49 protein-coding genes and 1 riboswitch (2 of these 50 only partly in view) are annotated in these 57,671 nt (G+C 35.5%); of the genes, 24 read left to right on the plus strand and 25 right to left on the minus strand.

Annotation, left to right across the window (positions count from 1 at the left end; translation table 11 throughout):
- Positions 1-670: the 3' portion of a sulfite exporter TauE/SafE family protein gene (locus BHE19_RS02985; RefSeq protein WP_070905882.1), read on the plus strand. The gene continues 113 nt to the left of window position 1, outside the view; 670 of the gene's 783 nt are visible here — the last part of the coding sequence; its start codon lies beyond the left edge, outside the window; its stop codon occupies positions 668-670.
- A gap of 107 nt (positions 671-777) precedes the next feature.
- On the opposite strand, the gene BHE19_RS02990 is transcribed toward BHE19_RS02985, so the two are convergent.
- The 10 genes from BHE19_RS02990 to BHE19_RS03035 form a co-directional block, all read right to left on the minus strand.
- Positions 778-1,188 (minus strand): RrF2 family transcriptional regulator, encoded by a 411-nt coding sequence (locus tag BHE19_RS02990; RefSeq protein WP_008466594.1) that lies wholly within the window; start codon positions 1,186-1,188, stop codon positions 778-780.
- Positions 1,189-1,447: 259 nt separating this feature from the next.
- Entirely contained in the window at positions 1,448-2,620 is a 1,173-nt protein-coding gene (locus BHE19_RS02995; protein WP_070906559.1) for a trans-sulfuration enzyme family protein, read from the minus strand.
- A gap of 281 nt (positions 2,621-2,901) precedes the next feature.
- Positions 2,902-3,330 (minus strand): OsmC family protein, encoded by a 429-nt coding sequence (locus BHE19_RS03000; RefSeq protein WP_017497290.1) that lies wholly within the window; start codon positions 3,328-3,330, stop codon positions 2,902-2,904.
- A 224-nt stretch (positions 3,331-3,554) separates the two neighbouring features.
- Entirely contained in the window at positions 3,555-5,969 is a 2,415-nt protein-coding gene (gene thrA, locus BHE19_RS03005) for a bifunctional aspartate kinase/homoserine dehydrogenase I (RefSeq protein WP_070905883.1), read from the minus strand.
- A gap of 1 nt (position 5,970) precedes the next feature.
- Positions 5,971-6,960, minus strand: coding sequence for an alpha/beta fold hydrolase (locus BHE19_RS03010; RefSeq protein ID WP_070905884.1), 990 nt, complete (start codon positions 6,958-6,960; stop codon positions 5,971-5,973).
- Positions 6,961-7,031: 71 nt separating this feature from the next.
- Positions 7,032-7,140, minus strand: a riboswitch (SAM riboswitch).
- A gap of 188 nt (positions 7,141-7,328) precedes the next feature.
- A complete protein-coding gene (locus BHE19_RS03015) occupies positions 7,329-7,529 on the minus strand; it encodes a hypothetical protein (protein ID WP_026110069.1) in 201 nt (66 codons plus the stop codon).
- A 603-nt stretch (positions 7,530-8,132) separates the two neighbouring features.
- Positions 8,133-9,221 carry a homoserine dehydrogenase family protein gene (locus BHE19_RS03020; RefSeq protein WP_017497295.1) on the minus strand — a complete coding sequence of 363 codons (1,089 nt, stop codon included), beginning with the start codon at positions 9,219-9,221 and terminating at the stop codon, positions 8,133-8,135.
- Between the two features lie 179 nt (positions 9,222-9,400).
- Positions 9,401-10,705: an O-acetylhomoserine aminocarboxypropyltransferase/cysteine synthase family protein gene (locus BHE19_RS03025; RefSeq protein ID WP_070905885.1), complete on the minus strand. Its 1,305-nt coding sequence runs from the start codon at positions 10,703-10,705 to the stop codon at positions 9,401-9,403.
- Between the two features lie 70 nt (positions 10,706-10,775).
- Positions 10,776-10,964, minus strand: a complete 189-nt coding sequence (locus BHE19_RS03030) for a hypothetical protein (protein WP_070905886.1) — start codon at positions 10,962-10,964, stop codon at positions 10,776-10,778.
- Between the two features lie 416 nt (positions 10,965-11,380).
- Entirely contained in the window at positions 11,381-14,227 is a 2,847-nt protein-coding gene (locus BHE19_RS03035; RefSeq protein ID WP_070905887.1) for a TonB-dependent receptor plug domain-containing protein, read from the minus strand.
- A gap of 536 nt (positions 14,228-14,763) precedes the next feature.
- On the opposite strand from BHE19_RS03035, the gene metK reads away from it, so the two are divergent.
- Positions 14,764-16,014, plus strand: a complete 1,251-nt coding sequence (gene metK, locus BHE19_RS03045; RefSeq protein WP_070905889.1) for a methionine adenosyltransferase — start codon at positions 14,764-14,766, stop codon at positions 16,012-16,014.
- Positions 16,015-16,366: 352 nt separating this feature from the next.
- On the opposite strand, the gene BHE19_RS03050 is transcribed toward metK, so the two are convergent.
- Positions 16,367-17,833 (minus strand): M28 family metallopeptidase, encoded by a 1,467-nt coding sequence (locus BHE19_RS03050; RefSeq protein WP_070905890.1) that lies wholly within the window; start codon positions 17,831-17,833, stop codon positions 16,367-16,369.
- A 179-nt stretch (positions 17,834-18,012) separates the two neighbouring features.
- On the opposite strand from BHE19_RS03050, the gene BHE19_RS03055 reads away from it, so the two are divergent.
- Positions 18,013-19,779 carry a DUF4153 domain-containing protein gene (locus BHE19_RS03055; protein WP_070905891.1) on the plus strand — a complete coding sequence of 589 codons (1,767 nt, stop codon included), beginning with the start codon at positions 18,013-18,015 and terminating at the stop codon, positions 19,777-19,779.
- Positions 19,780-19,841: 62 nt separating this feature from the next.
- Here BHE19_RS03055 and BHE19_RS03060 read toward each other — a convergent pair whose 3' ends face one another.
- From BHE19_RS03060 to BHE19_RS03070, 3 genes are all read right to left on the minus strand, one after another.
- Positions 19,842-22,082, minus strand: a complete 2,241-nt coding sequence (locus tag BHE19_RS03060) for a hypothetical protein (RefSeq protein WP_070905892.1) — start codon at positions 22,080-22,082, stop codon at positions 19,842-19,844.
- 91 nt (positions 22,083-22,173) lie between these two features.
- Complete coding sequence (locus BHE19_RS03065; RefSeq protein WP_070905893.1) at positions 22,174-24,861, minus strand: carboxypeptidase-like regulatory domain-containing protein; 2,688 nt, start codon at positions 24,859-24,861, stop codon at positions 22,174-22,176.
- A gap of 31 nt (positions 24,862-24,892) precedes the next feature.
- Complete coding sequence (locus BHE19_RS03070) at positions 24,893-25,792, minus strand: GLPGLI family protein (RefSeq protein ID WP_070905894.1); 900 nt, start codon at positions 25,790-25,792, stop codon at positions 24,893-24,895.
- A 223-nt stretch (positions 25,793-26,015) separates the two neighbouring features.
- Between BHE19_RS03070 and BHE19_RS03075 the strand changes: the two genes are divergently transcribed.
- The 4 genes from BHE19_RS03075 to BHE19_RS03090 all read left to right on the plus strand — a co-directional run bounded on the left by BHE19_RS03075 (position 26,016) and on the right by BHE19_RS03090 (position 28,294).
- Positions 26,016-26,834, plus strand: a complete 819-nt coding sequence (locus BHE19_RS03075) for a hypothetical protein (RefSeq protein ID WP_070905895.1) — start codon at positions 26,016-26,018, stop codon at positions 26,832-26,834.
- On the plus strand, positions 26,834-27,448 hold the full coding sequence (locus BHE19_RS03080; RefSeq protein ID WP_017498354.1) for a deoxynucleoside kinase: 615 nt from the start codon (positions 26,834-26,836) through the stop codon (positions 27,446-27,448). The genes BHE19_RS03075 and BHE19_RS03080 overlap by 1 nt, the downstream gene beginning before the upstream one ends.
- A 175-nt stretch (positions 27,449-27,623) precedes the next feature.
- Positions 27,624-27,920, plus strand: coding sequence for a type II toxin-antitoxin system HigB family toxin (locus BHE19_RS03085; protein ID WP_070905896.1), 297 nt, complete (start codon positions 27,624-27,626; stop codon positions 27,918-27,920).
- A 5-nt stretch (positions 27,921-27,925) separates the two neighbouring features.
- Positions 27,926-28,294, plus strand: coding sequence for a helix-turn-helix domain-containing protein (locus BHE19_RS03090; RefSeq protein ID WP_070905897.1), 369 nt, complete (start codon positions 27,926-27,928; stop codon positions 28,292-28,294).
- A gap of 78 nt (positions 28,295-28,372) precedes the next feature.
- Here the strand turns inward: BHE19_RS03090 and BHE19_RS03095 are convergent, their stop codons facing one another.
- The 6 genes from BHE19_RS03095 to BHE19_RS03120 form a co-directional block, all read right to left on the minus strand.
- Positions 28,373-30,925 carry a sodium-translocating pyrophosphatase gene (locus BHE19_RS03095; protein WP_070905898.1) on the minus strand — a complete coding sequence of 851 codons (2,553 nt, stop codon included), beginning with the start codon at positions 30,923-30,925 and terminating at the stop codon, positions 28,373-28,375.
- A 122-nt stretch (positions 30,926-31,047) separates the two neighbouring features.
- Positions 31,048-31,578, minus strand: a complete 531-nt coding sequence (locus BHE19_RS03100) for an inorganic diphosphatase (protein ID WP_017498356.1) — start codon at positions 31,576-31,578, stop codon at positions 31,048-31,050.
- A gap of 110 nt (positions 31,579-31,688) precedes the next feature.
- Positions 31,689-32,288, minus strand: a complete 600-nt coding sequence (locus BHE19_RS03105) for a DNA-3-methyladenine glycosylase family protein (protein ID WP_070905899.1) — start codon at positions 32,286-32,288, stop codon at positions 31,689-31,691.
- Between the two features lie 47 nt (positions 32,289-32,335).
- Positions 32,336-33,388, minus strand: coding sequence for an acyltransferase (locus tag BHE19_RS03110; protein ID WP_070905900.1), 1,053 nt, complete (start codon positions 33,386-33,388; stop codon positions 32,336-32,338).
- Positions 33,389-33,422: 34 nt separating this feature from the next.
- Entirely contained in the window at positions 33,423-35,924 is a 2,502-nt protein-coding gene (locus tag BHE19_RS03115) for a DUF5686 and carboxypeptidase-like regulatory domain-containing protein (protein WP_070905901.1), read from the minus strand.
- A 67-nt stretch (positions 35,925-35,991) separates the two neighbouring features.
- On the minus strand, positions 35,992-36,969 hold the full coding sequence (locus BHE19_RS03120) for a pyruvate dehydrogenase complex E1 component subunit beta (protein WP_017498360.1): 978 nt from the start codon (positions 36,967-36,969) through the stop codon (positions 35,992-35,994).
- A gap of 493 nt (positions 36,970-37,462) precedes the next feature.
- Here BHE19_RS03120 and BHE19_RS03125 point away from each other — a divergent pair, with 493 nt between their 5' ends.
- From BHE19_RS03125 to BHE19_RS03140, 4 genes are all read left to right on the plus strand, one after another.
- Positions 37,463-38,209, plus strand: a complete 747-nt coding sequence (locus tag BHE19_RS03125) for an electron transfer flavoprotein subunit beta/FixA family protein (RefSeq protein WP_017498361.1) — start codon at positions 37,463-37,465, stop codon at positions 38,207-38,209.
- A 75-nt stretch (positions 38,210-38,284) separates the two neighbouring features.
- Positions 38,285-39,253, plus strand: a complete 969-nt coding sequence (locus tag BHE19_RS03130; protein ID WP_070905902.1) for an electron transfer flavoprotein subunit alpha/FixB family protein — start codon at positions 38,285-38,287, stop codon at positions 39,251-39,253.
- 165 nt (positions 39,254-39,418) lie between these two features.
- On the plus strand, positions 39,419-40,042 hold the full coding sequence (locus BHE19_RS03135; protein ID WP_070905903.1) for a bifunctional nuclease family protein: 624 nt from the start codon (positions 39,419-39,421) through the stop codon (positions 40,040-40,042).
- A gap of 113 nt (positions 40,043-40,155) precedes the next feature.
- Positions 40,156-41,007: a thymidylate synthase gene (locus tag BHE19_RS03140; RefSeq protein ID WP_017498364.1), complete on the plus strand. Its 852-nt coding sequence runs from the start codon at positions 40,156-40,158 to the stop codon at positions 41,005-41,007.
- Positions 41,008-41,046: 39 nt separating this feature from the next.
- On the opposite strand, the gene BHE19_RS03145 is transcribed toward BHE19_RS03140, so the two are convergent.
- On the minus strand, positions 41,047-41,343 hold the full coding sequence (locus BHE19_RS03145) for an isoamylase early set domain-containing protein (RefSeq protein ID WP_017498365.1): 297 nt from the start codon (positions 41,341-41,343) through the stop codon (positions 41,047-41,049).
- 236 nt (positions 41,344-41,579) lie between these two features.
- Between BHE19_RS03145 and BHE19_RS03150 the strand changes: the two genes are divergently transcribed.
- From BHE19_RS03150 to porT, 4 genes are all read left to right on the plus strand, one after another.
- Positions 41,580-41,924, plus strand: a complete 345-nt coding sequence (locus tag BHE19_RS03150; RefSeq protein ID WP_017498366.1) for a 2TM domain-containing protein — start codon at positions 41,580-41,582, stop codon at positions 41,922-41,924.
- 11 nt (positions 41,925-41,935) lie between these two features.
- Positions 41,936-42,418, plus strand: coding sequence for a dihydrofolate reductase (locus BHE19_RS03155; protein ID WP_026110180.1), 483 nt, complete (start codon positions 41,936-41,938; stop codon positions 42,416-42,418).
- Positions 42,419-42,987: 569 nt separating this feature from the next.
- A complete protein-coding gene (gene ubiE / locus BHE19_RS03160; RefSeq protein WP_017498368.1) occupies positions 42,988-43,719 on the plus strand; it encodes a bifunctional demethylmenaquinone methyltransferase/2-methoxy-6-polyprenyl-1,4-benzoquinol methylase UbiE in 732 nt (243 codons plus the stop codon).
- 1 nt (position 43,720) lies between these two features.
- Positions 43,721-44,431 (plus strand): type IX secretion/gliding motility protein PorT/SprT, encoded by a 711-nt coding sequence (porT, locus tag BHE19_RS03165; protein ID WP_026110181.1) that lies wholly within the window; start codon positions 43,721-43,723, stop codon positions 44,429-44,431.
- A gap of 9 nt (positions 44,432-44,440) precedes the next feature.
- Here porT and BHE19_RS03170 read toward each other — a convergent pair whose 3' ends face one another.
- The gene (locus BHE19_RS03170; RefSeq protein ID WP_070905904.1) at positions 44,441-45,169 is read right to left on the minus strand and encodes a TrmH family RNA methyltransferase; all 729 of its coding nucleotides are present in this window, start codon (positions 45,167-45,169) and stop codon (positions 44,441-44,443) included.
- Positions 45,170-45,206: 37 nt separating this feature from the next.
- On the opposite strand from BHE19_RS03170, the gene tamL reads away from it, so the two are divergent.
- The 3 genes from tamL (at position 45,207) to accD (ending at position 49,831) form a co-directional block, all read left to right on the plus strand.
- Entirely contained in the window at positions 45,207-47,768 is a 2,562-nt protein-coding gene (tamL, locus tag BHE19_RS03175) for a translocation and assembly module lipoprotein TamL (RefSeq protein WP_083342457.1), read from the plus strand.
- Between the two features lie 58 nt (positions 47,769-47,826).
- The gene (fbaA, locus tag BHE19_RS03180; protein WP_017498372.1) at positions 47,827-48,894 is read left to right on the plus strand and encodes a class II fructose-bisphosphate aldolase; all 1,068 of its coding nucleotides are present in this window, start codon (positions 47,827-47,829) and stop codon (positions 48,892-48,894) included.
- A gap of 82 nt (positions 48,895-48,976) precedes the next feature.
- Positions 48,977-49,831 carry an acetyl-CoA carboxylase, carboxyltransferase subunit beta gene (gene accD, locus BHE19_RS03185; RefSeq protein WP_070905905.1) on the plus strand — a complete coding sequence of 285 codons (855 nt, stop codon included), beginning with the start codon at positions 48,977-48,979 and terminating at the stop codon, positions 49,829-49,831.
- Between the two features lie 11 nt (positions 49,832-49,842).
- On the opposite strand, the gene BHE19_RS22715 is transcribed toward accD, so the two are convergent.
- Positions 49,843-49,986, minus strand: a complete 144-nt coding sequence (locus tag BHE19_RS22715; RefSeq protein ID WP_165607900.1) for a hypothetical protein — start codon at positions 49,984-49,986, stop codon at positions 49,843-49,845.
- A gap of 269 nt (positions 49,987-50,255) precedes the next feature.
- On the opposite strand from BHE19_RS22715, the gene BHE19_RS03190 reads away from it, so the two are divergent.
- Entirely contained in the window at positions 50,256-50,654 is a 399-nt protein-coding gene (locus BHE19_RS03190) for a helix-turn-helix domain-containing protein (RefSeq protein ID WP_070905906.1), read from the plus strand.
- 54 nt (positions 50,655-50,708) lie between these two features.
- Positions 50,709-51,077, plus strand: coding sequence for a lipocalin-like domain-containing protein (locus BHE19_RS03195; protein ID WP_070905907.1), 369 nt, complete (start codon positions 50,709-50,711; stop codon positions 51,075-51,077).
- Positions 51,078-51,329: 252 nt separating this feature from the next.
- Here BHE19_RS03195 and BHE19_RS03200 read toward each other — a convergent pair whose 3' ends face one another.
- Positions 51,330-52,376 carry an NAD(P)-dependent alcohol dehydrogenase gene (locus BHE19_RS03200; protein ID WP_070905908.1) on the minus strand — a complete coding sequence of 349 codons (1,047 nt, stop codon included), beginning with the start codon at positions 52,374-52,376 and terminating at the stop codon, positions 51,330-51,332.
- A gap of 96 nt (positions 52,377-52,472) precedes the next feature.
- Positions 52,473-53,720, minus strand: a complete 1,248-nt coding sequence (locus tag BHE19_RS03205; protein WP_070905909.1) for an ABC transporter permease — start codon at positions 53,718-53,720, stop codon at positions 52,473-52,475.
- A 166-nt stretch (positions 53,721-53,886) separates the two neighbouring features.
- On the opposite strand from BHE19_RS03205, the gene purH reads away from it, so the two are divergent.
- The 4 genes from purH to BHE19_RS03225 form a co-directional block, all read left to right on the plus strand.
- Positions 53,887-55,413, plus strand: a complete 1,527-nt coding sequence (gene purH, locus BHE19_RS03210; protein WP_070905910.1) for a bifunctional phosphoribosylaminoimidazolecarboxamide formyltransferase/IMP cyclohydrolase — start codon at positions 53,887-53,889, stop codon at positions 55,411-55,413.
- A 54-nt stretch (positions 55,414-55,467) separates the two neighbouring features.
- Positions 55,468-56,496 (plus strand): rod shape-determining protein, encoded by a 1,029-nt coding sequence (locus BHE19_RS03215; protein WP_017498379.1) that lies wholly within the window; start codon positions 55,468-55,470, stop codon positions 56,494-56,496.
- A gap of 108 nt (positions 56,497-56,604) precedes the next feature.
- A complete protein-coding gene (mreC, locus tag BHE19_RS03220) occupies positions 56,605-57,429 on the plus strand; it encodes a rod shape-determining protein MreC (RefSeq protein WP_017498380.1) in 825 nt (274 codons plus the stop codon).
- Positions 57,422-57,671 carry the 5' end (the start) of a hypothetical protein gene (locus tag BHE19_RS03225; protein ID WP_026110182.1) on the plus strand. 257 nt of this gene lie beyond the right edge of the window, so the window shows 250 of its 507 coding nt (coding positions 1-250); its start codon is at positions 57,422-57,424; its stop codon lies off the right edge, out of view. The genes mreC and BHE19_RS03225 overlap by 8 nt, the downstream gene beginning before the upstream one ends.

Consider the following 57,671-nt stretch of genomic DNA (forward strand, 5'->3'; position numbering starts at 1 on the left):
ACCACCAACAACAGCGGTTGGAACAGATTTACTTTATGCTGCTTTTACTAAAGCCGGAGGGGTGTTCGTTCACAACAAAAAAGGCAATATCAATTGGAAAATTACGGGCTGGCTGACTCTCGGAAGTGTTCCTGCCGCTTTGATTACTTTATGGATTCTGAGCAGTATCAAAACCGACATTGAAACTATAAATCATGTTATCAAATACAGTTTAGGCTGGGCATTGTTATTTACTTCGGTTGCTATTATCTTTAAAAAGAAACTTTTAGAATTCTCTCAAAAACATGCCGGAGATAAATTTCACCGCGAAAGTACCACTCAAAACACACTAACTATTGCTATAGGTGTTCTATTAGGCGCTACTGTAACTCTAACTTCAATTGGTGCAGGAGCTTTAGGAACTGTCACTTTATTTTTTCTTTATCCGTTATTGCCAACCCCTCGTTTAGTTGGGACCGAAATTGCACATGCCGTTCCCTTGACATTAGTTGCCGGAATAGGACACGCTTCAATGGGAAATTTAGATCTTGCTTTATTAGCACAATTATTGATGGGCTCGCTTCCGGGAATTTATATGGGAAGTATGCTGAGCGGAAAAGTTCCGGATCAATTCCTTAGAAATGCGATTGCTGTAATGCTTTTTATGGCAGGATATAAATTGATTTTCTAAACGCATTCCTATTCTTTAAAATATAATCTGAATCTAAAAAGAAAAGACCATTTCATTAAAATATTGAAATGGTCTTTTTTATAGGAAATCCCGGAATGGAGATCTGATTAAAATGCAATATCTGCTAACGAGTTACTCTCCAGTATTTTAAGTGTATTATCTCTCACTTCGGTCATTAATCGGCGTGCAGCACAGGTAGATTCATCATCACAATCATCACATCTTTCGTAAAAATTATGACTGGCACAAGGAAGTAGTGCGATTGGCCCTTCCAAAATTCGATAGACTTTAGCCATACTGATATCTTTAGGATCCTTTATCAGATAATAACCTCCGCCCTTTCCTTTTTTAGCTCCCAGAAATCCTGAGTTCCTAAGCAGCAGCAAAATACTTTCTAAAAATTTAATCGAAATATGTTCACTTTTCGCAATTTCAGCAATTTGTACCGGCTCATTGTTTTCACGTCTGGCCAGATAAGTTAAAGCTTTGATTCCGTATTTAGTTTTCTTTGAAAGCACGTTGTATATATTTTAATTGCTGATTGCTCATTTTAGACTTTTGACCCAAAACAACAATCGCCTTGTTTTTCTGCCACAAAAATAAACTTTTTAAACGAGAATAGTAATAGAACAAAATTTTAAATTCTACCAAATTGATATAGTTTAAATAAAACCTAATAAAAAACGATTTTCAACTGCATTCACTATGAGTCAAAAATCGTTATTTATTTTAAATCAACTTCTGAGTTAAATCTAAAATCAGAAATCTAAAATTATTTTAAGAAAGCGCCTGTTTCAAATCAGCAATTACATCTTCTACGGTTTCTAAACCAACAGAAACACGTACAAGACCTTGTGTAATTCCGACTGCCAATTGATCTTCTTCAGACAACTTACTGTGTGTTGTTGAAGCAGGATGCGTCACAATCGATCTCGTATCGCCAATATTTGCAGATAACGAGCAAAGTTTTATTTTATCTAAAAATTTCCTTCCTGCTTCAATTCCGCCTTTAATTTCAAAAGCGATAATATTTCCACCCAATTTCATTTGCTTTTTGGCAATTTCATATTGTGGATGTGACTTCAAAAACGGATATTTTACACTATTCACATTTGGATGTGCCTCTAAAAACTCTGCTACTTTTAAAGCATTTTCGCAGTGTTTTTCAACGCGAACTGCTAATGTCTCTAAACTTTTTGACAAAACCCACGCATTAAACGGAGACAAAGCTGGTCCTGTATTTCTCGAGAACAAGTAAATCTGTCTGATTAAATCTTCGCTTCCGACAGTAACTCCGCCCAAAACTCTTCCCTGACCGTCAATCAATTTAGTTGCTGAATGTACTACCAAATGCGCTCCAAACTTTATAGGCTGCTGAAGGTAAGGCGTGGCAAAACAGTTATCGATAATCAAAATCAGGTTGTGTTTTTTAGCAAGATCACCTAACAATTGTAAATCGATCACATCAACACCCGGATTTGTAGGCGACTCTGCGTATAAAATTTTTGTATTCGGTTTAATGAATCCTTCAATGGTTTCCGGCTTGCTAATATCAAAATAAGAAGTTTCGATATTCCATTTTGGAAAATACGTCATAAACAAAGCATGTGTCGAGCCAAAAACACTGCTCGCAGACACGATATGATCTCCTGAATTTAATAAGGCCGCAAAAGTAGAATATACCGCTGCCATTCCGGTGGCAAAAGCATAGCCTGCCTCCGCCCCTTCCATTTTACAAATTTTGTCCACAAACTCTGTGGTATTCGGATTGCTGAAACGGCTGTAAATGTTTCTTTCTTTTTCTTCTGTAAAAGAAGCTCTCATGTCTTCGGCATCTTCAAATACAAAACTTGATGATAAGTATAATGGCACCGAATGCTCTAGATACTGACTTCTTTCTAATTGTGTCCTAATGGCTTGTGTTTCAAAACCAAATTCTTCTGTGTTCATTTTTTTTGTTTTTCTTGTTTCAAGTTTCAAGTTTTCAGCATTGTTTAAAACAAAAACTTAAAATTTAAACGGTATAACGTTATTAATTAATCTTCATTTTGAAAATTATCTAATTCTCAAATTGGCTAAAACACGAATTGCACTAGTTAACACTAATTCGCTTTTTTTATAAAATTTCACAAAGATTCACAAAGCCAAACACAGCGTTTCGGCAGAAGTTTAATGTGAATTTTTATTGTATAAAAATGGTCCAAAAATTATCTAATTATCTAATTGACTAATTATTTTAATTCTTCGTTGTTCAGAACTACTTTATATTTTATGGTAGCTGTAGGCTCAATTGTTTTGGAAACGGAGCAATATTTCTCAAAAGAAAGCTGGGCTGCACGTTGTGCTTTTTCAGGGTTAATATCTCCTTCTAAATAAAAAACCACATTGATTTCCTTAAAAGGTTTTGCTTCACCTACCTGCACACGCTCTCCTTCTACCTCAGCGTTAAAGGAAGTGATTTCCTGACGTTGTTTTTTTAAGATCGAAATCATATCAATGGCACTGCATCCCGCAACCCCCATCAATACTAATTCCATTGGACTTGGACCTAAATCACTTCCGCCAAATTCGGCTCTGCTGTCAACATCCACTACATGACCACGTTCGTTTTTAAGTTTAAAATGAAACGCGTCATTTACTCTATTCAAAGTTACTTTCATTGTGTTGTTATTTTTTTTTTTACTTTTTATTCTTTGTAATCTTATCCATTCGACGTAAGGAAAAATCACATTAGATTGTTGACAAAGATTAGAATTCTTCGTTGCGGAATTCCTTGTGTGATTTACTTCGTCTGTTCGCTATCGCTCGAGTCTCCTTACGTCGAAATGACAAATCAGAAATCTAAATCTAAATCTAAAATCTGCAATCTAAAATTTAAAACCCCTTACCCTTTATCTGACAATCTCAAAATATCACCAAATACTCCTCTCGCTGTTACAGCAGAGCCTGCACCTGCTCCCTGGATTACGATTGGACGGTCTCCGTAAGACTCTGTATAAATTTCAAAGAAAGAATCAGATCCTTTTAATCCGCCCAAAGCGGTGTCAGAAGGTACCGAAACTAACTTTACTTCCAAAATTCCTTTGTCGTTTTGCAAATCTCCCGACAATTCACCAATGTATCTCAATACGTGATTTGGCTTTTGATCGGCTTTTATTTTTTCATAAATCGGATCGAATTCTTTTAATTTCGTTAAGAAATCACCAACGTTTCCTTCACGCAAATGTTCCGGAATTAAATTCTGAATCGAAATTTCTTCAAATTCATTCTGCAAGTCTAATTCTCTTGCCAGAATCAATAATTTTCTTCCCACATCATTTCCGCATAAATCCTCACGAGGATCCGGTTCTGTGTATCCGTTATCAATCGCTTCCTGCAAAATCTTGCTAAACGGAACATCTTTTGCCGAAAAATTATTGAATAAATAACTTAGTGTTCCGGAGAATACTCCTTTTATTTTGGTGATGTTTTCTCCTGAAAGGTGTAATAATTTAATCGTATCAATTAATGGCAATCCGGCACCAACATTGGTTTCGTACAAATAATTCTTCTGATTTTCGGCTAAAGATTTTCTCAATTCTTTATAAAAACCATAACTTAGTGTATTGGCTACTTTGTTAGAAGAGATCAAATCGAAACTGCTCTCCACCAGCGGAATATAATTCTCCACAAATTTTGCACTGGCGGTATTATCAATCGCAATCAGGTTTTCTAAATGATGTTGATTCGCATAAGCAATAATATCCTGAATGGTATAGGCAAGTCCTTCCTTTTCAATGTCTGTTTTCCAGTTCGAACTTACTCCGTTTTTATCTAAAAGTACTTTTTTGGAATTGGCAATTGCAAAAACATTCAGTCTCACATCTTTTCTTTTCTCGATAGCGTCAGTCGATTCTAAAATCTGATTGATTAAAGTTCCTCCCACTAATCCATGACCAATAATGGCAATATTGATTTTTTTGGAAACTCCGAAAATCTCTCCGTGAATTACGTTTAAGGCTTTATGTAGTTCAGATTTTTTAACAACCAAACTCACGTTTTTACCCGTAACGGTGTTATTGAACAAAATCGGAACAATTTTATTTTTAATTAATGCCGTGTAGGGTTTATGAAAAGTACTCAAATCCTGACCGATAATCGAAATTACCGAAACATTATCGGTTACCGTAATTTGATTTACATCTTTAGAATAGAAGTCATTTTCGAACTCTTTTTCTAATTCGACCATGGCCAATGTAGCCTTGTCGGTCGCCACCACAAGACCAATGCCTCGCTCTGAAGAACCTTGCGAAATAATACTCACACTGATGTTGTGATCGCCCATTACTTTAAAAATTCGGGCATCTACACCTGCTTTCCCAAGTAATCCGCGACCCTCCAGATTCACCAGAGAAACATTTTCTAAAACAGAAAGTGTTTTAATTCCTTCTTTCGCAGAATCAGAGGTAATTAAAGTCCCGCGATTTTCATGATTAAAGGTATTTAAAATACGAAGCGGGATATTTTTTTCCAGTAACGGAATGATTGTTTTCGCATGTAAAATGGTAGCGCCAAAATTGGCTAATTCATTCGCCTCATTAAACGACAGGAATTCTATCTTTTTAGCATCGGCAACCAAATCAGGATTTGCGGTGTAAATTCCGTCAACATGTGTAAAATTCTGCAATTCTTCGGCATTCAGATAGTTTGCAATTAGCGACGCGGTATAGTTACTTCCGTTTCTTCCTAAAGTGGTTGTATCGTTATTATTGTTAGATCCAATAAAACCGGTCACGATGTTAACCGTTGAACCGTTGTGTTCTTTAAAATAATTGATCACATTTTTCTTAGAAAGCTGTTCCAAAGGCTGTGCGTCACCAAATTTAGAATCGGTTTTCAACAATTCTCTTGAATCGACAAAATTTGCCGGAACTCCTTTTCCGATTAGAATAGCTGTCAGCAATTTAGCCGAAAGTAATTCTCCTTTTGATAAAATCTGATCTTTAATTTTATTGCTGTAATCACCAATCAGGCTTACTCCTTCAAAAAGTTTCTCGAGCACATTAAATTCTTCAGATAAATCGACCTGAGGATAATCTGAAATCTGATACGCTTTAAAATTCTCAAATAACGGTTTATAATTACCGTTTTTAGCAGCAATTTTTAAAATGTATTCTAACTCGTCTGTTGCATTTCCGCGGGCTGAAACCACAACAGCTATTTTTTCATTCTGCTGTACTTTATCCGTAATAATTGAAACTACTTTATTAAGTCCTTCTCCGTTTGATAACGATTTACCGCCAAATTTTAATATTTTCATTTTATTTTTCTATTGTTTCTGCCTTAAAAATATCGGCAAGTAAATGATCTAATTGTTTGTACTCGATTAAAAAAGCGTCATGTCCGTGAACCGAATCTATTTCGCTGTAAGAAACATTGTCTTTGAACTTTTTTAATTCCTGAAAAGTCTCCCGATTTTCTTTGGGTATAAAAAACAAATCCGAATTGATTCCGATAATGTGAATCGCGGCGTCTGTTTTAGATAACAAAGTCTCGAAATCTTCTCTGTTTCTGGTGATGTCTATGGTTTTAAGCAATTGGTTCATCAATTTATATGAAGCCAATTGGTATCTTTTCTGTAGTTTTTCACCATGATGTGCCAACCAGCTTTCGATATTAAAAACAGGACGGTTGGTATTGATGGTACGTTGAAATTTCTCTTTGAATGATTCCGGAGACCTGTAACACAACATTGCATGAATTCTGGCATCTTCTATAGGTTTTGAAGAATTGTTCAAAATTTGCTCTTGTAAATAGCAATTGGCGATCATCCAGTCGGTCGACTTCCAATCCGTTGCGATGGGAATCAGATTTTGAGTAATGTTAGGTTCTAATGCAAGAATTTCCCAGGCGATGCCACCACCAACAGAACCTCCGATAATGGTATGTAGTTGGTGAATATTTAAAAGCTCCAGACCTTTAATAAAAATACGGGCAATATCTCTGGTAGTGAAATCCTGATAGTTTTCGATGATAAAGGAATCATTTCCGTTTCCGGGCACATTAAAAGCCAGTACGGTGAATTTATGGGTATCGATTGTTTTCTCTTCCCCAATAAGGTCATTCCACCAGCCGTTTGCTCCGGTGACCTCTGCATTCCCTGTCAAAGCATGATTAACGAGAACAATAGGCGCACTATACAATGGTAAACCGGAAAGTGTAAAACTTAAGGGTAATGATGAGTAGGACACACCACTTTCGGTGATGAATTCCTGAATTATAATGGGATTTGGTATATTTTCCAATTTCAAATCTTTTTAATTTTGATTTGTATGTGGAAATATTAGAAAGAAAGTCTAGAGTGAAACCAGAAAATTTCTTGTTGTTATCTTTCCACGTTTAGGCGTGGTAGAATGCAGCACCTTCTTCGAATTAACGAAGGGTTGCTAAGGATTCATCGGGTCTAATCCCTCGTCCTTTCTTTATAACATTTCAATACGTCTTTGAACTTAAAGGTGCAAATTAACTACTAATTTCTCAAACAAACAAATTTTATCGAAACTGATTCCTCAATTTCTTAAACATAATTCAAACAAAAACTAGTGTACGCAAAAAATTACCGAACAATTTGCCCAGTAAAATTAAGCAGGTTTCCCTCTATTTTATGATGCTTTTAGATTTAAATAAAAAGCGTTTCATTTTCTTTTGAATACATCAAAAACAATAATGAATCCGGATTTTTTTTCTCCGCTTTTTTATTTGTTTCAGTCACCCCGAATCTTGAATCGGTCAATTCATTTGTTGGCGGTGCATTGTTTCTTTTAGCTCTAATGTTTTTCAATGTTGAAAAAGTCTTTGTTAGGTAGTTTATTGTGCTCATGACATTTAAGTTTATGTTAGTTTGCGTGTTATTATCTTTATTTTATGTTTATTTCTTTGTTATCGTAACCAAATGGAATAAAAAAACCCTTTTGGATTTTTAATACCAAAAGGGTTCAAGTTTTTTACAACTTATATATACTTTTAGTATCAACAGACGCATACACAAATACGTGCGACGTTAAACATCTTGTTCATCTGTAGGGACTTATTCATCTGGGACTTAATTGCTATTTTAAAAAATTCTTGCATTTTTTCTATTTTAATAAACTTCTTTAAACTTTAGAAATATTTCTAATTTACTCTTTTTTAAATCAACAGAGTACAAAACTTTTGCCTCAATCGATGTAACTTTCATTCAGAATACTAAATTATTTCTTCTTTAGCTTTGAAGTCTTACAAATTTGCGAATATTTTATCAATTATGCAAGTGAGACTCAATAAATTAATCCCAAAAAACGTTAAAAAGCGACCTTTTTAGGTTAAAAAACATCTTACAAAATTAACATATCAATATTTAAAAGATAAATCTTACGAAAAATAACTTAAAAAACTTTCCTGTTTCATTATATCAAAGAACAACTTACTAGCATTTCGAAACCACTTACAACCAGACTGCTTCTTTATTTTTGATCTTTTCGGCTACTTTTAAAATATCTGTAATTACCCCCCTTGAAATGGCTTGCTTACAGGCCGAAGCACTTTGAATCACAATTGGAACAGCTGCATATGATTGTGTATAAATTTCGAAAATGGTATCTGATCCTTTCAACTGACCTATTGCTGAAGTAATAGGTTCTGAAACCAGTTTGACTTCTAATGTATTTTTTACAACATCAAATTCTCCCACATATCGCAGTACATGATCATCTGCCTGACTAATTTTAGCAATCTTAAACGATCGATCGATTGCTTCTTTATTCAGAATGCCGTTTTGCTCCAGATGCTCTTCATTAATAAGAGAATTAATTTTTATATCTGACAGCTCAAAATCTTTTCCAATTTCTCTCGTGAGAATCAGTAATTTTCGGGCTGTATCATTTCCGGATAAATCCTCTTTAAAGGTAGAACGCATTAAACCGAGTAAACTTGCATCTTTTAATAAAGAAGAGAAGGTTGTTTCTTCGGCAGCAAAGCGATTAAAAACATAACTCAGATTATCTGAAAAAACACCACGAATCTTTGTGATTTTTTCGCCTGAATAATACAGGTCTCTCAAAGTTTGCAAAACCGGAAATCCGGTATCTACTGAGGTTTCATACAAAAACTCTTTGTCGTACTTTTTAAGGTTTGACCTGATCTCTTTGTACAAATCAATCGGCAATGTATTGGCTTTTTTATTTACCGCTACAATATTAAACCCGTTTTCGATCAATGTGTTGTAGTGATGTATTAATTCATCGCTCGCAGTGGCATCTACAGCGATTAAATTTTCAAATTCATTTTCTTTGGCAAATTCAATAATATCCTGAACCTTAAAAGGAACGGCCAATTCCAGAAAATTGGTTTCCCAAGCATATCCTACGCCTTCTTTCTCGAAAAAAGCTACAGTTGAATTGGTGATAATTGGAAAGTGAAAATCGATATTCTTACTTTTGAGAAAAAACTCCTGACTTTCAATAATTTGATTGATCAAAGTACTCCCTATATTTCCAATTCCAAAAAGGATGATATTTATTTTAAGCTTTGACATAATTTTACTTTTTAATTTTTTAAACCTTATAACTATTTTAAGTACACTGTAGCACTCTACATTAAACCTCAACACCTATAAGGTTTAAAACTTTTATACTGATTTGCTTTTTATAAAAAATCACCTCTAGCAGAACTCACGCTGCTAAAGGCAATTTTTCAAACAAAAAACAAAAAAACCTAGTTTTTATTAATGCTGTATTGTGACTCGGTCACGCTTGCAAAAACAGTTTGCAAGTCAGCAATTAAATCTTCTATATCTTCCAGTCCAACGGAAAGTCGAACCAGATCTTTTGAAACTCCCGTTTCTAATTGTTCGGCATCAGACAATTGCTGATGCGTTGTACTTGCAGGATGAATGATTAATGACTTGGTATCGCCAATGTTGGCCAGAAGCGAGAAAAGTTTGGTTTCATCTACCACTTTTTTGGCTGCTTCAAAACCTCCTTTTAATCCAAAGGTAACGACACCACTTTGCCCTTTTGGCAAGTACTGCTGTGACAGGTCATAATATTTATTGTTTTTTAAGCCCGGATAATTCACCCAGGCTACTTCTTCCTGTTTTTCTAGCCAGGAAGCCAAAGCCAAAGCATTTTCGCTGTGTTTTTGAATTCGGATTGGTAAAGTCTCTAATCCCTGAATGATCTGGAAAGCATTAAACGGACTCAAAGCTGCTCCAAAATCACGTAATCCTTCGATTCTGGCTTTAGCAATGAAAGCGGCATTTCCTAAAGCTTCGTGATACACTAAGCCATGATATCCCGGTGAAGGTTCTGTGAACTCAGGAAATTTACCATTGGCCCAGTCAAAAGTTCCGGCGTCGATAATGGCTCCTCCTAATGAGGTTCCGTTTCCTGAAATATATTTGGTAAGGGAGTGAATGACAATGTCTGCTCCGTAAGCAATCGGATTTAATAAATACGGAGTAGCTACTGTATTGTCTACAATAAAAGGAACCTTAAATTTTTTAGCTTCTGCTGAAATCGCTTTCAGATCGAGCACATCTAATTTTGGGTTTCCTAAAGATTCAACAAAAAATGCCCGTGTGTTTTCTTTGGCAGCTTTAGTGAAATTTTCGGGTTTTGAAGGATCTACAAAGGTAGTTGTGATCCCTAACCGCGGTAAAGTTACACTCAATAAATTATACGTTCCTCCGTACAAACTATTTGAAGCCACAATATGATCTCCTGCTTTTAGCAAAGTCAATAAAGATGTGGAAATTGCAGAGGCTCCTGAGGCTGTAACTACTGCCCCAATTCCACCTTCAAGCGCCGCAAGACGTTGTTCCAAAACATCATTTGTAGGGTTATTTAATCGGGTGTAAATGAATCCGGCTTCAGCAAGACCAAATAAATTGGCTGCATGATCTGAATTGTTAAAAACATACGATGATGTCTGGTAAATTGGAACTGCTCTGGTTCCTGCATTTTTAGTAACATCGTGTCCTGCGTGTAGTGCGTTTGTGGCAAATTTTTGTGTGCTCATGATTTCTTAGTTTTAGGTATTGTTTATAGCTTTTGGTTTATTCTTTAATTATTACAGTCGTTTTTATATCTCAAATAAAAAGATCTTCTTCTTCATGCAGGTACATTTGGAAAAGCAGAGAATTTGATTCACTCGAATAAAGCTCTCCTTTTATTTTAGCTGTATTCACTTTTCTACTTTTAACTGCAGCTGCAAATCGTTTATAATCGGTTTTCAATCTGTATAAAATCTCTCTTACTATAATATGTAGTGTTTTCATGATACTTGTTTTAGTTTCGGAATTAAAAAAGCCCTTTCGGATGGCGACCAAAAGGGCTTATAGTTCTAACTATAACAAAGATTTACTCTTTCACTTTTGGTAACAGCAATTTGGGATGCACATTTGCATCATCTCACAACACATCATCATACTATTTGCTATTGTTTTCATTTTTATTTTATTTAAAATTAATGTCTTTTTTAATTCGACTAATTCTATAGAGTAAATGTAATAAGTATTTTCCTAACTACCAAATTAAATATCAATATTTAATGTAAAATTTTTATTACTCCCTGTAAATGCAGGTATTATAGTTATGAAAAAATAAAAAACAGCCACAGATTAAGGGATTAATATGATTATCAGATCAACGTAAATCCGTTTAATCCTTATAATCTGCGGCCAATATTATGGTCTTAGAACTTAAAACTCAATCTAGCGAAACCAAATCTTCCGTTTAATCCAAATTGTGATACTGCTCTGGAATAAGCAAACTGATTGGCGTTGCTTAAATCTGTACTTGGCGCAGGCGACAAGGTTGGCGTTGTATTGGTAAAAGCAGGTGTTGCTGGATTATTTCGGTCCGGATAAACATCACCTATATTATTAAACCCAACGGTTAATCTGAATTTCTCGTTAATCTGATATCCAAAAGACAAATCGGTAACCAATTTAGCGCTGTATTCAGGATGTTCGTAAACAGAAGATGATCCGTCTAAATTTACATCTGTTGCTCCCGGATCTGTCACTGCTCCGAAATAACTGTTTCTTAAATAAATATCCAGTTTTTTGATACTAAACGTAGTCGTCAAATTGGCTTTCAATTTTGGAATGGCTTCTTCTAAATAAATTCGGCTTGACTCCGGAAAGAATGAATATTTAAAAGGCTCTCCACCTGCATTGATGATCGATTGAGGAACATTTAATTCTCCTACTCTTTTGGTGGTATTGTAGCTCAACGCAAAATCATTTCTGATCGTGAAATCCGGAATAACATTGTATTTATGTGAAATTACAACATCAACACCTTTCGTTTCAGAGTTGATTCCATTGGTCCAGAACGAAGCTCTTTCCACACCTTTTAAATCAAAGGCCTGTTGAAATAAAGTTAAGGCATCTTTTTGTTCCGGCGATGTTGCTGCATTAATCTGTGCATCTGTTGGTCTTGCATACTGTCCGGTTAACACCACTCTATCATCGATTCTGGTAAAATAAGCATCTGTTGCAATGGTAATGTTTGCTTCAGGAATCTTGAATGTAAATCCGGTACTGATACTTTTTGATTTCTCCGCTTTTAAGTTTTCAACCCCAATACTTTTGGCTGCTTGTGAATCGTTTGTAAAGTACCCCACCTGATAAGGAGAACCGTTTATGAACTGAGTTGAGCTGCTTTCAAAATATTTTTGCTGTAGTGAAGGAGCTCTAAAACCTGTTTGTCCTGAAATCCTCCAGTTGATATTGTCTGTTAATTTCAAAAGAGACGCCAGTTTAAAGGTAACGGTACTTCCAAAATCAGAATAGTTCTCGTAACGCGCTGCTCCGTTTAGAAGCCAGTTTTCTGTTGCATTTAATTCTAAATCTACATAAGCCGCACCACTTTTTCTGTCCTTAACTTTAGCATCTGAAGGCTGAAACCCCGAGAATCCTTGTGCTCCGGCTCCACGCTTATTCCCGAAAAAGTCGGTTACGATTAAAGGCGAATTGCTTGGTAAAATTCCGGGAACTAAATTTCCGTTGGTATCATACAATCCGTAAGAAGCTTCTTCTCCCTGTTGAATCTGATAATTTTCATATCTGAATTCTCCACCAAAGGCAACATTCAGGCCGTTTAAAACATCGTACTTTTTACTTAAATCCAAGTTGGTTGTACTTTGCAAAAACGAAACTTTACCGGCATAAAAACTCGAAGCCGAATTGGTTCCCAAAGTAGCATTAATAGTATTGTTCACATCATATTTAAAAGAGTTTGTCCCGAGGTTTGTACTGATATCGGTGTCAAAACCGAATAATTCTGTTGTAGCCCCAACTGCCGCAGAAGCATCTAAGATTGAAGATTCTATTTCCGGTAAAAATCCATTTTGATATACCTGTGTAAAAGTTCCTGAACCGTTTGGAAGCCTGTTAAAAGCATACGATCTACCATTTCTATAAGACAAACCTCCAAATGAATATAAAGATGTTGTTTCGGTTAACGGATACTTTGTATTGTAATATAATTGTCCAGATGCTAATTCCGACTGACCTACACTCATATTATAGTCGCTTCTTTCCTGACCTCTGTACGCCAATTCATTATTGGTTACATCAAAATTCAAAGCAGTCTGCATTTGTGCAATAGTACCTGCCGAAGCAATAGCATTTTGCTGTGCCGGTGTAAAATAACCCACCTGTGGTGCATACTGTTTAAGCGAATTCAAAATTTGCGCTGAATTTGGGGTATTATTAATATTACTGAAAAATGAATTAATGTTCACACCGTTCTGAGCTGCTCTGTTCTCGACAGCATTGTAGGCATTAAAAATTGCGTTGCTTCTAATTCCCGCACGGCTTGTTGCCTGTCTGGTCACAGCGCTACCGGTAACATTAAGGAAACTCCCTGCTTTACCCAAAGAAGTTCCGTAATTTAAATCAACTTGTAGATTTTGACCATCGGCTCCTCCTTTAAAATTATTCGATCCCGAAGATAAGTTGGTACCATACTGTATGCCTCCTGAAAGATAGTTGGCATTTTTTTTCAATACGATATTAATAACTCCCGCAATCGCATCCGAACCGTACTGAGCCGCTGCACCGTCACGTAAAACCTCGATTCTTTCAATAGCAAATGAAGGTATGGCATTTAAATCTGTTCCTACAGATCCTCTTCCCGGCGATCCATTAATGTTGACTAATGAACTTGTATGTCTTCTTTTTCCGTTTACCAAAATCAAAACCTGATCCGGCCCTAAACCTCTTAACTGTGCCGGATCAACGTGGTCTGTCGCATCTGCTGTAGAAGTTGCGTTACTCGTAAAAGAAGGTGCCACATAATTTAAAATTTGGGTTACGCTGGTTTGCGGCGCTCCTTTTGTTATTTCTGAAATATTAAAAACGTCAACCGGAACCGGTACATCTGTTTTTACTCTGTTTTTGCTGCGCGACCCTACAATGGTCACTTCGGTCAATTCATTATTTTTTAAACTGTCCTGCTCTTTTTTATTCTCCTGTGCATAAATGCCCGAAAAGGTCAAAAGACTTAAAGCTACTACTACATTCTTTTTCATTACTTTTTTCTGGTTTTATATTGTTTTCTGACTTAAAAAGTGATTTACAATCCGGTTTCTTTTTGGAACAAAAAAAACCCCTGCGAGCGGCAGAGGTTCTATATGTATATTTCTTTAAAAAAAACTACAACAGTGTCTCTGCGGAAGGCTCCGGCATCATACATGACATATTGCAAATCGTTAATTTCATTTTTTGTTTTATTTTGATGGGGCAAATTTGCGAACTATTTTTTAATCAGCCAAACAAAAACCAAAATAATTTCTATTACCCTATCAAAATAGTATGATATGTTAAATTTCTGCTTCTAAAATCAAAAAAATGAAAAGTTTAATTTGCAAATCAAAATGGTTTTATACCTTTGCACGCGAATACAAGAGGAAAAATTTGAACTGATTGCAACCTCTTCATAATGAAACGGTTCGTTATGGGTACTGAAACATAGATTTCGGTAGTAAAAAATGCTAAAGCAGAAATTCTCCTTTAGCCCTTTTTAGCAATTATTTTTTCTCGCTTAATTTTAATTTAATACATTATTATGGCTTATTTATTTACGTCAGAATCTGTTAGTGAAGGGCATCCAGACAAAGTTGCAGATCAAATTTCGGATGCTTTAATTGATAACTTTTTGGCATTTGATGCTGACTCAAAAGTAGCTTGTGAAACGCTGGTTACTACTGGTCAGGTAATTTTAGCTGGTGAAGTAAAATCGAATACTTATCTTGATGTGCAGCAAATTGCTCGCGAAGTAATCCGTAAAATTGGATATACTAAAAGCGAATATATGTTTGAGGCTAATTCTTGTGGAATTCTTTCGGCAATTCATGAGCAATCAGCAGATATTAATCAAGGAGTTGACAGAGCTAAGCCGGAAGAGCAAGGTGCTGGAGACCAGGGAATGATGTTTGGTTATGCAACTAACGAAACTGAAAACTTCATGCCATTGGCACTTGATTTGTCTCATAAATTATTACAGGAGTTAGCTATCTTAAGACGTGAAAATAAGGAGATCACTTATTTACGTCCTGATGCAAAATCACAGGTAACTTTAGAGTACAGTGACGATAATAAACCAACTCGTATTGATGCAATTGTAATCTCAACTCAACACGATGATTTTGATGAAGAAGCGGCAATGCTTGCTAAAATCAAAAAAGATATTATCGAAATTTTGATTCCAAGAATCATTGCTAAAAATCCAGCTCACGCGCATTTATTCAATGATAAAATCAACTACCACATTAATCCAACTGGGAAATTCGTTATTGGAGGACCTCACGGAGATACTGGTTTAACAGGAAGAAAAATTATTGTGGATACTTACGGTGGAAAAGGCGCTCACGGTGGTGGTGCATTCTCAGGAAAAGATCCAAGTAAAGTAGACAGAAGTGCGGCTTATGCAACACGTCATATCGCTAAAAACTTAGTAGCAGCAGGTATTGCTGATGAGATTTTAGTACAGGTTTCTTACGCAATTGGAGTTGCTGAGCCAATGGGTATTTTTATTGATACTTACGGAACTTCTAAAGTAAACTTAACAAATGGTGAAATCGCTAAAAAAGTAGAAGCTATCTTTGATATGCGTCCTTACTTTATCGAGCAACGTTTGAAATTGAGAAACCCTATTTACAGTGAAACTGCTGCTTACGGACACATGGGACGTAAACCGGAAACTGTAACTAAAACTTTCTCTGCTCCGGGTGGAAACGAAAAAACAGTTACTGTTGAATTGTTTACTTGGGAAAAACTTGATTTTGTTGACCAGGTAAAAGCTGCTTTCGGATTATAGATCTTAGATTATTAGACTAGCTTGGATTTTTAGATTGTTAGATAATAACTTTTTATTCTTAAACATAAAAAAACCGGTTTCTAAAAAATAGAAACCGGTTTTTTTATTTTAATAACTGACGACCTGCATCATTCTACAAAATCAATATTTTAATTCACCGCAGATAACGCGGATTTAATATTTGAAAACTATCGAATTAGTTGACAATAAAAAAAGGCTTTCTGAAATTTCAGAAAGCCTTTTTTAAGTTCTTTTCTAGTTAAAAATCAAGAAAAAATCCGTTTTTATCCGCGTTTTCGCAATAGCGAATCCGCGTCATCCGCGTCTAAAATTCAACGCAAACCACTATTTCCTATCGTTCTAATTGTACGTTGGGTAATGTTTTCGGGCGACCTGCATCATTCGATAAAATCCAGCCTGTGCGATACATCCATTCGGTCATTTTGTGCAATTTTACAAAATCAATGTTTTCAGACTCATCCATTGGTGTATGATATTGACTGTGCAAAACACTGGTATAAAAAACAGATGGAATTCCTCTTCTTGCATAAGGCAAATGGTCGGAACGGAAATAAAAATACTCCGGATGTTCCGGTCTGTCCCAAAGTTTATCCAGATCAAATTTAGGGCCCTCGTCGTTTGCTTTTTTAGCAATTGCAACCAGATCAGATGAGTTTTCATGAGGAGAACTAGACCCCAAAAGCGCCGCCTGATTGACGTTGTTTCTTCCAATCATATCTCCGTTTAATACGGCAACAATATCTTTTTCAGGAACTGTAGTGTGCGAAGCATACCATCTTGAACCTAATAACCCTCTTTCTTCTGAACCATGAAACACAAATAAAGAAGTTCTTTTACCAGGCTGCTTTTTATAGGCTCTTGCAATCGCCAGCATGGCCACACAGGTACTGGCATTATCATCGGCTCCGTTGTAAATAGAGTCCTGTCCGTATTTTTGTCTTACACCATCATGATCCTGATGTCCGCTAAAAAGAACATATTCATTTTTCAGTTTAGGATCTGTTCCTTCAATTTTACCTACAACATTCACCGAAGGATATTTATAAGTTTCTGAAATCACTTCAGTTGATAAAAGATCTTTAGTGTTTTTTAGGTATTCTAACTGATCGTTATGAACCCAAAAAACTGGCATTGTAGCACCAATTTTATCCCGAAAACCTTCAATTCCGTAAATTCCTCTTGTCATTTGTGGTTCCACCTGAGACCAGCTTTGCTCTGCCAATTCATCAGCAACCATAATCAGAGCTGTTGCGCCCTTTTTTACCACAAGATCATAATATTTGTTTCGAACCAAACCCGGATAACGTCTGTCGAATAACGAAATATCATCTGCTATTCCTTCTTTGGAAGCTAATAACACAACTGCCTTTCCTTTGACATCCGCTTTTTCAATTGCTTCTTTTGTGGCTGCACCTAAATAAAGCAATGGTGCGTCTACTTTAATATTGGTCGTTTCTGCTACCAGAACATCTTTCCACAGTTTATATTCTTTTTGACCAATTTTAAATTTTGTATTGGGTGTTACCTGATGCCTGTACAAATCAAAAAACTGAAAATAAGTTCCATCATCACCTGCCGGAGTCATTCCGGCTTCTTTAGCTTTATTGGCGAGCCACATCGATACTTTTAATTCATCTAAAGTTCCAGCTTCACGACCGTTAAAATGATCACCGGCCATCTGGTACATATCGGTTTTTAAATCTTTATCTGTAATTGCTGAAACTAAAGGTTTCTTAACTGCCTGCGAAAAAACTACTCCTCCGTAAGCAATCAAAACGAGCATCATTTTATTTTTCATACGTTTAAATTTAGTATTCCAAACTTAGTGATTTAAAGAGAATAAAAAGCGGCTCAGGCTCTTAAACATTACCGAAATGCAAAATCGGCAAAATGGCAGTATTCTTTTTTTAGCATTACTATTTTTATTTGTTTATCTCTTACATTTTACCTTCCTTAGTACAAAATAACTGATAAAAAATGAGTAAACTCCCATCGTTACAGAACGTCCTGAACGCAACACTGAAAACCGTTATTCGGTTTCCTTTAGAAATACTAACCGCCATTCTAGGAACTGTCTTTGCTATAATTCTTAGCGAAGGAAATTACAACAGTCCCAACAAAGAATTCTATGAAAAAGCTTTAATGAGTTGCTCTTTGAGTCTCGTTTTATTTCTCTCTGTCAGTTTGTTTTTTTTGGCTTCGAAAAAAAGTAATCTCCTGCGTTTTGCCATTAGTATTGGCTTAGGAAGTCTTGTTTTTCTCTTTGTCAATACTTTTCACAAGTACACTACAGATGTCGAAATACAGCAGTTTATGGTTCTGAATATTGTGTTTCATTTATTAGTTTCATTTGCCGGTTTCCTGCCAAGAGCTTACAATCAGGATGAGTTTTGGGAATTCAACAAACAGCTTTTCCTGAGAATTTTAACGGCAGGTTTATATAGTATTGTGCTTTATTCCGGTCTGGCATTGGCTATTTTAGCGATTGACAAGCTTTTTAATATTGACTTTTACGATCGCATTTACATGCATGTCTTTTTTGTGATTGCCGGGATTTTTAATACCACTTTCTTTTTAAGCGGCGTTCCGGATACTAACAATAGTCAGACGCCTCTGGTTCTGAATTACCCGAAAGGACTTAAAAATTTCACTCAATTTGTGTTGCTGCCCTTAATCAGTCTTTATCTGGTGATTTTAATCTGTTATGAAGCAAAAATTCTGCTGACACTTTCACTGCCCGTTGGCTGGGTTTCCTATCTCGTTTTAGTGTTTGCTATTTTCGGAATCCTGTCTTTTTTATTGGTTCACCCTATTGCTTCCGAAACGGGAAATCTTTGGATGCGAACTTTTAACCGATGGTTTTACTTTTTATTAATTCCGTTATTAGTATTGCTTTTTTGGGCCATTTTGTACCGAATCAATCTGTATGGTTTTACACATGAACGCTATTATGTACTATTAATGTCGGTATGGTTATCCCTTGTTGTGGGGTATTTTCTCATTCAAAAGCATCCTAAAATAAAGTTCATTCCGATAAGTTTATGTCTCGCAGGCTTGTTTTCTATAGCAGGACCGCAAAGTGCTAATTCGATTTCAAAATACAGTCAGCTGGCCCGTTTTGAAAGTTATGTGCAAAATAAAACCGCTAAAAAACTGAGTTTCGAACAACAACAGGATTTAAGCAGTATTGTTTCATTTTTAGAGCGCAATTATGGGGTTGAAATTATGGTTCCGTATGCCAAAACCAAGCTGGAAGCACTGCTTAAAAAAGAGAAAGATCCAAGCGATTATGAAATCATGGAAGCTTTAGGCTATGAATACCAGTCAGCATACGCCCGGGAAGAAAAAGTCAATGATTCGTTTTACTTTTATTACCAACAAAACGAAGTACTGAACATTCACGGATATGACTTTTCGGTTGACCTTTCCAGTGACAATCCTTATGAATGTCATGATTGTGTAAAAATTGAGAATAAAAGCTATTCTCTTACCTCTACGGTAGAAGATTACGGATTAAATTTAGAGATTAACAAGGAAAGCATTCCATTAAAAATTACTGATTTTATTAATGCAAGTCCTGATTTCAGACGGGATCACGATTATGATAAAAAAGTAACTCAGGAGGTGCAAACTTCAAAATATAAAATTCTGATTACGTACCTCAGCGCGAATGGCAAAATTAAAGACAATAAGAAAACCGTAAATCGTTATATGATAAACGTACTTGTACAAATAAAAAAATAAAAAAACACCCCCGACAGTTCCTGAAAACTGTCGGGGGTATTACTTTACAAAACACTTCTATTTTAATATGTTCCGTTTTGCATTTTTGTTAATGTCTCTCTGATTTCAGCTGCTGTCTGCTCTTCGACTTCACTGTTCAGATATTTAGCAGCCAAAATTTGCGTCTCGATTGCTTTGTTTTTTTGTCCGTCTTTATAATACAACTGCGCCAGAGTATCCAAGTAATAAGGATTGTTCTTTGTAACGGCAAGGCTATACTCAGACCATCCTATTGCTGATTTTAAAAAATCAGTATTTCCAGGTTTTGATACTACTGTCCATGCTGCTGAATTACACAGGTTAGAATGGTATTCTTTAAACCAGTTCCAACCATTGAAACCATATTCCGAATCAGTCCCTAATGAACCAAACATCTGATCCAATCTTTCGATTACATTTCCTTTATCTCCCAGATTTGTATTAAAATAGGCATTGAATTCCTTCAAATAAGCTCCATTAGAGCCATCGTTTTCAGCTGTTTCTGCTAAATAAGCTAAATAATTCTGATAGGTCTCAAAGTTTCCTTTTCCGGCCGCAATTAATTTTTTGTAGATCGAGATTGTTTTGTCTTGGTTACCTGCAGCGGAAGCTTCATTTGCCGCAATATTCTTGTTTTGCTGTAAAGCGCTCGAAATTTCCTGGTTTAAACTTCCTATACTGTGTTTCTCTCCTTCTTTTTCATTGTATACTAAACGCTCCGCATCAATAGCATCATAATGTTTGATTAAATAATCGATCGAAAGAAAATCAGTATCGTTTAAAACTTTATCTACTTTTGAAATTTGTCTCGAGAATCCCTGATTTTTGATTTCTTTCAAAATTGTCTCTACCAAATACAGATTAGGTTTTGTATCTTTTTGATGCAGTTCAATTAATTTTTTCCACGCTTGTGTTGCCTCTTTTATGTCCAGCTTGGTACTGGCATACTTAAAATCTCCCTCATTAGGCTCATTGGTTTGAGCATACGTTACATCATAACCCCCAAAATCATAAGACACTACTGATTTTCGGAATGCGGAAATTAAATCTCCATCCGTTGCCTTTTTATTTTTTAACGCTTTACCAAGTGAAGAGAAAGTATCCACGCTTCTTAATTCTCTCGCAAAATCCGAATAAACATCAAAAAGTGCTTCTTTTTCCGATAATGTGGATTTTGCACTTGCTAAAACGTCCCCATCCTCATTCAAGACAATCAAACTTTTATCATCTGTAATTTTAATTGACTTCAGCCATTTTTTATCATTGGCATTGGCCAGATAAAAATTAAAAGAATCATTTTCTGCGTCATAAGCAGTAGCCATATGAACGCCCAAAAGGGATTCCTGTTTTTGAATAAAAGTATCAAAATCCTTTTTTGCAGAAGGGTTTTTAGTGTCAACTGCCACAACCAGGAATTTAGTTTTATCGGCTGCAGTTGCCGCAAGAGCACTTTTAAGATTGTCCTGAATTTTGAATTTAAAATCGTAAATTTCAGGAACATATGCAGAATCAACAACTGCAGTAGCGGCAGAATCAACTGTCATTTCAAAATCTGCGTCCACCACAGGATCTTTCCCCGGATAAGTCCAGTTAGGAATGTTCAGACTCTCCATAGGGGTAACTTTTACTTCTTTGGCTTCCGGCTTCTGTTCTTTTTCATTTACAAAAGTCAGCGGGTTCTTCCCTCCCTTATCTGAAATTCGGAGTTGATTGGTCTTTTTGTCCCAGAGACCGGAAATTTTTAAATCACCCTCAGTAAGCGAATTGTATTTAATAGTTACTTCAGCAACATCCTTTGGCAGTGCATACTTATAAAGTTTGGTTTCGGTATCATAACCTTCTAAAGCTAAATATAAAAAATCACATTTATCAATATCAAATGCTGTATCAAGATCTTTCCACTCCGGATCTGTTTCAATCTTGATATCAGAAAGTTTTTTATACTGAATTGCTTCACTTCCTTTTTGTGTTCCTACATAAAAGGGATAAAAAGAAGGATCTACAAACTTTATTTTAATTTTTTTTGCCTTTTTATCCGTTATAAAGGAAAGATCAAAACCTTCTTCAACACTCTTATTTTGAGAAAATAGTAATGAATCCCCCTTTACATTGTAATCACCGAAATACAATATAAATTCGTACTTACCATTCTCTAATAAATTTAATTTGACTTTTTGCCCTCGGTTTGTCGAAAAATAAGTTCCTTTTTCAACAGTTTTTGTTTGAGAAAAAGAAGAAAAAACGAAACAAAAAAACATTAAGAAACTACATGTAAAATTGCGCATGTCTAAAATTTTGGTTGTTAATATCGCGCGCAAAGATACCGTATTGTATTTGAAATCGAGTACTAAAAATATAACATTTGTACTTAAAATACTATAAATTATATTTCATTGAAAAGATGATGTAACGAGGCTGTACCGTGTATTGTGAAACTCTTGTGGAAAACTGTGAGAAGCTGTCATCATTGAGGTACTTTGTATTTAAGAGGTTCGTCGCTGCGATTTTATACTCCCATTTGCTGTCCTTTTTTTGATAAATTAAACTGGCACTTAAAAAATCATATTCGTTGTCCACTGTTTTGTCAGCGTTGTAATAATGGTAAAATTCATATTCCGAAACAAACGAGAAACTTTTCAGGAAGTAATAATCCAGTCTGGCAAAAGGCTTATCGGTATAAAACGTTGAACCGCTGTATTTATTAATTAATGCATTGTATCCAAATTCTATATTTGGAAAGTTTTTATAATTTGTTGAAGCTCTAACAGTATAACTTTGACTAAAACTCTCCGTTGTTGCCAGAATATTGTTCTGAATATTATTGAATTTTGACCAATTGAAAGTTGCATTGGCAGAAGCTTTATAATTTTTCAGGAAAGAACGTCCGTAATTCCCCATTCCGGTAAAAGTTTCATCGGCCAGGTTCGAGTTATAAGGTGATGAAGACTGGTTTATCCCTTCAAAATTTGCTTTTGTTTTGATGGCATCTACTTTTTTAGTGTAAGTCGCATTGGCAAAAATATTCTCGAAATTGAACATATTGTATTTGAAATAACGCAAAGAGTGTACCTGCGATGTTGCATTCTCCAGATAACGGTTACCTCTGAACAAACTGCTGTAATCGGACAAAACGTAGCCCGAAGCCAACTGATTGATATCGGTGAAATCGTTAGATAAAGAGAAATTATAGGTAAGCGTTTCTGATTTTTTGATTTGATACAAGGCAAAAAAATCAGGCAGTACTTTCATAAAGTTTTGCGAATAATTGGTTCCTGATTGTGTGTTTTTCATGTTGTAAGTATGCACACTGACTCCAGGGGTCAATGTAAATTTACCTGCCAGTATTTTATAGTGAAATCCCAGAAATGCATCATTAAAATTGTACTGTACCTGATTGTTATTCGTGGGATCATTCAGATCATTTTTAGTTCCATTGTCCAAAATCTGAAAAATATGAGAATTAAAATCCTGATACGAAAATGTATTTCCCAGCGTAATATTGATGTTGCTTTTTGGCGTCACCATATAATAGTAATCCAATTTAGCATCGACTTTATTGGTTTTTACGAACCGCTCCTGGTTCAGGTCATTTCTGTTTTGTCCGGAAGTATAACCGGCCAGATCAAAGGGCTGTGTGCGTAAATTGGCATTGTAAAACGGATTTTCATCCTGATACAAATGCTGCATTTCGAAAGCAAAGATGTTTTTGTCGCTCTGGGTGTAATACAAACTCAAATCCTGATTTACCGAAGTTGGATCCTGTCTTTTATTGGTTAAAATGGTTTCCAAAGCCGAAATGTTACTCACAACCGATTCGCGCAACAAATTACCATCTTCATTTTGTTTGGATAATTTGGTTAAGATATCGTAATCAAACTGAAATTTTTCGTTGGGTTTATAACTCGAACTGAGCTTAAAAAGTCCCAAATTATTTTTTTGATGCGTTAATTCGTCCCTTTTTTGTTCGTTTCCGGAATCTAAAATAGTTGTTTTCGATTTGGTTTCGAGATCAGTTTTCGAAGTAGATAATATCCCAAAACCGCTGATGTTCCACTTTTTTGTAATGGTATAAGCAAAGTTTGTTGCCCCAAATTTCGTTTCAATTTCTTTAGCGCGATTGTTTCTCAAAATCGAAATTCCCAAATCATTAGACGAAACATTAAAGTTGCTTCCTCCTTTTTTCATCATGTTTTTAAATCCTCCTGTGAACTTAAAATAATCCTGTGCCGTAAGTGGCAACTCCCCAATATTATTAAAATTGGTAATCAGATTAATACTGTATTCCGGACTGTAGTAAAACAATTTCGGGTTGATGATATAACGGCTGTCAAGTTCTGCAACGCCAATTCCGGCGGTCACATCGCCAAACCAAAAGTTCTTTTTACCTTCCTTAAGTTTGATATTCATCGCCACATTGTCCTGATCGTTTTCCAGACCTTTTAGTGCTTTGACTTCATTGTAATTTCTCAGAACCTGAATTTTATCAATGGCATCCGCCGGAATATTTTTAACCCCAAGTTTCGTGTCCCCATCAAAAAAGTCTTTTCCTTCGACCATTAATTTACTGACTTTTTTGCCTTCAACTTCAATCTCTCCATCGGCATTTACCTCAACACCCGGCAGTTTTTTCAATACATCTTCCAGCTTTTTTTCGGTTCCAGATTTAAAAGAATCGGCATTGTAAACGATAGTATCTCCTTTAATCGACACCGGCATTTCACGAACAATCTCAACACCTTCTAATTCAATTCCGGCATCGTCCATAACAATATTCTGTGCGATGTTAGCCGTTTGAGTTGAAATCGTAATTTCTTTTGATTTCATCCCGAGGTAACTTATTTTGATGGAATAGGAAGTGTTAGGCTTCAATGTTAGCTGAAACTTCCCTTTGTCATTGGTAATTCCGTACGAATCCATAGCTTTTGTAGCGGTGTTAACCGCCATCACATTGGCCATTTCCAATGGATTCTTTTTTTCGTCCTGAATAAAACCATCAAAACGTACGGTTTGGGCAACACAAAGAGACGTCATTAATAAAATAACGAAGACAAGTATATTTTTCATTGGAAAAAAACTAAAGGTGATGTGCTATAAATTAACGTCTTATCAATACCGGGCCGCCGCCAGGACCGCCTTCGCGACCGCGGTTCATTTCTCTCAATTCTTCCATTTTCTTAATGACCGTTTCGTCATAGTCCTTCTGCGAAATCACTTTCCCTTTTTTGGAAGGTTTGATTTCAATTTTATCTTTTGCATTCAATACTATTTTAGAACATAGAATAGTGGTTCTTCCATCATTTACTTCAAGTATTAAACCCGGTAATCCCCAATAATTCTCAGGTCCCTGATTTACCGGAATCTCCGGCGAATACCAGGCAGTTATAATAATCTCTTTGGGCATTTCGAAATTATCTGCAAAATTGGTCTTCGTTTCTCCGGAAGTCTTCCCGCTATCGTCTTTTTTCTCCTCTTTGTTTTTAGGTCTGAGATTCCTAAAATCTGTTTTGCTGGCTTCTTTTACTGCTGTGGCTTTGTAGCAGGTGTATCCTCCAATTTGTTTCGTTTCAGATTCCATTTTCCAGTTTAGCTTCGGCAGGGAATCTATTACCAGAAATTCTTTACCCATAAATTCCTTATCTACCGTGTAGGTTTTGGCTTTGACATCTTTGTAAAAAGTTCCGCCGCCACCCATAAACGAATTGACCATCACGCGCATCCCCCCTCCTTGTTGCCCTGGAGTTTCTAATTTTTCTTCTTCCTTATAAATAGAAGCCGATTTATCAAAATTCAAAACAAATGTTTTCTCAAGCATTTTCTTCATTCGCTCTTCCATGTTCTTTTGCATTTCGGGTGTAATTTCACGATTCGCACGTATTTCTCCCATTTTTGGAGCCTGTGTTTTTGATTCGTAAACGGCCATTCCCTGAAAATCTTTCTGAGCCTGCATCTGTGTGATTACAAGCATCAACGACATATAATAGATTGCTTTTTTCATTGTGTTAGCTTTAAAAGTGAATTTGGTCTAATAAACTTATACTCAAATGTATTGTTTATTTTAAAATACAGAAAATTAAATAGATCAACTCCCTTAAGATATAGACAAAATCAATTATTTATCAGACCATTACAATTTCGAAAGTGGTAAAATCTAAATATCAGCGTTTTGCACCATTTCTACTGTAGTTTTTTGTAATTTGGCTCTTAGAAACGTAAACATTATGAACAGAGCGACACATCCTTTTCTTTTATCCTTTCTTTTTGTGATCTGTTCTTTCCCGACTGTGTTTTCGCAAAACCTAAAAATAAAAGCGGTCCAAGTCTCTCAGTTTGCTAATAAAGTCGACCAATTTTTAGGCTATGATTCGTTTGGATATTACTATCAAATTAAAAATAATGTCTTCTCCAAAATCAAAGAAAAAGAGATTTTCGAATATAAAAATGTTTCTCTCGGAACGATCACGAAAGTCGATTTACAGAATCCGCTTAAAATAGTTTTGTTTTACGAAGACTTCAATACGGTGGTTTTACTCGACAATCAGCTGAATAAAATTACTGAAATTAATTTTTCGTTTAACAACACTCCAATTATCGTTTCGGCAATTGGAATGTCAGCGCAAAATCAATTGTGGATTTACAATTCTTTAAATCAACAAATTGGTCTTTTTGATTATCTGAATAATGAATATAAAACGGTTTCTACACCATTAACAGAACCTATAAAATATTACCTGACCGATTTCAATACTTTTTATTGGATTGACAAAAAAAACAATTGGTTCTCGTGTACCATTTTCGGAAAAATAACGGCTTTGGGCAAAATCCCCGATTATGACGCTGTCGAAATTATGAACCATCATCAATATCTTTTCAGCAAGGCTAATTTGTTGTATTTTAAAGACATTACAAGTCCGGACTCCAATGCATTTTCTGAAATTGAGATTTTAGAAAAATCCTTCGACAAATTCTATTACAAAGACCAAATTTTATCTATTTTTACAGCTAAAGAAATCACAAATTATAAAATCGTAACACCGTAATGCACATAGCGATAGCAGGAAATATAGGAGCCGGAAAAACTACTTTAACTAAATTGTTGGCGAAACATTTTAAATGGGAGCCTCATTACGAAGATGTAGTTGACAATCCGTATTTAGATGATTTTTACCATCAAATGGAGCGTTGGTCGTTCAATCTTCAGATTTACTTTCTAAACAGTCGTTTCCGTCAGATATTACAAATTCGCGAAAGCGGAAAGAAAATTATTCAGGACAGAACCATTTATGAAGATGCCCATATATTTGCTCCCAACCTGTATTCTATGGGATTGATGACAAGTCGTGACTTCGAAAATTACACTTCTCTTTTTGAATTAATGGAGTCATTAGTAAAAGCTCCTGATTTGTTAATTTATCTGAGAAGCTCTATCCCAAATCTGGTAGGACAGATTCACAAACGCGGACGTGATTACGAAAATTCTATTTCAATTGATTATTTAAGCCGTCTGAACGAAAGATATGAAGCTTGGATACAAACATACACTAAAGGGAAATTATTGATTATTGATGTTGACAATATTAATTTCGTAGATAATCCGGAAGACTTAGGAAACATCATTAACAGAATTGATGCTGAGCTAAACGGATTGTTTTAAAAACACGAATTTCACAAATTTACACCAATGAAAATGCCTCTAAATGTTTAGAGGCATTTTTTGTTATTTAAAGTTTTAATATTTTTTTATTTGTAAATAATAACCTACTTTTATTTCGTTTCTTAAAAAACATTTCCCGAATTGGGAAAAAACACTTATCTTTGCCTAATCAATTATGAGAATAATAGCCAAAAGAACCTTGCAAAATTTTTGGGAATGTTTCCCAAATGCAAAACAACAGTTGTTATCATGGTATCAAATCTTTGATAAAAATAATTTTGATAATTCAAATGCTATAAAAGCAATCTTCGGTTCTGCAGATTTTGTTGGCCATAATAAAGTCGTTTTTAATATTTGTGGAAATCATTATCGCTTAATTGTAAAAATTAATTATGAAACTCAAATTGTCTACATTCTATTTGTGGGTACCCACACTGATTATGACAAACTTGACGATATTAAAAACTTATAAGTAATATGGAAATACGACCTATTAAAACGGAACACGATTATGATCTTGCTTTAGAACGTGTAAATGCTATTTTTGATGCGAAACCCAATACGGATGAAGGTGATGAATTAGATATCTTAGTTACACTCATAGAAAAATACGAACAAATAAATTATCCTATTTCGGAACCTGACCCAATTGAAGCCATTAAATTTATGATGGAACAAAATGGAATTACTGACGCCGATTTAGGAGTTATTTTAAACAGTCGCTCAAGAGTATCCGAAATTTTTAAACGAAAAAGAGCCTTAACCTTAAACCAAATCAGGATTTTGACAGAAGCGCTTCATATTCCAGCTTCAACCTTAATTAAAGAATATGCTTTAAATCCATAAAAAATGCCTCTAAATATTTAGAGGCATTTTTCGTTATTTTCCTAACAGGTTTTGAAAACCTGCCGACAAATTACTAAACTATTTCACAGCTTCAATTTTGGCTTTTACTTCGGCTTCTGTTCCTTCAAAAACTTCTGTAGTGGTTTTACCATTTTCGGTTTTGGTTACAGTTCCCACTGTGACCCCATTAACTGTAGACAGGTTTACTTCTACTCTTTTTTTACTGTATTTTGTAGTATCAAAACAATCTGTTTTTTGATGAACGTATTTTCCGTTAGCATCATAATGCGCCAGACATTTTGCTGTTTCTTCGGCAGAACATCCTTTTTCTTTGCACATTTTGACACATTCTTCTTTAGTCATTTTCGAAAAATCTCCACATTTAGAATCTCCTCCAAGGTGGATTTCCATTTTTTTACAGCAAGAACCTTTTTCCATCATTCCTGAAGACGAATGTCCTTCTCCTAAAATAGGTGCAATTACCAAACCGATCAAACAAGTCAGTTTAATCAGGATATTCATAGAAGGACCTGAAGTATCTTTAAACGGATCTCCAACGGTATCTCCGGTTACTGCTGCTTTGTGTGCATCCGATCCTTTGTACGTCATTTCGCCATTGATTAAAACTCCGGCTTCAAATGATTTTTTCGCATTGTCCCAGGCACCACCGGCATTATTTTGAAAAACTGCCCAAAGTACTCCTGAAACCGTTACTCCCGCCATATATCCTCCTAACATCTCAGCAATTAACTGATTGTTGTCTGCATAAACCAGTTTGCCTAATAATACAATTGCAATTGGGAAACCAATCGTTAGAATCCCAGGAAGCATCATTTCGCGCAAAGCCGCTTTTGTTGAAATTTCAACACATTTACCATATTCAGGTTTTCCGGTTCCTTCCATAATTCCCGGAATCTCTTTAAACTGTCGACGTACTTCATATACCATATCCATAGCCGCTTTTCCAACAGAATTCATCGCTAAAGCTGAGAAAACAACCGGAATCATTCCACCCACAAACAACATGGCTAAAACCGGTGCTTTAAAAATATTGATTCCGTCAATTCCGGTAAAAGTTACATAAGCTGCAAATAATGCCAAAGACGTTAAAGCTGCTGAGGCAATAGCAAAACCTTTTCCGGTTGCAGCGGTAGTATTTCCTACTGAATCTAAAATATCGGTTCTGGTTCGTACTTCTTTAGGTAATTCACTCATTTCGGCTATTCCTCCTGCGTTGTCAGAGATTGGACCAAAAGCATCAATCGCCAATTGCATCGCTGTTGTAGCCATCATTGCAGAAGCCGCTAAAGCAACTCCGTAAAATCCTGCCAAAGCATAAGAAATCCAAATGGCTACTGCAAACAATAAAACGGTTGGAAAAGTCGAAATCATTCCGGTTGCCAAACCTGCAATTACATTTGTTCCGGCGCCTGTTGATGATTTTTGTACAATGGCTAAAACCGGTTTTGTCCCTAATCCTGTGTAATATTCCGTAACGGATGAAATTGCTCCACCCACTACTAAACCTACCAAAGTGGCATAGAAAACTCGCATAGAAGAAATCTGCTGCGATCCTTCTCCGAAGAATTCCATTGTCATTACTTCCGGTAACATGTGCTGTACTAAAAAGAAACAGGCAATTGCTGTAAGAACAATAGAAACCCAGTTTCCTATATTTAATGCTTTTTGCACCTGCGCTTCTTTGGCGTTATCATCTGTTATTTTTACCAGTGTAGTTCCGATAATCGAGAATAAAATTCCGAAACCGGCAATTGCCATTGGAAGCAAAATTGGTCCGATTCCGCCAAAAGCATCCGCGATATTGCCTCCCATATCTTTAATCACATAGTTCCCTAAAACCATTGCGGCCAGAACTGTCGCGACATACGAACCAAATAAATCGGCTCCCATACCGGCAACGTCCCCAACGTTATCCCCAACGTTATCGGCAATTGTAGCCGGATTACGAGGGTCATCTTCCGGAATTCCGGCTTCTACTTTACCTACTAAATCGGCACCAACATCGGCAGCTTTGGTGTAAATTCCACCACCTACTCTGGCAAATAAAGCAATAGATTCGGCACCAAGTGAAAACCCTGCCAGTGTTTCCAGAACAACCGTCATCGTTTCGGTATCTTTCCATACGCCTCCTGATAAAATATTAAAGAAGATAATAAAGAACCCTGTAAGTCCTAACACGGCCAAACCTGCAACCCCAAGTCCCATTACGGTTCCTCCGCCAAACGAAACTTTCAAAGCCTGCGGTAAACTCGTACGGGCAGCCTGTGTGGTTCTAACATTCGTTTTTGTCGCTATTTTCATCCCGATATTACCGGCATAAGCTGAAAATAAGGCTCCAAATATAAAGGCAACTACTATTAATAAATGCGTTTTAACTCCCGGAATAAAAGTAATTCCGGCCAATGCAATACTGGCAATAATTACAAAAATGGTCAATAATTTATATTCTGCTTTTAAAAAGGCGAGGGCTCCCTCATAAATGTGTTCTGAAATCTCTTTCATCTTTCCGTCGCCCGCATCTTGTTTTAAAACCCAAGCCCTTTTTATTCCCATGAAAAGTAATCCTAAAATTGCCATAACGATTGGCAAATAAATCATAAATGCATTCATAATCTAGTAATGGTTTTTTGGTTAATAGTTAAAAGTCAATAAACTAACTCAAACGAATTTAAACAAAAAAGCAATACTCCTGACGGTAGTATTGCTTTTTTTATAATTGGGCGGCTTATAAATTATTTAATGCTAAATAATCCTTCCGGTTTGTTTTCAATATCATCAAAACGTTTTGTACACTCTGCAATAATAGCATAAGCTTCGTTTACGTCTCCCCATCCTTCTACGTCTACTTTTTTGTTTTCAAGATCTTTGTATACCTGGAAGAAGTGCTCGATTTCTTTTACTAAGTGTCCGTTGATATCAGAAAGATCATTTAATGAATTCCAGATTGGGTCAGAAACTGGTACACAAATAATTTTTTCGTCTGGTCCTTTATCATCTGCCATGTGGAAAACACCAATTGGTTTTACTTCCATAACACATCCAGGGAAAGTTGGTTCGTTTACTAAAACCAATACATCAAGAGGGTCACCATCAAGAGCTAAAGTTTCCGGAATAAATCCGTAATCAGCCGGGTACATCATTGAAGAGAATAACATTCTGTCGAAACGCATTCTTTTAATTTCAAAATCGTACTCGTATTTATTTCTGCTTCCTCTTGGTATTTCGATCAACACATCGAAAGTTGTTAGTTTGTCTGCGGTCATTTTTGTTTTTTATTGTTTCTATAATTTCGACTGCAAAAGTAACTAAAGAATCCCTTTTTACAATAAAAAACTGCATTTATCTATGTACTTTTCTTTTAAAAAACAGGGAGTTAATACGTAATCTTTCTATTTCTTTTGTTTAGATAATAATGCCAAAGTAAATAGGTGGCATAAGACCGATACGGACTCCATTGTTCTGCATGAATTTCCATTTCCTTTTTGTCGTGAATATCCAATAATTCTTTAATGGTGTTGACAACTGCAATATCTCCCAGCGGAATCAAATCGGGTTCCTGAAGACAGAACATGAGATAGATATCAATCGTCCAGTTTCCAATTCCTTTCAGCTTAATTAGCTCTTCCCGAACTTCTTTTGCCGATTTTGTGGCCAGACTTTCGATGTCCAGTTCTTTACTCAAAACGGCTTCTGCCAATATCTTAATGTATTTCGTCTTTTGACGGCTCACTCCTAAATTTCGAAACTCTTCATCCGATAACTCCACCATATTTTCAGGACTGCAGGTCGTATAGGCTTTTATCTTTAAAAACGTTGCTTTCGCCGAATCTATCGAAACTTGTTGCTCTAAAATAAGCAATACCAAAGTCGCAAAACCTTGCGGGCGCTTTGGAATCGGTGGCAATCCGTATTTGTCTATAATGTCCAGAAAAACAGGGTTTCTGGCAGATAGGAAATCAATGGCATCCTGCATAACTTTGTTTTAAGAATACTCAAAATTAAACAAAATTACTGCAATAATTATCCTGAAATGTATTGCCCATAAGGAAGTTTATTCACCGCATAAATAATAAAAGAAGAAAGGAACAAACACAATAGCGTTGTAATCGGAATAGCCAAAACCGGATTTATAAAATCATAATCGATTCCTGAAGACACCAGAAACCGTAAAACCAGAATATGAACCAGATAAATACCGTAGCTGTATTTATTGATGAAATTAATAACCCGAATGAGAGTTGGATTTGAAATTTTTGAATTTTTGAAGAAAATAAACAATCCAATAGAGACCAGCATCACATTAAAAGTCAGGTAACCATAAAAATATTCATTAAAACGATCTTCTGATATCGATAAAAAATAAGTTCCGAAAATGGTAATAATAGCTCCAAAAGAAAGCAAGAGTACAGAAATTCGTTTCAATCTTCGGGCATCATATTGAAATGACTTGACCGACAAATAATAACCCAAAACCAGATATCCTAAAAAGCCTGTAAAATAAGTCAGATCAACATTGATTCGAAACTTAGAAAAAATGGGCTGATTGATCATTAGAGCAAAAATCCAAATGGCCAGAAAATACAATATCTCTTTTTCATTGGCATTCTGAATCCACTTGCTGAGAATCGGGATAAAAAGATAAATCCCAATAACCATATAAATGTACCATAAATGAAAGGAACTCCCTCCGATAATAAGTGTAAAGGCACGCTTAAAAATATCGACAAATGCTTTTTCCGATTCTAACAAAAATTCGCTTCTAACGGTTAGCAGAACATAAAAAAGACTCCAGAATAAGAAAGGTAAAATAATTCTCGAGAACTTTTTTCTCAAAAAATCATTCAGTTCGTATTTTTTGTTCAACATTAATGCTCCGGTAAGCATCAAAAAAACTGGTACACAAAAACGGACAAGACCGTCGTAAACATTACCTGTCCACCAGGTAAAATTGGATATATGACCGTACTGATACAGAATATCACAGGCTACATGCACTACGATCACACTGATGGTGGCTAAAACTCTAAGATTATTTGTCCAATTTAGATTCTTACTTTCTATAGTTATACTCATAGAAACTAAATTAAGAAAAAATCTGACAATTTATCTAAAAATAAAAACCAAATGAACCTTTTATCGCAAATTTGCTTGCATCAGGCATATTGAGATAATTCCCTCTCCACGAGAAGTCAAGACGGAATACTTTGAATATATTTCCAATTCCGGCATTGTATTCCCAATACACATTTTCGGGTGCATTATAAGGTAAGCCCGAAGCATTAATGGCACGATTAGCATCCGAAATGGTTCCGTGTACTGCTCTGATTCCTACAAATTCTCTCCAGTTTAATTTTCTCATGAAAGGAATTCTTGCAAACAGCCTTCCTCCAAAGTCATGATTCCATTGTAAAGTAGTATACTGATCAGTTACAAACTCATAGAAATTTAAATTACTGAAGGTATTCTCGATAGTAAAATAAGTCTGGTTTCCTGGTATTACACTCATTAATCCCAGTGGAATTGTACCAAAGGTTTTTCCGGTTTCAATGATAATATTAGATCTTCCTAACGGACCAATAATAATAGGTTGTTTATAAAACAATTGGACTTTTTGATAAGCAAAATCACTGTTTAAAACCCCTTTTAAACCATAGCTAAAGTTTACAAAGAAATGACTGAACGGACTGTCAACAATATTACGCTCTACTCCAAAACCAATAGTCTTACGATTCGGCATAAACTCAAACTGAATGTTCGCTTCGGATTGTGTTACTTTATTGGCTATTACACCAGCCGGATTCGCAGCAGTTGGTAAAGTAGTATAATAGTCTAAACTAAAAGTAGGCGAAGCCGATTCTAAAGTTCTATAGGAAACTCCGGCCTGAACAACAAAATTCTTAAGAGGCTCCATTTCAAGGGAAACATTGCTCAGATTTATGTTCGTCAGTTTTCCATTACTTCCTGTGGTAAATAAGGCCGAAGAAGCAAAACTTCGTCCTAAAATATCGTTCGTAGTCGTTAAGCTCGCACCAATTTGTTCGATATCGCGCCTGTTTCCTCCGGAGATAATGAGACGATTTTTCTTGTCCACCATCCATTTTCCGGAAACTCCGTATTTGAATTTATTATCGTCAAAACCATATGCTGTATAGGCCTGTATACGCCAAGGGTCGTTCGGGCCAAAATAAGTCCTTCCTCCTGCACGCAATCTCAATCCTTCAACTTCATTATAACCGAATGTGGAAAAGATAGGTCCAAAATCGAAATTCTTAAACTCGACATAACCACTTCCCAGAATAGAAACTAAACTATAGAGTTGCTTGAATCTTTTAACAGTTTGCAGCGTGTCGAGCATTTTATAAATACCCGCTTCATCCTTATTGAGTTTTTCAAAACGGTTTTCATTCCAAAACTCATCCGATTTCGTATAGACAGAATTATCAATAAAATTAACTTCCTGCTTATAAAAACTTTCCGGTTTCTGAAGATTGAATTTATGATCTTTATACAATGTGGTTCGCTTTCCGTAAACCCCTTTTGATTTTTCTTTTTTGTTCAAAGCAAAATCAGACATCATATAATCACGGGTCAGAAGAAATACAGAATCATTCTCAACCTCAAATTCCTGTTCGATATAAATGTCTTTTACCCAGTTAATATTGGCACTTTTAGTAACGGCCATATTAATTTTTTTAATTGCAAAAGTGGTATCGTTTACCCAAAAATCCCCTTTAAAAGTCAGTTCATTTTTACGTCTTGGATAAAAAACGATATTATAACACCATTTTTTGTCAACATAAGCACTGTCTTTTAAAACATAATTGTAGACGTCAATTCCGGTTCTGGAAAGCGGACTTGTAAAGCTCTTATCGAAAAATTTAAGGTGATTGTCGTAAATATTATAATCAGAGTACAGGTCTTTTACAAAAGACAAAATCTGCTGATTACCATTGAACCCTGAAGTTTTATTTCCGGTCAGATTCTCCTTTGTTTTCTTTAATTTATTATCTCCGTATACATCATAAAGCGATTCACTAATAAAAATTGGCAGATATGTTTTTCCGGTAACTTCGGATGTATCAACATGCTGGAACACAAACTCCATTCCTTTGAAGAGTTTATTCTTCATAAAAGCACTATCAATCGTGTTCATGTCAAACTCGACTTTTTCATACTTCTGCATTTGATACTGACTGAATTGGTAGAGTCCGTTCTTGCGTTTACGTTCCCAGATTTTTCTCAGAATATCCAGTGCAGGATTGTTTTTCTTAGAGGTTTTTCCGGTAAAGATAACCACTTCATTCAGTGCTTCAGCTTCACTTAAAACTATTTTAAAATCATAGTTTACCGCTTTTTCCAACGTAACTTCCCGATCAGAGAATCCCGCTGAGCTCACTACTAAAGTGGTATACGTATTAGGCGATTCGAGATAAAAACGTCCGTCTTCATTCGAAACGATTCCCGTATTCGACCCTTTAAAAACAACATTGGCAAACGGAATCGGCTGATTCGATTTGTCTAAAACAATTCCACTCACTTTAGTTTGTGCAGCAACGCCACCCACTAGTGCGAGTACAAAAAATAAGCTGAGTAAAATTATTCTTTTCATAATCCTGCAAAAAAAAACTTCATCAATTAACATGACTGATGAAGTTTTATAAGTATCGTTTAATTTACTATTTGTACATTACTTTCTTTACTGCTTTTACTACATCACCAGCGTTTGGCAACCAATCTTTTAGTAAAACAGGAGAATATGGTGCAGGTGCATCGGCAGTCGTAATACGCTGAATTGGCGCATCAAGAAAATCGAATGCTTGTTCCTGAACGATATAAGTAATCTCAGATGAAATACTTGCAAATGGCCAAGCTTCTTCTAAAACTACTAAACGGTTTGTTTTTCTTACAGAAGCAAGAATAGTTTCTTTATCCATTGGACGAACTGTTCTTAAATCGATAATCTCACAAGAGATTCCTTCTTTAGCCAATTCATCAGCAGCGATAAAAGCTTCTTTGATAATTTTACCAAAAGAAACAATTGTAACATCTTTTCCTTCACGTTTAACATCGGCAACTCCTAATGGAATTGTATATTCTCCGTCCGGCACCTCACCTTTGTCACCATACATTTGCTCAGATTCCATAAAAATCACCGGATCATTATCACGAATAGCAGATTTCAAAAGTCCCTTTGCATCATAAGGAGTTGAAGGCACCACCACTTTAAGTCCCGGAGTATTAGCAAACCAGTTTTCTAAAGCCTGAGAGTGAGTTGCTCCTAATTGACCTGCAGAAGCAGTTGGTCCACGAAAAACGATAGGCACATTAAATTGTCCACCTGTCATTTGACGCATTTTAGCAGCATTATTTATAATTTGATCAATACCTACTAAACAAAAGTTGAAAGTCATATACTCAACAATAGGACGACAGCCATTCATTGCTGATCCTACTGCAATTCCTGTAAAACCAAGCTCAGCAATTGGAGTATCGATTACTCTTTTTTCACCAAACTCAGCAAGCATTCCTTTTGAAGCTTTGTAAGCTCCGTTGTATTCTGCAACTTCTTCGCCCATTAAATATATGGATTCATCGTGACGCATTTCTTCGCTCATCGCTTCACAAATGGCCTCTCTAAATTGTATTGTTCTCATATTTATATTGTATGTTGAATTTTCTGAAGAGCAAAAATAAATATTTTAAATCACTTAAAAGCATAAATTGAATTTAAAATCACACGAACTTCCGACTCTCCTGCGCTTTTAACTTTTTAAAATTTGTTGTGATAATTACGAAATCGATATAATTAACGCTTTATCACTTAAAAACTTTTTTTCAGCCCAACTTCCCACTTTAACATTAGGCTTCACTTCAGTAAAATTCTTACTAACTAACGTAACAATCGAAATTATAGTATAAGTCGACGACAAATTTAACAGTACGAGCAACCTCTGTTTTGCAAAATCCCTAAAGATCAGGAAACATCAATGCATTATCAATATTCAGTAACGATGAACGGCTTTCCTTATTCCGTAATCTGCGAAAACGTAATAGTTTTTAAAAAATATTATGCGTGCATAGTATATTATTTCAATTTTAATTTCTAAATTTGTGGAAGCGTTTTATAATTTATCAAAATATATACTTATGAAAATATTAGTTTGCATCAGCCATGTGCCTGATACTACTTCAAAAATTAACTTCTCCAATGGTGACTCAGAATTCGATACCAATGGTGTTCAATATGTAATTAATCCTAATGACGAGTTTGGTCTTACACGTGCAATCTGGTTTCAGGAGCAACAAGGTGCAACAGTAACTGTTGTAAATGTTGGAGGACCTGATACTGAGCCTACTTTACGTAAAGCTTTGGCAATTGGTGCAAACGAAGCAATTCGTGTAAATGCTAACCCAACTGATGGTTTTTTTGTTGCAAAACAATTGGCTGAAGTAATTAAAAATGGTGGTTATGATTTGGTAATTGCCGGAAAAGAATCTTTAGATTATAATGGTGGAATGGTTCCTGGAATGATTGCAGGAATTTTAGGTTCTAACTTTTTAAATTCTTGTACTTCGATCACTGTTGAAGGCAGTAATGTAAAAGCAGTTCGTGAAATTGATGGTGGAAAAGAAACTGTAAGCACTACTTTACCTTTAATCATTGGTGGTCAAAAAGGTCTTGTTGAAGAAAAAGACTTACGTATTCCAAACATGAGAGGAATTATGACAGCAAGAACAAAAGCTTTAACTATTCTGGAACCAGTTGATGCTCCGGTAAACACAAAAGCGGTAAAATTTGAAAAACCAGCTCCTAAATCAGCAGTAAAACTAGTTTCTCCTGATAATTTAGATGAATTAATCAATTTATTACACAACGAGGCTAAAGTAATCTAGTAATCAGTATTCAGTTGCAGTTTTCAGTTTACATCAACTTGAAACCTGAAACTTTAAACTTCTAAACAAAAAATTATGTCAATATTAATATATGCAGAATCTGCAGAAGGAAAATTTAAAAAAGTTGCTTTCGAACTAGCTTCTTACGCTAAAAAAGTAGCCGAAACTTTAGGAACAACTGTTACCGCTTTAACCGTAAACATTAGTGATGTTAGCGAATTATCAAAATACGGAGTTGATAAAGTATTAAAAGTAAACAACGATAAATTAGCCGGTTTTACTGCTAAGGCTTATGCCGATGTGATCAAACAAGCCGCTGAAAAAGAAGCTACAAAAGTAGTTTTACTTTCTTCTACAACAGACAGTATTTACCTTTCTTCATTAGTAGCTGTAGCTTTAAACGCTGGTTTCGCTTCAAATGTAGTTGGATTACCGGTTAGCACTTCTCCTTTTCAGGTAAAAAGAAATGCTTTCTCTAACAAAGCTTTCAATATTACTGAAATCACTACAGATGTAAAAGTTCTTGGCCTTGCTAAAAACTCTTACGGAATTTTCGAAAGTGCAGGATCTGCAACTGAAGAAGATTTCAACCCAACAATTGGAGACAACGATTTTGGAGTAAAAGTAGAATCTGTAGAAAAAGTAACCGGAAAAGTTTCTATCGCTGATGCTGATATCGTAGTTTCTGGAGGACGCGGATTAAAAGGTCCGGAAAACTGGGGATTAGTTGAAGATCTTGCTGCTGTATTAGGCGCAGCAACAGCTTGTTCTAAACCAGTTTCAGACTTAGGATGGAGACCTCACAGCGAGCACGTTGGACAAACCGGAAAACCGGTTGCCACTAATTTATACATTGCAATAGGAATTTCAGGTGCTATCCAGCACATTGCAGGTATCAACTCATCAAAAGTAAAAGTTGTAATCAACAACGACCCTGAGGCTCCTTTCTTTAAAGTAGCTGATTACGGAGTAGTTGGAGATGCTTTTGAAATTGTTCCGCAATTAATTGAGAAATTAAAAGCTTTTAAAGCACAGCATTCTTAATTTAAAAATTCTCTTTAAAAATATAGCTACCTAAAAACAAGATAATCGTATCTTTGTTTTAGGTAGCTTTTTTGTTCCATATTTTTTGATTAAAATTGCACCTTTATTTTTCAATCAAAAAAAGTATCAAAATGAGGCAATAATTGCCCTTTTTTATCCATATATATGAGTCTAGTAAAATTATCCATAAAAGGAATTTCATACAGTCAAACTCAAAATGGCGCTTATGCCTTAATTTTGAATGAAGTTGATGGCGAAAGAAAATTGCCTATCGTTATTGGTGCTTTTGAAGCACAATCGATTGCTATTGCTCTGGAAAAAGAAATTAAACCTCCGCGTCCGTTAACGCACGATTTATTCAGAAACTTTGCTGAGCGATTTGATATAGTCGTAAAACAAGTAATTATTCACAAACTTGTGGATGGTGTTTTTTATTCCAGTTTGATCTGCGAAAGAGACAAAATTGAAGAAATTATAGACGCCAGAACTTCTGATGCCATTGCATTGGCTTTGCGATTTAATGCTCCGATTTTTACTTACAAAAACATTCTGGACAAAGCGGGAATTTATTTAAAATCGAATACCGCAGAAACCGATCAGGGATCTCAGGAAATCGATGATGTACTTTCGAATCCGGAAACTTTTGGACGTGAAGAGGAAAGCAATCAATCCGGAGATATTTATTCCAAACACAGCTTACAGGAACTAAACGAACTTTTAGACCAGGCTGTTTCTCAGGAAGATTACGAAAAAGCAGCTAAAATTCGAGACGAAATTTCGAGAAGATGATTTTAAGGCTGTAAGCCGTAAGCTTTAGGCTATAAGCATAAAGCAAAAACATAAAAACAAGCTTAGAGCATTAGGGAAAAGCCTAAAGCTTAAAGCCTAAAGCTTAAAGCATCATGAAACAATACTTAGATTTGGTACGACACGTTTTAGACAACGGCTGCCAAAAAGGAGACAGAACAGGAACGGGAACCAAAAGTGTTTTTGGCTACCAAATGCGATTTGATTTAAGTGAAGGTTTCCCAATGGTTACCACCAAAAAACTACATTTAAAATCAATTATATATGAATTGCTTTGGTTCTTAAAAGGAGACACCAACGTAAAATACCTTCAGGAAAACGGTGTGAAAATTTGGGATGCCTGGGCAGACTCTAATGGCGATTTAGGCCCTGTTTACGGACATCAATGGCGTAATTGGAACAGCGAAGAAATTGATCAAATCTCTGAATTAATTACTGAGTTAAAAACAAATCCAAACAGTCGAAGAATGCTGGTTTCAGCATGGAATCCTTCAGTCTTGCCGGATACTAAAAAATCATTTGAAGAGAATGTAGCCAACAACAAAGCAGCTTTACCTCCTTGCCATGCTTTCTTTCAATTTTATGTCACAAGTCCTGACACCGAAAAAGGAGAAACAAAAGGAAAACTATCCTGCCAACTGTACCAGCGAAGTGCCGATATATTTTTGGGAGTTCCTTTTAACATCGCTTCTTACGCTTTATTAACCCTGATGATTGCACAGGTTTGCGACTTAGAACCGGGAGAATTCATTCACACATTTGGAGACGCACACATTTACAACAATCATTTTGAGCAATTAGAACTACAGCTTACACGTGAGCCAAAACCACTACCTAAGATGGTTTTAAATCCGGAGATTAAAAACATTTTCGACTTTGATTACAATGACTTCACGCTTTTAGATTATGAACCGCATGCCGGTATAAAAGGAAGTGTTGCTGTATAAAACATAAAAAAATCCGCTTAAAATTTTAAGCGGATTTTTTCATACTACCAGCACGCTGTTTTCGCTTCCGGCATAATCATTCCACTTATACGAATCCGCCTCAGGATCGTTTTCATACACTCCGTCGACTACATATTTAAATTCGTAAATCGCGTCTTTCACTAAATCGTAAGTAGCTTTAAAAGTTCCATTTTTCAATTTACTTAAAATTCCTTCCTCGGGATTCCAATTGTTAAAATCCCCAACAACTGCAGCCGAATTTGCATCTTTTGCATCTATCGTAAAGGTGACTTTACACACCGGCCTTGTTTTTACAAACTGTTTCTTCAAAGACATAACTATTTAATTTTTAGATTCATAGACTAAATTACATAAATTCATCTGAACTCCCTGTACCCCTACAATCGTTTTGTGATTATATCAAAAACACTTAGTATTTTTTTTACTTTCCATAAATAAAACCATGTAAAATTTTGAATTTCAAAGCATTAAATCACTTTAAGAGAAATATTCCACGATCTAAATGGGTCATTACAAAATAAATTCTAACTTTATGACCTCATTTATATCTTATGGAAAAGGAAGTACACGAACAATACGAGTATGCCAGAAGAAGAATCAGACAAAAGAAGGTCCTTTATTTTCATTTTGTACTTTTTATTCTAGGAAGTTTATTTTTATTTATCGCCAATCGATTCTTTGGTCTCGGAGCCACCAGCGGACAAGATTGGTGTATTTGGGCCATAACAATCTGGCTTTTTATCTTTATTCTGCATTTTATAAAAGTATACATCACAGATCGGTTCATGAACAAAAAATGGGAAAGAGAACAAATTGATCGGCTTGTTGCTTTGCAACAAAAGAGAATTAGTCAGTTAGAATCGAAAGTAAGTGAAGATTCTGAAAATAAAATTTAGTTTAGAATGCCATGATTATAATGATAGCGGCTGTTGCCGAAAATAACGCACTGGGAAAGAACAATGATTTAGTTTGGCATTTACCAAATGATTTTAAAAGATTTAAATCACTTACTACCAACCATCATATTATTATGGGAAGAAAAACCTTTGAGAGCTTCCCTAAACCTTTACCTAACAGAGTACACGTTGTAATAACACGTCAGAATGATTATCAACCGGAAGGCTGTATTGTTGTTGATTCTATCGAAAAAGCGATAGCCGTATGTCCTGAAAACGAAGACTCCTATATTATTGGAGGTGGCGAAATCTACAATCTTGGTTTGCCCTATACCGATATTATTGAAGTTACCAAAGTACATCATACTTTTGAAGCAGATACTTTCTTTCCTGTAATCAATGAAACAGAGTGGCAGCTTGTAGAATCAGAAGAAAACTTTAAGGACGAAAAACATCTTTACGATTATACTTACGAAACTTATATCAGAAAATAAAAAAACATCCTCTTTTGGAGGATGTTTTTCAAAAATGACTGATCTTCTAAATGGACTCACTCAGGAAATAGTTCTGATAAAATAACAAATATTAAGAATAACATTTGAAATAATTAAATAACACTGTTTGTTGAGATATAATCTCAAGGGACGCCTTTAACAACAAATACCACTAAGATATTAAAGGCAAATTTCCAAAAACAAATTTAATCCTAAGAACGTATTTCACACTTTTAAAAAATAGAGTATTGTCCCCAACACAATACTTCTTTAACTTCTTTCCTGACAAACTTAAGCATAAGTGCAAAAACAATACTCCGTTACTTTAAGCCATTTATAACGATCAATCTTTTAAACTTCATCATTATTACTATGACAAAAGTGCACATAAATCCTGCACTCCACAATACCCACTTTTAGTGATTTTTTCAAAGTAACCATTTTTGGTGATGCTCAAAAATTTGACATTCAACATCAATTAAACCCTTACTTTTAAAACATTTAAAGCACAAAATAAAAAACCCAATACAGTTAAGACAGATTGTATTATATTTGCGTAAATTAAAATAATGTCTGAAAAAATAACTCCATATAAAGACTCTTCTTTAGGTAAAAAAGAGCAAGTTGCCCAAATGTTTGACAACATCTCCGGTAACTATGATAATTTAAATCGTGTGATCTCATTTGGAATTGACACCAAGTGGCGAAAAAAAGTACTCAAAATTGTTTCGGATACAAAACCAAAAATCATTCTTGACATTGCAACCGGAACCGGTGATCTTGCCATATTAATGTCGCAGACCAATGCTGAAAAAATTATCGGCTTAGATATTTCGGCCGGTATGCTTGAAGTGGGAAAGAAAAAAGTTCAGGCAAAAGGATTATCCAATACTATAGATTTAGTTTTGGGAGATTCTGAGAAAATTCCTTTTGAAGACAATTATTTCGATGCTATAACGGTTGGATTTGGCGTTCGAAATTTCGAAAACCTGGAAAAAGGATTTGCGGAAATTCTAAGGGTTTTAAAACCAAATGGAGTTTTTGTAATTCTGGAAACCTCTGTTCCGGATAAAACACCATACAAACAAGGCTATAAATTTTACAGCAAAAACATCCTTCCCATTATAGGAAAACTCTTTTCTAAAGACAATTCAGCCTATGGTTATTTATCTGAATCTGCTGCAGTTTTTCCTTACGGAGAAGCTCTAAACAATATTTTAAGAAAAATTGGGTTTATAGATGTTGTAGCAATGCCTCAAACTTTTGGTGTTGCAACCATTTATTCTGCCTCTAAAAAATAGTATGAAAAAAATTGTAGTCTTACTTCTATTAGTCTTATCGACGCAAGGATATTCGCAATTTGCTAAAAGCATGTTCAGTAAAGATCCTATCATTAATCTTGAAAACTGGCAAAAACAACGCCTGTATTTCGGTTATTACCTTGGGTTTAACAGTTTTGACTTTAAGTTTGACTACAAATCTCCTGGTCCTGATGTTCAGACAAAAAAGACTACCGGTTTTAATGTTGGTGTTGTAGCTGATTTAAGATTACAGGAATACATTAATCTTCGTTTTGAACCGGGATTGTACTATACCAAACGTGACTTGTATTACCCAAATTTGCCTTTGCAAAAAGACTATCTTAGGGAAGTAAACAGTACATATATCCACTTTCCTTTACTCTTAAAATTCTCAGCATTGCGTACCGGAAATATTCGTCCTTATTTAGTTGGCGGAATGTCTTCGACACTTAACCTATCCAGCAATGCTAAATCAAAAGACGATAACTTCGAAGGAAAATTCAGAGTAAAACAATGGACTGCCGCTTATGAGCTAGGTTTTGGAATAGACATTTTCTCTGAATATTTTATCTTCTCTCCTTCTATTCGAGGAATGTTTGGAATTTCAGACGAGTTAATTCGAGATAATCCGGCAAACGGACCTAGCCCTTGGACTGACAATATTGATTCTATGAAATCAAGAGCTATTTTAATAAATTTTACTTTTCATTAAAACAAATACTTAACTATTTCGTTTAAACTCACTAAGAATAATTGCTGTTGCGGTAGCTACATTTAAACTTTCTGTTTTTTGCAGCTCTCCAAATCTTGGAATGGTAAGTCGGCTTGTAACCATTTTTTCAATTTCCGATGAAATCCCGTTGGCTTCATTACCCATGATAATGATTCCATCCTGAGAAAGATCGGTTTTATAGATGTTTTCGCCATCCATAAAAGTTCCAAACACAGCTAATTTTGTTTGAGCTATAAACGTTTCGAGATCAACATAATTAACATTTACTCTGGTAATAGACCCCATGGTTGCCTGCACCACCTTTGGATTGTAAATATCGACGGTTTCTTTTGAGCAAACAATTTGCTTGATCCCAAACCAGTCACAAAGGCGCAAAATGGTTCCTAAGTTTCCGGGATCACGAATATCGTCCAAGGCCAAAATCAGACCTGAATCGATTATTTTATTTTCGGCAGGAATTTTAAAAACAGCCAAACAGGAATTAGGAGTCGATAAAGCACTTATTTTTTTAAGTTCCTGCTCATAAATTAAAGTTCGCTTTGAAGAATGAACCTCTTCAAAATCATTTAGAGTCGTGTATAAATGCTCTAGTTCAAAATTGGATTGCAACAATTCTTGAATTACTTTTACTCCCTCGGCGAAAAACAATTGATTTGCAAAACGTTGCTTTTTTTGATGTAACCCTGAGATAAGCTTTATTTGGTTTTTACTAACCATAAAATAATGTACTTTTGAATTAAATATTTAAGAACACTTGAAAAAGAATTCCACAAAAATAATAGCATTTATCCTAATAGCAATATTTATTTGCGCTTGTAATGCTGTAAAAAGAGTTCCTGATGGAAAAAACCTTCTTGTTAAAAATACTATTCTTGTAAATGGCAAGTCAACTAACGACGAAACTGCCTTCAATCAAATGTACCAAAAACCGAATGGTACCCTATTAGGATATCGTCTTCGTTTGAATTTATATAACCTTGCAAATTTAAATCCGGATTCAACCTATAAAGCTAAATTCAAAAACAATCCGGGTTTGTACGAGCGCCAGTCAAAACTTTTATCTGCAAAACAAGTTGATCGTCTGGGACAATCCTTTATGTACAAAGGTATTCATGAATTTCTGAAAAGCACCGGTGAAGCTCCGGTAATTATTGATACTGCGAAAACAAAGAAAACACTCCTTCGTCTGAAATATTATTATTTCAACAGTGGTTATTTTAAAGTTGCAACAGATTATAGTATTGACAGTGTTGGAAGAAAAAAAGCCAAGATAAACTACAATATTACAACCGGACCTGCTTATACTTTAGACACTATCAAAACGAAAATAATGACTCCTGCATTAGACTCGTTATACAAAGTTAATCCTGACCCTTCGGTTTTAAAATCAGGAAAACAATATAAAACCGTAGATTTTGAAGAAGAAAAAAATCGTCTTACGACCTACTTTAGAAACCACGGAGCCTATTATTTCCAGCCTACTTATGTGACTTTTGATATTGATACTATTGGCAAAAAAGACAAAGCCAATGTAACTTTGATTGTAAACAACAATAACATCCAGGGAAGAGATTCAAGCAGAACAGAGCCTTTTAAACTGTACAAAATTAGTGATGTCAACATCTACACTGATTATTCTGCAACAAATGCAAAAAATAAAATCACAGACAGCACCACCTACAACAACTTTAATCTATACAGTTATAAAAAACTAAAATACAGACCACGAGCCATTACCGATGCGGTTTTTATCACTAAAGGAAGTACTTTTTCAGACACTAGGACTACTCTTTCCTCAAGATATCTGAACAATCTGAAAATTTTCAATTATCCGTCTATTCAGTATACAGTCGACAAACGCGACTCAACTGCGCAGTCCTTAATTGCTAATGTCTATCTTACTCCAAGAAAAAAATACAGCTTTGGAGCTACTTTTGACGTTACACATTCTAACATTCAGGATTTTGGTATTGGAGCAAGTATTTCCGAAACTATTCGTAACGTTTTTAACAGAGCCGAAACTTTAGAAATTTCTACGCGATTAAATTTAGGATCATCCAGAGATATGGCGAACCCCAACAACAATTTCTTCAACGTTTCTGAATATGGTCTCGATTTGAAACTAAATTTCCCAAGGATCTTACTACCTTTTGGAACAGAAAAAATTATTCCAAAAAGAATGATTCCTTCCACCAGCGTTGCTGCAGGTTTCTCTAAACAAAGAAATATTGGACTGGACAAAGAAAATTTCACAGGAGGAATCGCTTACAACTGGTCTCCTAAACGAGGCAATACGGCAAAATTTGAACTCCTTAATGCACAATTCGTACGAAATTTAAATCCGGATAACTACTTTAACGTTTATAGAACATCTTATAGAGAATTAAACAATATTGGTACGATATACAATAAAAATGAGGATTATTATAACAGTCCGGACGATCGAAACCTAAGCATTCCCAAAGGAACTACAGGGTTTACCAATGATGTATTGTCCCCCAACTCTACTTTAGTCCTTCCAGATCAGGCCTATAAAGATGTAAAAAGTATTGAAGAAAGAAGAGTTCGTCTAACTGAGAATGACTTTATTCTGGCCACAAGCTACACTTTTACCAAAACCACAAAAAAGGATCTTGCCGATAATACGTTCTATCAGTTTAAAACCAAAATAGAATCAGCCGGTACTTTGCTGTCAGCTATTTCAAACATTGGGAATTTTCAAAAAAATGACAAAGGCAATTATGAAATTTTTAATCTGGAATATTCAGAATATATCAAAACTGAATTTGATTATATCAAACACTGGGATTTTGGAAAAGAAAAAGTACTGGCCGTAAGAACCTTTTTCGGAATTGCGGTTCCATTTGGAAATTCAAATTATATCCCGTTTTCACGAAGTTATTATGCAGGAGGTTCAAACGACAACCGCGCATGGCAGCCCTATTCTTTGGGTCCCGGAAGCACAAATGCCGCAAATGATTTCAACGAGGCCAATATGAAAATTGCAATGAGTGCCGAGCTTCGTTTTAAAATTTTTGGCGCTGTTAAAGGAGCCATCTTTGCAGATGCCGGAAATATCTGGAATGTGCTCGATAATGTGATTGATGAGAAAGCAAAATTCTCTGGCGTAAACGATTTAGCTGAAATTGCACTGGGTACAGGATTTGGTTTACGCTACGATTTAAGCTTTTTTGTTATCCGTTTAGATATGGGCTTTAAGACCTATAACCCAGCACATGAGAAGGGAGATCGCTGGTTTAAAGAATATAATTTTGGGCACTCGGTTTTAAATTTTGGAATAAATTATCCATTCTAATGCTAATTAATTCTTATTTTTGCAACCTAAAAACTAAAAACAACTAAAAAAAATTACAATGGCACACAATATTAAACCGGGAGTAGCTACGGGAGATCAGGTTCAGGAGATCTTTAATTATGCGAAAGAAAAAGGATTTGCATTACCTGCAGTAAATGTTACTGGTTCAAGCACAATCAATGGAGTTCTTGAAACTGCAGCAAAATTAAATGCACCGGTTATCATTCAATTTTCAAACGGAGGAGCACAGTTTAACGCTGGAAAAGGATTATCTAATGCAGGTGAAAAAGCAGCAATCGCTGGTGGAATCGCCGGAGCAAAACATATTCATACTTTGGCAGAAGCTTACGGAGCAACTGTAATTCTTCATACTGACCACTGTGCAAAAAAATTATTACCTTGGATTGATGGTTTATTAGATGCTTCTGAAAAACATTTTGCAGAAACAGGAAAACCATTATACAGTTCTCACATGATTGACTTATCTGAGGAGCCAATAGAAGAAAACATCGAAATCTGCAAAGAATATTTGGCAAGAATGAGCAAAATGGGAATGACATTAGAAATCGAACTTGGTATTACAGGTGGTGAAGAAGATGGTGTTGACAACTCTGACGTTGACAGTTCAAAATTATATACTCAGCCAGAAGAAGTTGCTTATGCTTATGAAGAATTATCTAAAATAAGCCCTAAATTTACAATTGCTGCTGCTTTTGGAAACGTTCACGGTGTTTACAAACCAGGAAACGTAAAATTGACTCCAAAAATCTTAAAAAACTCTCAGGATTTCGTTCAAAACAAATTCAACACGGGTCATAATCCGGTAGATTTTGTTTTCCACGGAGGTTCAGGTTCTACACTTGAAGAAATCAGAGAAGCAATTGGATACGGAGTAATCAAAATGAATATCGATACCGATTTACAATTTGCATATACAGAAGGAATTCGTGATTATATGGTTAAAAACATTGACTATTTAAAAACTCAAATTGGTAACCCGGAAGGTGCTGATGTTCCGAACAAAAAATATTATGACCCAAGAAAATGGGTACGTGAAAGCGAAGTAACGTTCAATACAAGACTTGAGCAAGCTTTTGCAGACTTGAATAACGTAAATACATTATAATAAAAAAGTTGAAAGTTTCAGGTTTCAAGTTTCAGGTTTCGCAACTTGAAACCTGAAACCTGAAACAAAAAAAATACTCAATATGGCTTGGTTTAAAAGACAGGAAAAAGGGATTACGACCGCTACAGAAGATAAGATGGACGTTCCGAAAGGATTGTGGTACAAATCTCCAACAGGAAAAATTATTGATGCTGACGAATTAGCCCGAAACTTATTTGTAAGCCCTGAAGATGATTTTCATGTTCGAATTGGAAGCGCAACCTATTTTGAAATTTTATTTGACAATAATGAGTTTGTTGAATTAGATAAAAACATGACTTCTAAAGATCCTCTGCATTTTGTGGATACAAAAAAATATGCAGAACGACTGAAAGACGTTATGGAAAAAACCCACTTAAAAGACGCTGTGCGTACCGGAGTGGGAAAATCTAAAGGAAAAGAACTTGTAATTTGCTGTATGGATTTTGCCTTTATTGGAGGGTCTATGGGAGCTGTTGTAGGTGAAAAAATTGCCAGAGGTATTGATCACGCTATCAAAAACAAACTGCCTTTTGTAATGATTTCTAAATCTGGTGGAGCTCGTATGATGGAAGCTGCTTATTCTTTAATGCAATTAGCAAAAACATCTGTAAAATTAGCGCAATTAGCAGAAGCTAAATTACCTTACATCTCTCTTTGTACAGATCCAACAACCGGAGGAACAACTGCATCATACGCTATGTTAGGAGATATCAACATTTCTGAGCCAGGCGCATTGATTGGTTTCGCTGGTCCGCGTGTAGTTCGTGACACCACCGGAAAAGATTTACCGGAAGGTTTCCAAACTGCTGAGTTCTTATTAGAGCACGGTTTCCTTGACTTTATCACGCCAAGAAAAGAATTGAAAGACAAAATCAACTTGTACATCGATTTGATTCAGAATAACGAAATTAGATAGTTTTTAAACTTCTAAATTATACCAAATCCCAAGAAATTGCTTCTTGGGATTTTTTTATTTTTATAACCAGCAAGATATTCCGTTCCTATGGAACTCTCGGATTCGCAATTGATCATGTTCAACGGAATAAATTCCGTTGCTACAAAATAAATCATTCCTACGGAATTTTTATCGATGTACCCAAACCAATCCTAACTTCGACGCGATAAACTACCGACATTTCATTCCTACGAAATTTTCTTAACTAACAATTTTAATAGCAACTAATTAATACTTGTCTGAAAAATTGTATTTTTGCTTTTCATACATCAATCTATTATAATAGCTTTAACCCAAACGAACTATTAAAAATGTATCTCACAATAATTGATGTGTTTTTTACCAAATGCCATTTTTATTAAAGCTTTATAAATATCTTTGAATCATGAGTACAGCAACAAAACCAAATCACATAGGACGAAAAATTAGTCGTATTCGTGAACTTAAAGACATGAAGCAGGAAGCTTTGGCTCAAGCTTTAGGAACCTCCCAGCAAACCGTATCCACAATAGAGAATAGCGAAACCATAGATGATGCAAAACTTGCAGAAGTAGCCAAAGCTCTTGGCGTAAGTGTTGAGGCTATAAAAAACTTTAACGAAGAAAACATGATTAGTTATTTCAATAATTTTTACGACAACAGCTGTAATGGAGCAAATGGAATGTTTCATGCAAATTATTGCAATTTCAATCCATTAGATAAAGTCATTGAACTCTACGAACGTATGCTTCAGGCAGAAAAAGAAAAAGTTGAATATTTAGAAAAATTACTGAAAGAAAAATAAGCCCTTTCAAAAATATATTTGTTCCTCAAAATCTAACTTTAAAATCGTAACCTTATGAAAAAGATTGTTTTTCTAGCGCTAATTATGTTAGCTTCACTTTCCATTCAGGCACAAACGTCAAAAGAACTTATTGGAAAATGGCAACTTGTAAAACTTAACAAAAACGGAACAGAAAAAGATATAAAAGAAAAATTCAAGAGTGATCAAGTGTTTCAGATCTTCAACGAGGATGGAAAATTTACAGGAATCGTAGGAGACAAAAGTACCAACGGCAAATGGAAACTTTCGAAAGACAACAACACCTTAACTGTCACCGTTGATCTTATTCCTGTAAAATTTCAAATTGACTATTTCGACAGTCAGAAACGTGTTATTACCCACGATCAACTTGGCACTTTAGAATACAAAAAGGTAGACAACTAACACAATAAAAAATCCTTACCTAAACCACATATAAGATTCAATAAAAACAAAAGTCTGTAAAGCTCTAAAACAAGCTTTACAGACTTTTCTTTTATACAATTAAGTTCCGAAGGAGCATTATATCTATAGCCAAAAATATTCAATCCAAGCAAAAGCTCCAACGGAGCGATATGTCAAAACAAAGCTACCAGAACCTATAGATCAAGAAAAACAGCTGCTAAAAACTCGAATCTTAGCCACTAAGAACCTTAGCTACTTCAAAGAAGCCATATCAATTACAAAACGATACTTCACATCGCTTTTATTCATTCGGTCGTAAGCTTCATTAATATACCCCATATCGATAATCTCAACATCTGAAGTAATATTATGTTCTGCGCAGTAGTCCAGCATTTCCTGAGTTTCTCTGATTCCTCCAATTAAACTTCCTATGATACTTCTTCTTTTCATAATTAAAGTAAAAACAGGAATTTCGGCAGGTGCCGGCGGAGCACCTACTACGATCATGGTTCCGTTTGTCGTTAACAAATTCAAATAGGCATTATGATCGTGTTTAGCAGAAACAGTATTCAGAATAAAATCGAAACTATTGGCAAGCAATTCCATTGTTTCCGGATTTGAGGTTAAAGCAAAATGATGCGCGCCTAACTTTTTAGCATCGGCTTCTTTTGAAGGAGAGTGGCTTAACATCGTAACTTCGGCACCAAAAGAAACTGCAAATTTCACAGCCATATGACCTAAGCCCCCAAGTCCTAAAACTCCAACTTTATGTCCTTTACCTACTTTTAAATAACGCAAAGGCGAATAAGTTGTAATTCCGGCGCATAATAACGGAGCAACTCCTTTGATATCAAGTTTTTCAGAAACGTGAAGCGTATAACTTTCATCTACAATAATACTGGTTGAATATCCTCCCTTGGTCGGAATATCCGTTCCTCTCTCTACGCCATTGTAAGTTCCGGTCATTCCTTCATCACAAAATTGCTCTTCACCGGACTGACAGCTTGGACAGACTCTGCAGGAATCTACAAAGCACCCCACTCCTGCCAGCTCTCCAATTTTAAACTTAGAAACTTCGCTTCCAACAGCAACAATTCGGCCTACAATTTCGTGACCTGGAACTAAAGGGTAATTTACGGGTCCCCAATCCCCTTTTGCGGTATGAATATCGGAATGGCATACACCACTGTACAAAATTTCTATCTGAACCTGATGGGCACCCACTTCTTTTCTTTCAAACGTGTAGGGTTTTAACGGATTAACAGCATCATAGGCTGCATAAGCTTTAACTGGTATCATCGTATCGCTTTTTAAGTTAGGGTATTAAAATTACGATAAAATTCAACAGCAGAGCTAAAATAATAACGGTTAAAAATTGATTTTTTAGCAGAATGCCTACATCCCGGTTCGAATGGCTTCAACCGGATCCAGATTTGCAGCGGAGATTGCCGGCAATATTCCCGAAATTAAACCGATAAATGCGGCGAGAGTGGTTCCTAAAATTATATTCCCGAAACTAAGAACAAATTCAAAATCAAGCACTTTTGTTAAGACCAATGCAATTCCCCAAACCATCACCAAACCTATTATCCCACCAATAACCGAAAGAATTACTGCTTCAAACAAGAACTGAAATAAAATAAATCGGTTTTTAGCGCCCAGTGATTTCTGAATTCCGATTAAATTGGTTCTTTCTTTTACAGATACAAACATAATATTGGCAATTCCAAAACCACCTACCAAAAGAGAAAATCCACTGATAATCCACCCTACAACATTCATCTGTCCTAAAATTCCATCTATAAAATCGGTAAATCCGGAAAGTACATTAATAAAGAAATTATCTATTTCTCCGGCTTTCATACCACGAATAGCTCTTATTTTTTGTGCCACCTGTGCCTTATAAGCATCCATATCTATCCCTTTTACAGGCTTTACAACAATTACAGGTGTCATGGCATCACTATCACCATACATTCGGCGTAAAAAATTAGCCGGCAAATAAACCGATGTATCATTACTGTCTCCAAAAAAACCTGCTCCTTGTTTTGCAATTACACCAATTACATTAAAACGTTGTCCGTACAAACGGATACTCTTCCCAATGGGATCACTTGTACCGAAAAGCCCTTCAGCAATTTCGTAACCCAAAACAATAACAGCCGCACCGGAATTCGACTCAGATTCGGTATAAAATCTTCCTTTATCAAAACTTAATCCTTCAATATTTACAATTTCATTCGACGACGGGATAATATTTACATCACTTACGGTTTTTGAATCGTATTTTAAACTTTCGTGTTTCACAAAAAGCTGATATGCTACCTGATCCGTATTGGTCAATGAATTTTTCAGCCCTACATACTCATCATATTTCACATTTGGAAACTGATCTCTTTTCCATTGTGGAATTTCAGAAGGTCCAAAACTAAACTTCATTAAATAAATTGTATTTTTATCTAAGCTACTCAAATCTTTAGAAATTTTACGATCTAAAGAATCGACCGCCGCCAAAACAGCAATAATCGAAAAAATTCCGATCGTAACCCCTAATAACGACAACAACGTTCGCAGTTTATTATTTCGCAGCGCATTTACGGCAAAACCCAAACTTTCTTTTAATAATCTTAGATAAACAAGCATATAGTCGTATTTTTCAATAAAGTAAAATTCAATAATTTAAAATCAAAAACCTAATAAAAGTTAACTTACTCATCAGTAGATTTTTTTAGCATAATGTTACATTAATTTTCTTTAAAATAATATATAAAAAAACTACTTTTGCAGTCTCAAAAATCATAACTACACGATGAGCACAACTAAAACAATACAATCGGCATTAATCTCTGTTTTTTCAAAAGACGGTTTAGAGCCAATCGTTAGAAAATTACACGAACAAAATGTAACACTTTACTCGACCGGAGGAACCGAAGATTTCATAAAAAACCTTGGTATTCCTGTTGTTCCTGTTGAAGACATTACTTCTTTCCCTGAAATTCTTGGAGGAAGAGTAAAAACACTTCACCCGAAAATCTTTGGTGGAATTTTGAACCGTCAGGATAACGAAAGTGACGTTCAGCAGATGAAAGAATTCGATATTCCTCAGATTGATTTAGTAATCGTTGATTTGTATCCGTTCGAAAAAACAGTTGCCTCAGGTGCAAGTGAGCAGGATATTATTGAAAAAATTGACATTGGCGGAATTTCTTTGATCCGTGCCGGTGCAAAAAACTTCAAAGACACTGTAATTGTTGCTTCGGTAAACGAATACAGCCTGCTTTTAGATTTGATTACAGAACAAAATGGAGCAACTACTCTTGAAAACAGAAGATTATTGGCTACCAAAGCATTCCACGTTTCCTCTCACTACGACGGAGCTATTTTTAACTATTTCAACACTGACGAAACCATTTACAAAGAAAGTATTGCAGATGGTCAAGTTTTAAGATACGGTGAAAATCCTCATCAAAAAGGATTCTTCTTTGGCGATTTTGATGCTATGTTCAAAAAAGTTCACGGAAAAGAATTATCATACAACAATTTATTAGATGTTGATGCTGCAGTAAACTTAATTAATGAGTTCAAAACTGACGGTCCAACATTTGCCATTTTAAAACACAATAACGCTTGTGGTTTAGCTTCAAGAAAAACAATTAGTGAGGCTTATTTAGCAGCGCTGGCTTGTGATCCAACATCTGCTTTTGGCGGAGTTTTGATTGCAAATACTAAAATTGATGTAGCAACAGCAGAAGAAATCAACAAATTGTTCTGTGAAGTAGTAATCGCCCCAAGTTATGACGAAGAGGCAATTACAATACTACAAGAAAAGAAAAACAGAATCATTTTAATTCAAAATGAAGTTGAATTACCAACAAGACAAGTAAGAACATGTCTTAACGGATTGTTAATTCAGGACAGAAATAATATTACAGATACTAAAGAGCATTTAAAAACCGTTACTATTACTGAGCCTACAGCTGAAGAAATAGAAGATTTGATATTTGCTTCAAAAATTTGTAAAAACACCAAATCAAATACAATCGTATTTGCTAAAAACGGAACATTAATTTCGTCAGGAACAGGTCAGACTTCAAGAGTTGACGCTTTAGTTCAGGCAGTTGACAAAGCAAAAGCTTTTGGATTTGATTTAACCGGCGCTTCGATGGCAAGTGATGCATTTTTCCCATTTCCGGATTGTGTAGAATTAGCCAAAAAAGCAGGAATAACTGCTGTTATTCAGCCAGGAGGCTCAATAAAAGACGAATTAAGCATAAATTATTGCAATGAAAACAATCTTGCAATGGTATTTACGGGAACACGTCATTTTAAACATTAATTTGTTTAACTTTGTTCAAAATAATTTATAACATTTTAAACCCCTAAAAAACTTATGGGATTTTTTGATTTCATGACCGAGGATATTGCGATAGACCTTGGTACCGCAAACACTTTAATCATACATAATGATAAAGTTGTTATTGATAGTCCATCGATCGTTGCACGTGATAGAATATCAGGCAAAATCATTGCTGTTGGTAAGGAAGCCAATATGATGCAAGGTAAAACGCATGAAAACATCAAGACCATAAGGCCTTTGAAAGACGGTGTAATTGCTGATTTTGATGCTTCGGAAAAGATGATCAACATGTTTATCAAAAGTATTCCGGCATTAAAAAAACGCATGTTTACTCCGGCTTTAAGAATGGTGGTTTGTATTCCATCCGGTATTACCGAAGTGGAGATGAGAGCGGTAAAAGAATCTTGTGAGAGAGTAAACGGAAAAGAAGTTTACTTAATTCACGAGCCAATGGCAGCAGCGATTGGTATTGGTATCGATATCATGCAGCCAAAAGGAAACATGATTGTTGATATTGGAGGTGGTACTACAGAAATTGCCGTTATCGCATTAGGTGGAATTGTGTGTGACAAATCTGTAAAAATTGCAGGTGACGTTTTCACAAATGATATTGTTTATTACATGCGTACGCAACACAACCTTTTTGTTGGAGAAAGTACTGCAGAGAAAATAAAAATTCAAATTGGTGCCGCAATCGAAGATTTAGACGGACCACCGGAAGACATGTCAGTTCAGGGTAGAGACTTACTTACAGGGAAACCAAAACAAGTAGATGTTTCTTACCGTGAAATTGCAAAAGCACTTGACAAATCGATTCAGCGTATTGAAGATGCGGTAATGGAAACATTATCTCAGACTCCGCCGGAATTAGCAGCCGATATTTACAACACAGGTATCTATTTAGCTGGTGGTGGATCGATGTTAAGAGGTCTTGACAAACGTATTTCGCAAAAAACAGATTTACCTGTTTATATTGCTGAAGACCCGTTAAGAGCTGTTGTTCGTGGAACCGGAATGGCACTTAAAAACATTACAAAGTTCAAAAGTATCTTAATCAAATAAGATCCATAATAACAATCAATATATTTTCTCGGAGCCAAATTTAAACATTTGGCTCTGATTAAATTTGAAACCAAAAGCATATCCTGAAACAAAATAACCACACAAGAAATGCAGCAAATTTTTAATTTCATTATAAGAAACAGTAATCGATTGCTGTTTTTGCTGCTTTTAGGTATTTCGTTGGCACTCACAGTTCAGTCTCATTCTTACCACAGAAGCAAAATAATCAGTTCTGCCAATTTTCTAAGCGGAGGTGTTTATGAAAGAATCAATCGCGTAAATGAATATTTAAATTTAAGAACTGAAAATGACGAACTTGTACTTGAAAACGCAAGATTAAAAAGTCTATTATTCAACAAACAAGACACCACAAAACTACCTTTGGCAGACAGTGTAAAAGGAGTTAAACCTGCGGATATTATTGTTTCAAAAGTAATTCACAACTCCTATAACACACATGAAAACTTCATCACGCTTAACTCAGGAGCAAATGATGGCGTTAAACCGGATATGGGGGTAATCAATAGCTTAGGAATTATTGGTATTATTGATGACACATCACCAAGATATGCGACTGTTGTAAGTATTTTAAATACAAAATCTCAAATCAATGCCAAGATTAAAAAGTCAAATCATTTTGGATCATTGACCTGGGACGGTAAAAGCACCGGATTTGCACAGTTAAAAGATGTTCCGAGATTAGCTTCCATCAGAAAAGGTGACACCATCGTAACCGGAGGACAATCGGTAATTTTCCCTGAAGGAATCAACATTGGAACGGTTGACAAGATCTATATTGAGAAAAACACAAGTTACTACGTTATAAATGTTAAACTGTTTAACGATATGACCAACTTGGGACACGTATACATCATCAAGAGCAAGGACAGAGAAGAACTTATTAATTTAGAAAACAAGGAGAAAAATGAATAGCGCTTTGTTACTCAATATTTTTCGATTTATTATGTTACTAGCAATTCAGGTTGTTATTTTCAATAATATGAATTTTTTAGGGTACATAAGTCCCTTCCCATATATCTTGTACATTATTTTGTATCCGGTAAACAGCAACCGAACAGGTTTAATTGTTTCGAGTTTTTTACTTGGAATTATCATGGACATGTTTTGTAATTCAGGAGGAATTCATGCAGCAGCCTGTCTTGTACTGGCTTATT

The organism is Flavobacterium tructae (genome assembly GCF_001853485.1).
GTDB lineage: Bacteria > Bacteroidota > Bacteroidia > Flavobacteriales > Flavobacteriaceae > Flavobacterium > Flavobacterium tructae.

What these genes read in the sequence shown, in the direction of transcription:
- BHE19_RS02995 (WP_070906559.1), bottom strand. Translation starts at nt 2,620, where the DNA reads ATGAACACAGAAGAATTTGGTTTTGAAACACAAGCCATTAGGACACAA.
- BHE19_RS03000 (WP_017497290.1), bottom strand. Translation starts at nt 3,330, where the DNA reads ATGAAAGTAACTTTGAATAGAGTAAATGACGCGTTTCATTTTAAACTT.
- thrA (WP_070905883.1), bottom strand. Translation starts at nt 5,969, where the DNA reads ATGAAAATATTAAAATTTGGCGGTAAATCGTTATCAAACGGAGAAGGA.
- BHE19_RS03015 (WP_026110069.1), bottom strand. Translation starts at nt 7,529, where the DNA reads ATGAGCACAATAAACTACCTAACAAAGACTTTTTCAACATTGAAAAAC.
- BHE19_RS03020 (WP_017497295.1), bottom strand. Translation starts at nt 9,221, where the DNA reads ATGTCAAAGCTTAAAATAAATATCATCCTTTTTGGAATTGGAAATATA.
- BHE19_RS03025 (WP_070905885.1), bottom strand. Translation starts at nt 10,705, where the DNA reads ATGAGCACACAAAAATTTGCCACAAACGCACTACACGCAGGACACGAT.
- BHE19_RS03030 (WP_070905886.1), bottom strand. Translation starts at nt 10,964, where the DNA reads ATGAAAACACTACATATTATAGTAAGAGAGATTTTATACAGATTGAAA.
- BHE19_RS03035 (WP_070905887.1), bottom strand. Translation starts at nt 14,227, where the DNA reads ATGAAAAAGAATGTAGTAGTAGCTTTAAGTCTTTTGACCTTTTCGGGC.
- metK (WP_070905889.1), top strand. Translation starts at nt 14,764, where the DNA reads ATGGCTTATTTATTTACGTCAGAATCTGTTAGTGAAGGGCATCCAGAC.
- BHE19_RS03050 (WP_070905890.1), bottom strand. Translation starts at nt 17,833, where the DNA reads ATGAAAAATAAAATGATGCTCGTTTTGATTGCTTACGGAGGAGTAGTT.
- BHE19_RS03055 (WP_070905891.1), top strand. Translation starts at nt 18,013, where the DNA reads ATGAGTAAACTCCCATCGTTACAGAACGTCCTGAACGCAACACTGAAA.
- BHE19_RS03060 (WP_070905892.1), bottom strand. Translation starts at nt 22,082, where the DNA reads ATGCGCAATTTTACATGTAGTTTCTTAATGTTTTTTTGTTTCGTTTTT.
- BHE19_RS03065 (WP_070905893.1), bottom strand. Translation starts at nt 24,861, where the DNA reads ATGAAAAATATACTTGTCTTCGTTATTTTATTAATGACGTCTCTTTGT.
- BHE19_RS03070 (WP_070905894.1), bottom strand. Translation starts at nt 25,792, where the DNA reads ATGAAAAAAGCAATCTATTATATGTCGTTGATGCTTGTAATCACACAG.
- BHE19_RS03075 (WP_070905895.1), top strand. Translation starts at nt 26,016, where the DNA reads ATGAACAGAGCGACACATCCTTTTCTTTTATCCTTTCTTTTTGTGATC.
- BHE19_RS03080 (WP_017498354.1), top strand. Translation starts at nt 26,834, where the DNA reads ATGCACATAGCGATAGCAGGAAATATAGGAGCCGGAAAAACTACTTTA.
- BHE19_RS03085 (WP_070905896.1), top strand. Translation starts at nt 27,624, where the DNA reads ATGAGAATAATAGCCAAAAGAACCTTGCAAAATTTTTGGGAATGTTTC.
- BHE19_RS03090 (WP_070905897.1), top strand. Translation starts at nt 27,926, where the DNA reads ATGGAAATACGACCTATTAAAACGGAACACGATTATGATCTTGCTTTA.
- BHE19_RS03095 (WP_070905898.1), bottom strand. Translation starts at nt 30,925, where the DNA reads ATGAATGCATTTATGATTTATTTGCCAATCGTTATGGCAATTTTAGGA.
- BHE19_RS03100 (WP_017498356.1), bottom strand. Translation starts at nt 31,578, where the DNA reads ATGACCGCAGACAAACTAACAACTTTCGATGTGTTGATCGAAATACCA.
- BHE19_RS03105 (WP_070905899.1), bottom strand. Translation starts at nt 32,288, where the DNA reads ATGCAGGATGCCATTGATTTCCTATCTGCCAGAAACCCTGTTTTTCTG.
- BHE19_RS03110 (WP_070905900.1), bottom strand. Translation starts at nt 33,388, where the DNA reads ATGAGTATAACTATAGAAAGTAAGAATCTAAATTGGACAAATAATCTT.
- BHE19_RS03115 (WP_070905901.1), bottom strand. Translation starts at nt 35,924, where the DNA reads ATGAAAAGAATAATTTTACTCAGCTTATTTTTTGTACTCGCACTAGTG.
- BHE19_RS03120 (WP_017498360.1), bottom strand. Translation starts at nt 36,969, where the DNA reads ATGAGAACAATACAATTTAGAGAGGCCATTTGTGAAGCGATGAGCGAA.
- BHE19_RS03125 (WP_017498361.1), top strand. Translation starts at nt 37,463, where the DNA reads ATGAAAATATTAGTTTGCATCAGCCATGTGCCTGATACTACTTCAAAA.
- BHE19_RS03130 (WP_070905902.1), top strand. Translation starts at nt 38,285, where the DNA reads ATGTCAATATTAATATATGCAGAATCTGCAGAAGGAAAATTTAAAAAA.
- BHE19_RS03135 (WP_070905903.1), top strand. Translation starts at nt 39,419, where the DNA reads ATGAGTCTAGTAAAATTATCCATAAAAGGAATTTCATACAGTCAAACT.
- BHE19_RS03140 (WP_017498364.1), top strand. Translation starts at nt 40,156, where the DNA reads ATGAAACAATACTTAGATTTGGTACGACACGTTTTAGACAACGGCTGC.
- BHE19_RS03145 (WP_017498365.1), bottom strand. Translation starts at nt 41,343, where the DNA reads ATGTCTTTGAAGAAACAGTTTGTAAAAACAAGGCCGGTGTGTAAAGTC.
- BHE19_RS03150 (WP_017498366.1), top strand. Translation starts at nt 41,580, where the DNA reads ATGGAAAAGGAAGTACACGAACAATACGAGTATGCCAGAAGAAGAATC.
- BHE19_RS03155 (WP_026110180.1), top strand. Translation starts at nt 41,936, where the DNA reads ATGATTATAATGATAGCGGCTGTTGCCGAAAATAACGCACTGGGAAAG.
- ubiE (WP_017498368.1), top strand. Translation starts at nt 42,988, where the DNA reads ATGTCTGAAAAAATAACTCCATATAAAGACTCTTCTTTAGGTAAAAAA.
- porT (WP_026110181.1), top strand. Translation starts at nt 43,721, where the DNA reads ATGAAAAAAATTGTAGTCTTACTTCTATTAGTCTTATCGACGCAAGGA.
- BHE19_RS03170 (WP_070905904.1), bottom strand. Translation starts at nt 45,169, where the DNA reads ATGGTTAGTAAAAACCAAATAAAGCTTATCTCAGGGTTACATCAAAAA.
- fbaA (WP_017498372.1), top strand. Translation starts at nt 47,827, where the DNA reads ATGGCACACAATATTAAACCGGGAGTAGCTACGGGAGATCAGGTTCAG.
- accD (WP_070905905.1), top strand. Translation starts at nt 48,977, where the DNA reads ATGGCTTGGTTTAAAAGACAGGAAAAAGGGATTACGACCGCTACAGAA.
- BHE19_RS22715 (WP_165607900.1), bottom strand. Translation starts at nt 49,986, where the DNA reads ATGATTTATTTTGTAGCAACGGAATTTATTCCGTTGAACATGATCAAT.
- BHE19_RS03190 (WP_070905906.1), top strand. Translation starts at nt 50,256, where the DNA reads ATGAGTACAGCAACAAAACCAAATCACATAGGACGAAAAATTAGTCGT.
- BHE19_RS03195 (WP_070905907.1), top strand. Translation starts at nt 50,709, where the DNA reads ATGAAAAAGATTGTTTTTCTAGCGCTAATTATGTTAGCTTCACTTTCC.
- BHE19_RS03200 (WP_070905908.1), bottom strand. Translation starts at nt 52,376, where the DNA reads ATGATACCAGTTAAAGCTTATGCAGCCTATGATGCTGTTAATCCGTTA.
- BHE19_RS03205 (WP_070905909.1), bottom strand. Translation starts at nt 53,720, where the DNA reads ATGCTTGTTTATCTAAGATTATTAAAAGAAAGTTTGGGTTTTGCCGTA.
- purH (WP_070905910.1), top strand. Translation starts at nt 53,887, where the DNA reads ATGAGCACAACTAAAACAATACAATCGGCATTAATCTCTGTTTTTTCA.
- BHE19_RS03215 (WP_017498379.1), top strand. Translation starts at nt 55,468, where the DNA reads ATGGGATTTTTTGATTTCATGACCGAGGATATTGCGATAGACCTTGGT.
- mreC (WP_017498380.1), top strand. Translation starts at nt 56,605, where the DNA reads ATGCAGCAAATTTTTAATTTCATTATAAGAAACAGTAATCGATTGCTG.